Origin of the sequence: Vibrio sp. SCSIO 43009, assembly GCF_023716525.1 — a bacterium.
GTDB lineage: Bacteria > Pseudomonadota > Gammaproteobacteria > Enterobacterales > Vibrionaceae > Vibrio > Vibrio alginolyticus.
The window spans coordinates 1786982-1844652 of sequence record NZ_CP071842.1; the positions used below are offsets into that span (position 1 = coordinate 1786982).

Below are 57671 nucleotides of genomic sequence, written 5' to 3' on the forward strand. Positions count from 1 at the left end.
TACATTAACGGTAGACGTATCATTTGATGGCAAAGAGAAGTCACTAGGTAACGTGACCCCTAAATACAACGTCTCCAGTGTCTGAAATTGCGTCAAAGCTTCCATCATTGTTATCGTACCAAGTGACAGCCTCTCCGTTATAAGTAACAGCATCACCAAGCGTAGTTTTGACAGTATCTCCATCATTTATGTCAACACCCAGATACACAATCGGATCGAATGATGACGTAACTATCACATCCGTATTCGCTATGGCTGAAACCCCATCAGGAGCAATGTTTGTATCGACAGGTGTTTCGGTTAACTCGACATTGCCGCTATTGATTAGCGCTTGTCCATTGTCGTTATCTATCACATTAATGTCTAAAACGACCGACGTGTTATCTTGGTCTGAGTCCATTGCAGTAACAACGAGAGGTACGTTTGGATCAGTATTTTCTTGTTGGTCGAGAGCCTGAAAAAGCTCAAAGGAGTAGGTAATGTCGCTATTTGCATCAATAGGTAATGAAGCATTGAGGGTAGCCTGAAAGATGGGAATCTGAGTTTGCCCATCTTCGTCAAGAATATAACCATCAAGTGTTTTGCCATCCGCAGAGACTTGATAAAGCACAACTTGTTCACCACTCGTCAACAAGGGTTGTTCAGAGACGATGAACGACAAAGATTCGAGGTAATCACTGCCAACCTCAACTTGAAAATTCCCTGAGCTCAACACACTTCCATTTGCGAGATCAGATTCTTTTACTTCTACCCCATTCAAATTATTTAAAGTTGGGTCTGCGCCATCCTTTAGAACATAGTCAATTTCATTCTCTACAAGCGGTGTGGCATCTAAATCTACGCCACCAATGGTCAACGGGAAAGTGACCGTATCACTGCTATTGAATTGATCGATAGGGTGCTCAAGAGTAAGCGAAATTGAAGCTAATACATCGTTACCCGACTCAACGCCACTCAATGTTAACGTAAATACAGTGACACCATTCGCAAATGCTGTAATTTGCTTTCCACTGGAACTTAACGTGTAGCTAAGCTCATTATCAGAGACTGAGCTTGTAAGCCCTAATGCTTCTAACTTAGTAATGGATGCCCCACCAAAATACAAACTACTCGGATCAGGGTTGTCAGACGCGACAATATTGACAGTTCCTTCAAAGTTCAATATCGGGCCATCCAAAGGGACTTCTGTTACGTCTATAGTCGCATTGCCTACGTAACCTGCTTGTCCATCAGTAATGTCAATGGTCGCGTTAGCCAAGCCATAGTCTTGGGAGTCATCTGCCGCTAAATAGCTGAAAGAAACACTTTGCTCGACCGAATGATCTAGGTTTCGACCTGCATCAAACTGCCAAGAGCCATCAGAAAATACGGTTAATTCGCCTTTTTCTAAACTAAAACTTACGGATCCCCCCCTCTAGAATTGACTTCTGCTCCCCGCCAGCCTCTACAAATTTCACATAAAGTGTTCCATCAAGATCAATATCATTTTCAAGTACATTGCCCGTAATTGTTTGATCTTCTACGACTGAGTATGTGTCATCTCTAATCACCGGATCAGAGTCATAAATAGTAATCGTTAACGGTGCCACAACCGTCTCTTGTGTACCATCAGCATCACTTTGAGTGCTTTCAACCAATACGTTAGTCACCAGCTCATCTTGACCTACACCATGATCAATCGCTTCATAAAAAGTAATTTGAACCGTACCATCATCATTGACTTCTGCTGAGAAAACTAATCGGTCGTCAGTCGATGTTCCTTGTAAGCTCAACCCATCTTCTGCAACAACAACGTTAATAGATTGACCGACCGATGTAAGCGCGCTCAAACTTGGCTGCTCTGCATGCAGTGCTGGCACACCATTTTCTATGTTGATGGCTGCCGAGCTGCTTTGCTCACCAAAAAATCCAACGATGTTTTCAGAAAATACCGTTGAACCGGGTAGCACTATTGTCGGCATGGTATCGACCGCGTGGTTGCCGGCGGTATCCAACACTTCTGCTTCAATGGTCCACGTGTTGTTTAGATTGAGAGTGTTTACGTCAATTCCGGTTACTGTCCACGAACCTGAGGCATCAACGAGGCCAGTAAAATTCAGCGTGCTGTCTCCGTCACTTACCCGAATCGTCACTGCCAGACCTTGCTCTACACCACTGGTTGTCCCTCTCATTTCCGTGACTATACCCTCACGGAAATCATCAATGGCAAGGCCACCGCTAATATAAAAATCCGTATCGATATCAATGGTGGGAGCAGTGGCATCTATGGTCGTAGCCTCATCCATTGCTTTCGCTTGGTTGCCCGCTACATCATTCACGGAGGCAGATACGGTTAACGCCCCATCGGCTAACGTGGATAAGTTCGCCCCTTCGACTTGCCACATACCATCAACGACAACGGTATTGAACGAGAGCATCACCCCCAAGCTGTCTTGAACCGTGACAGAAACCGTCTGACCATTTTCAACATCACTGACTTGCCCTGACAAAGTGACAGATTGGCGCTCTTCAGTGTTTAAATAGCCGTCTCCGCCATCGTCAACGTCCACCGTCACACTTGCGAGCGTATCTTTGATGATGGTGTTTTCACTGATTGCAGGGTTGCCCGCTATATCTATACTCTTAGCAACAACTGTCAGCGTACCTTCAGACAATCCAGAAAGGTCAACGTCGTCCAGAGACCAACTTCCACCAGTCACCACCGTTTCTAAGTTTATGACCGCTCCTAACGAGTCGGTTACCGTAACTTGGATACGCTGGCCATCTTCAATGTTTTCAATCGTCCCTTCGAGGCGAGTAGTCGCGATTTCGTACTGATTTAAATACTCATCCCCTCCACCATCAAAATTGACGTTCACCGTTGCAAGCGTATCTTTAATGGTCGTATCGACGGCGTTCAGGTTATTGCCATAAATGTCAGAAACCACAGAAGTCACCGTAAGCGGCCCTTCAGCAAGAGAAGACAGATCAACGTCTGATAGGGTATAAGCCTCATTCTCTACGGTCGTTGTAACAGTAATGGAATTATTGAGGCTGTCGGTAATGGTGATAGTAACAAGCCACTCATCGCTTATCTTGAGTGCGTCACCTTGAATCGTGACACTAGGAACTTCAAACTGGTTTTCGTATCCATCGCCGCCATCAAGAATATCCACCGTTAAAGAGGCATCATCGTTCAAACCTTCAATTGCCTCTAAGGTAATATCCAATGTTACGGAGGTGGTGTCACCGTCTGAATCTGTTGCATTAACTAACAATGGTATATCCAGGATTTGATCTTTTGACAGATCGAAAGAGCGATATAATTCAAAGGAATACTCTATTTCACTACTCGACTCTACAGGTAATGTGGATAATAGTTTCGATTGAAAAATATTTACTTCCACCCCACCTTCTAAGATATAGCCAGTAATTGTCGTACCGTCATCAGACAGACGGTAAAGCAACTCACTTTCACTACTCACTAATGTGGGCTGGTTTAATTCGCTAAATCGAAGAGAGTCAACATAATCACTCCCGATATCGAGTTGAAGGCTCCCAGTCTTAAAGATTGCCCCACTTTCTAGATTAATCTCTTCCATTGCAACAACAGTCAAGTTGCTCAACGTAGGATCAACACCATCTTTCAACACGAAATCAATTTCATTCTCTACAAGCGGTGTGGAGTCTAGATCTGTCCCTCCAATGGTCAGCGGGAAAGTGACCGTATCACTACTATTGAATTGATCGATAGGATGATCAAGAGTAAGCGAGATTGAAGCTAGTATATCGTTACCCGACTCAATGCCACTCAATGTTAACGTAAATACAGTGACACCATTAGCAAATGCTGTGATTTGCTTTCCACTGGAACTTAACGTGTAGCTAAGCTCATTATCAGAGACTGAGCTTGTAAGCCCTAATGCCTCTAACTTAGTAATGGATGCCCCACCAAAATACAAACTAGTCGGATCAGGGTTATCAGAGCCAGCAATCACATTAACACTGCCTTCGGTGGTTAATAATGCCTCTCCCAGAGGTACTTCTGCTGCGTTTATAGTAGCGCTGCCTACATAACCCGCTTGGCCATCTATAATGTCGATAGTTGCGGTTGCTACACCGTAATCTTTTGAATCATCGGCTGCGAGATAATCAAAAACGAGACTTTGCTCAACCGTGTGATCTAAGTTGCGACTGGCATTCAACTGCCAAGAGCCATCTGAAAATACGGTTAATTCACCCTTCTCTAGACTAAAACTTACTGAGCCACCATCAGGGACAGACTGGATCTCTCCTCCGGCTCTGACATATCGAATGTACAAGTCACCATCAATATCAATGTCATTCTCCAGTACATTGCCAGAAATGACTTGGCCTTCGGTTACACTATATGACTCATTTTCGATCACTGGATCGGCATCAAGGATGGCGATTTCTAGGGGAGCCACAACAGCCTCTTGTGTGCCGTCAGCATCACTTTGAATGCTTTCAACCAATACGTTAGTCACCAGCTCATCTTGACCTACACCATGATCAATCGCTTCATAAAAAGTAATTTGAACCGTACCATCATCATTGACTTCTGCTGAGAAAACTAATCGGTCGTCAGTCGATGTTCCTTGTAAGCTCAACCCATCTTCTGCAACAACAACATTTATAGATTGACCGACCGATGTAAGCGCGCTCAAACTTGGTTGCTCTGCATGCAGTGCTGGCACACCATTTTCTATGTTGATGGCTGCCGAGCTGCTTTGCTCACCAAAAAATCCAACGATGTTTTCAGAAAATACCGTTGAACCGGGTAGCACTATTGTCGGCATGGTATCGACCACGTGGTTGCCGGCGGCATCCAACACTTCTGCTTCAATGGCCCACGTGTTGTTTAGATTGAGAGTGTTTACGTCAATTGCGGTTACTGTCCACGAACCTGACGCATCAACGAGGCCAGTAAAATTCAGCGTGCTGTCTCCGTCACTTACCCGAATCGTCACCGCCAAACCTTGCTCTACACCACTGGTTGTTCCTCTCATTTCCGTGACTATACCCTCACGGAAATCATCAATGGCAAGACCACCGCTAATATAAAAATCCGTATCGATATCAATGGTGGGAGCAGTGGCATCTATGGTCGTAGCCTCATCCATCGCTTTCGCTTGGTTGCCCGCCACATCATTCACGGAGGCAGATACGGTTAACGCCCCATCGGCTAACGTGGATAAGTTCGCCCCTTCGACTTGCCACATACCATCAACGACAACGGTATTGAACGAGAGCATCACCCCCAAGCTGTCTTGAACCGTGACAGAAACCGTCTGACCATTTTCAACATCACTGACTTGCCCTGACAAAGTGACAGATTGGCGCTCTTCAGTGTTTAAATAGCCGTCTCCGCCATCGTCAACGTCCACCGTCACACTTGCGAGCGTATCTTTGATGATGGTGTTTTCACTGGTTGTAGGGTTGCCCGCTATATCAATACTCTCAGCAACAACGGTCAGCGTACCTTCAGACAACCCAGAAAGGTCAACGTCGTCCAGAGACCAACTTCCACCAGTCACCACCGTTTCTAAGTTTATGACCGCTCCTAACGAGTCGGTTACCGTAACTTGGATACGCTGGCCATCTTCAATGTTTTCAATCGTCCCTTCGAGGCGAGTAGTCGCGATTTCGTACTGATTTAAATACTCATCCCCTCCACCATCAAAATTGACGTTCACCGTTGCAAGCGTATCTTTAATGGTCGTATCGACGGCGTTCAGGTTATTGCCATAAATGTCAGAAACCATAGAAGTCACCGTGAGCGGCCCTTCAGCAAGAGAAGACAGATCAACGCCTGATAGGGTATAAGCCTCGTTCTCTACGGTCGTTGTAACAGTAATGGAATTATTGAGACTGTCGGTAATGGTGATAGTAACAAGCCACTCATCGCTTATCTTGAGTGCGTCACCTTGAATCGTGACACTAGGAACTTCAAACTGGTTTTCGTATCCATCACCGCCATCAAGAATATCCACCGTTAATATAGCATCGGGATTCAACCGCTCAGGAGCCTGAGTCTCAGAAGTTGGGTTCTCTCTTTCTTGCACTGCTGGCCTAGTAACATAGCCATTAGAAACGAGTTGCTCAGGTAAAACGGCGCGAATATAGGCAACAAAACTTAACCCACCAGAAGACTCACTAAAATCTCGAACGCTCTGGTTAAAAGGGGATTCAATACCGTTTTGAGATGCAATTAAAAGTTCATTCGAACTCGATTCATCCTCACTTGTTGTATCTTCATTAAATGCGATATCGAGAATGTCAGTATTAAGAACAACCACCTCTACTTCTGGAACTAATTGTTCGTTAGGCAACATTTGGATCCAAGAACCGTCACTTAAAACCGCCCAAAGAACATTACCGACTTGAATGTAGAGTATTGGCTGCATAATTCGCCCCATATGAAACAACGAACTTTAAGTATGGTCGACGAATGTGACTGTTCAAATGAAACTAGAAAAAACATGGCCCTAAATGGCTCTAATGAGATATTGAACCAAAAACATACCTCATGTATGCGAGAAAGAGCCATTGGGGTAAACTACTTCTGGCGTAACCCATCCACTGGAAATTGATTGAAATTCCCCTTGCTACAATCGGGCTTATATCCAAATGGAGCAGGGAAAGGAATCGTATCGCAGCTTGTTGCAACGGAAGATTCAAACTTTACTCTCTTTCCTATCATGATAGGAAATAACCATGTGGCATTATTTCTTAAATCAAACTCCTCTTTAGGGTCATCAATCAAATTGTATATTTCAGGGATCTGTAATGGGCGCCCTTTCTCCGGCATGATATCTTGATCAATAAAGTGCATCTTGTAATTTTCCCACTTATAAGCGTAGGTTTCAGATCCATTGTTAACGATAAAACCATCTCGATTAGACTTTTCACTATCTCCCTTTAAAAAGGCCCACTGATCAATACTATCTATTGTTCTATCGCTTGGTAATTTGTATCCACCGACATGAGAAAGTGAGGCAAATAGATCCACAACATGGATAATTTCATCACTCACTCTACCCGGTTTGATGTGGTTAGGCCAAGAGGCAATAAATGGTGTTCGGAGAGACCCTTCAAGAGCCGTAAAGTACGCACCACGCCATGGCCCGCTAGAGCCTTGGTATGGCATATGCCACTCTGGACCGTTGTCAGAAAACCAAATCACTAGTGTATTGTCTTTAATTCCTGCTTTTTCTATTGCACCAATAACTTGCCCAGCTCGAAAATCTATCTCAGCTAACACATCTGAGTAATTTCCTTTGCCTGTTTTACCAATAAAATCAGGATGAGGTAGCGTCGGTAAATGTGGTTGAGTAAAAGTAATTACAGAGAAAAATGGCTTATTCTCTTTCACATTTCGATTTATAAAATCTGTGGCATGTTCAACTAGCTCACTGTCAATCGTTCTACGTGAGTCCAAATTATATTCTTTGACCCCTTTAGGATCCTGCCCTGCTCTAGCTGAAAGGATTTGAGGTTTAGGTAATATAGCTTTATAACCGGGTTGAGAGCTATATTCTGACTCATCCGTCGTATTTGCAATGCCATACCATTCATCAAAGCCTTGATCCGTTGGAAAGCGCCCTTTTTGGTCTCCCAAATGCCATTTCCCGTAAAGGCTCGTGTTATATCCTTGTTCCTTAAACTTCTCTGCAATGGTTATCTCCCAGTTCACCATACCGTAAGGCACTCCCCAAACAACCTTATCTGTCCCAGATCTAAGCGCTCGCCTCCCCGTCATGAATGAGGAGCGAGTTGGTGTGCATTGCGGTTCCACATTAAAATTAGTAAGGCGTACACCTTCTCTAGCAAGTTGATCTAAGTTTTTGGTTTCAACACCTCTGGTATTCCCATAGGAACTTAATTCCCCCCACCCAAGGTTATCAACCAACATTACTACGACATTTGGTGTCTCTTCCGCAACCACTTCTAACGGGATACATAGAAACAGGATAGTTGCTAGTTTATTTTTCATAGTGTCGCCTTTCATTGAAATTCAATCCTGTAAGTGCGTCTTATCACACTTAAAACACACTAAAGTCTAGTCCATGTTAGTTAACATTTTTGAAAAACAGGGATTACTTGGAAGCAACAAAAAACCTCTACTATATTCAACTGACTACATTGTCTCATTTGGTGTCATTTCACTCGACTTCGCCATGATGAACACAATTAGTAACGTTATATAACGATAATGGATTCATTTATCGCGGAGGATTTTCATGCGAAACTCGATTAAAAAGGTAATGGCATTGGTCGGTACATTAGCTGCGTCCACAGCCTTTGCTGCCGATAAGCCCAACATCCTTGTGTTCTGGGGTGACGATGTAGGTGTATACAACATTAGTGCGTATCACAATGGTATGATGGGAGGGAAGACTCCTAACATTGATAAAATCGCCAATGAAGGTGCCATTTTCACAGACGCTTACGCACAACAGAGTTGTACTGCCGGACGAGCCTCATTTATTCTGGGTCAACATCCGTTTCGTACCGGTCTATTGACTATTGGTATGCCCGGCGCAAAAGAGGGGATTCAATCGAAAGATCCTACTATCGCAGAGTTACTTAAAAATCACGGCTATGTGTCTGGTCAGTTTGGTAAAAACCACCTTGGTGATCAAGATGAGCACCTACCAACTAACCATGGGTTTGATGAGTTCTTTGGTAACCTATACCATTTAAACGCGGAAGAAGAGCCTGAGTCTGAGTTTTATCCAAAAGATCCAGAGTTTCGTAAAAAATTCGGACCTCGAGGCGTGTTGAAGGCGACTGCGGATGGCAAAATCGAGGACACAGGTCCCCTTACTCGTAAGCGTATGGAAAACGTAGACCGAGAGTTCATGGATGCTAGCTTGGCCTTTATGGAAAAAGCAGTAAAAGAAGACAAACCATTCTTTATTTGGCATAACTCAACCCGTATGCACGTCTGGACACATTTGAGTGAAGAATATCAAGGGAAGTCAGGTTACGGCTTATACGCCGATGGCATGATGGACCTAGATGATCAAGTAGGTGTCATGCTTGATAAACTTGAAGAGCTAGGCGTAGCAGATAACACCATTGTTGTTTTTAGTACCGATAATGGCGCTGAGAAATTTACCTGGCCAGATGGTGGTACTACACCGTTCAAGGGCGAAAAAGGTACGACTTGGGAAGGCGGATTCCGCGTTCCGATGATGGTACGCTGGCCTGGAAACATTAAACCAGGAACGGTTATCAACGATATCTTTTCACAAGAAGACTGGATGCCAACTCTACTCGCAGCTGTGGGCGAACCAGATGTGAAAGAAAAACTATTGAAGGGTCATAAAGCAGCGGGCAAAACCTTTAAAGCACATTTAGATGGCTACAACCAACTTGATCTGCTGACTGGTAAAGCTGATGAAGGCGCACGCAAAGAAATCTTTTACTTCGATGCTGGTGGTAATTTAAACGCCGTTCGTTATAAAGACTGGAAGATCCACTTCAGTATTATGGAGGGTGCCATTAATGAGGCATACCGCAAAACACCGAGTTGGCCTTTGATTGTAAACCTTCGTATGGACCCATTCGAGGTCGGTCCAGATGCAGCACTTTACGTCAGACATTTTTACGCTGATCAAATGTGGATGTTCGTTCCTGCTCAAGCTATCGTGCGTAAGTTCCTAGAGACATTTAAGGAGTTCCCTGCAACAAAAGGTAGCTCGTTAAGTATTGAAAAAGTGGTAGAAACAATGACACAGCAACCTAGAAACTAGACCCTAGGTATCGAAGCTACTGTGGAATTAACTAAGGCCTCAATTGTGAGGCCTTTTATTTCGTTGCAATTGTTTGGTTGCAGCAAGTTATGGTCAAACAAAGATTATCATTTAGTGCTCTCTTTAAACACTTGATTCCAATCTTGTTTCATATCGACAAATAGCCAACCTTGCTCTTCACCTACTTTAAACGATTTATCTAACTTACCAACATGAGAATCTTTATCATACGCCCATTCGCGCTTGTCATCCGTGTGATGGATAATCGCAGAAAATCTTGGACCTGAACCTGCTTTCGTCCACTCTAACATCTGTAAATCACCATCAGAATTACCAAACGCCATTACCGGACGTTTGCCAATGAAGTTTTGGATCGTCACAGGCTTTACTGCTTTGTCATTGACAAAGTCTATTTCCGGCATACGTTGGATGGTAGGTTTTCCATCAACACTTTGATATTCCGCCTTTAACGTCGTTCCCACGATGTTTTGCGTTGGAATGCCGTATACTTCCGGCGCCCAAACGCGCATAAATTCAATTCCGCCTCCAGAAACGATGTAGGTCTGATAGTCGTTAGCTCTTAAATAGTCGAGCAGTTCGAGCATAGGTTGATAGACCATTTCAGTGTATGGTCTACCCGTTGTTGGATGGACAGCCGTTTTCAACCATTCCTTAACTTCTTGATGAAACTGTTCAGTAGACATTCCAGAATGGGTTGCCATAACAAGCTTCATTACACCTTCTAGTCCTTGTTTACCAATCCCCTCCATGTCACCTTTTAATGCGGAAGCAAAGGGTTCGGTTGTCTTCCAATCAGGATGCTCAGAGGCCATTTCTTTTACTCTATCGATCGCAAAAAACAACTGTAGATAAACAGGCTTTTCTGCCCAAAGTGTTCCATCATTATCAAACGTCGCGATTCGTTGGCTTTCAGGAACATAGGAATCCGAACCTTGGGTCGTTGTTTTCGTAACAAACGCCATAATAGCTTGCTTAGCGTCAGTGTTGTTCCATGACGGAAGTGGATCTTGCATATCAGCAGCAACAGCGTAACTAGACAGAGCAAAACCTGTTGCTAAGACAATCGTCTTTAACTTTATAGCCATCTTAATTCCTTATATTGAGGTGCTAGGTGCGAATCCAATCAAAAGTATAGTTCAATTGAAACAGGCGCATATTGAACTGACATATCCAACGGCCACCAAAGAGTGACACCGTCACTAAATTGGTTCACTATTTTATTGAAATAGGAACATGGAATTTACCGATTAGAGTTTAAATTCATTGGCTTCAACTGATGTAGAGGCACTTTTACGTCCCTTTTTCTGATTGAGCTCTTCAATAACATAGTCGGGAGCGACCTTCGTTAGCTCTGTTAAACAGTCATCCGTTTTAGGGTTGCCGTATCTGACATAGATGTCACACACGGCATACAATTGTTCTGGAGCACCGGATATCAAATACGCTTGCTCAAAAGCGTTGACAGACTTCTTCAAGTCTAACTCTTCTTGCAGAACACCATTTAAATACCAAAAGTAACTGTTCGTCTTTGCCATCGTCGCAGCTTTGTCTATTTCAAACGCCGCTTCTTTCTTTTTGTCTAATCTAACCAAAGCGAGAGATTTAGAATAATGCAGCGAGGCATCTTCTGAATTTAGCTTGATACCCTCGTCAAGCACGTTGATAGCTTTTTGGTCTAGCTGTTGCGCTCGGAAGTTGTCTGCATAGCTTAACCAAACTTGAGGGTTGTTTGGCTCAAGCTTAGTTAACTCTGGGTATATCAGCGCCGCTTTATCCCAATCACGATGCCAACGGTAAACGTCTGCAAGTAATAACTTGGAAACATTATCGTTCTTACTGGACAAGTGTGCTGTCAGCTCTGAAACAGGCCCTTCAAGTGACTGCTGTTGCTCTGAACTCAAATTGGCGTAATCTCGAACGAGGTTAATCGCTGCTGTAATTCGCACCATGGCGGCGTCATCACTCAATAATGGTGAAATCAAACGCCAACGGTGCTCAATCATATATGGCTGTGCTCCCACAATCGCAGCTTCGCGAATACCTGCATCTTCATCCTGCAACCCACGCGCAACTGCAACCAACGCATTTTGGCTTGGATAGTTGGCTAACTCACGTAAAGCATCAATACGTTTTTCTGAAGACAACTTTTTATTTTGCGCATCATAAGACAGCTTTTCGACTCGTTGCGCCGGTGTCATTTGAGCTTCTTGTGGAGTGACAACCGTTGTCGGCGATACTTGATCTGGGTCTAGCAATGTTGTTTCTTGTGCCACTGCTGCTTGACTCGCAGCAATGCCGATCGAGATCACGAGTAATGATTTAGAGAGCAGCTTAATTTTTTGCATTCAATAACCTATATTCTTTCATTTCCGGGCCTGTAGCAGGCGTAGTGACTATCTTAAAACTTCGTTTCAAACACAGTCTGTGTTTGAGTAGCTTGCTGGCGTAGAATCTGGTCACTGTATTTACCGTGAACCACTGGGTTACCTGTCGCTCGTAAGATGTACGCCATCGACTGATCAACATGGGTAAAAAACTTCTTCCAACCCGCGCAGAGATAATTAAGACCAGGCTCACCTTGCCTAGTACGGATAAAACGGTTTTTCGGACATTCTCCAAAACATGCAAATTGATAATCACATTGAAGGCACTGTTGGGGCAGCGTACGACTTTTAGCAAACCCAAATTTCTGCTGCTTAGAGCTATAAGCGAGCGTATCGAGCTTTTCGTGATGAATGTTTCCAACCTTATATTCTGGGTACACGTAATGATCACACGCAAACACATCACCATTAGGCTCCATTGCTAAGCCCTTCCCGCAGATTTCACCTAACGTACACAGTGGGTTTTTTCTGCCCATCCAGGTTTCGATACTGGCTTCAAAGTACTGCACAAACACGTTGCCGATATCGTGTAAAACCCATTCATTGAAAATCGCGATCAGAAAATTTCCCCATGCTTCATCCGCAACGCAAAAAGGCTCAACAACGGCATCTTTATGACCTGGGATCAACCGTTTATCTCCTTGCTTTAGTTGCTCGTTTGGCTCCCAAGTTTGAGGGGCGGTTGTTCTGAATGCTTTCTGCTCAACTATTGGAATAAACTGCATTTGAGGGGAGCGTACTTCATCTCGCAAGAATCGGTACACTTCAAGTGGGTTACGGCTGGTCAAGTTGTTAACACAAGTGAGCGTAGCAAACTTTACTTCGTGCTTATGTAATAATTCAACCGCATTCATAACTTGCCGGAATGTGCCTCTACCAGCTCGGTTTGTTCGATAAGCGTTGTGCATCATTTCTGGGCCATCAATGCTTAAACCGACGAGAAAGTTGTTCGCCTTTAAAAACTCACACCATTCATCGTTAAGCAGTGTGCCATTAGTCTGGAGATCATTGGAGATCGTAATACCATCGGGACGGTATTTATTCTGTAGCTCAACAATTGTCTTGAAATAATCCAAACCTAGCATTGTCGGCTCACCACCCTGCCAAGAGAAAATAATTTCAGGTGTATTTTGTCCCGCTATATATTGACGGATATAGGTCTCTAGCGTTTCCTCATCCATGACTGGTGAGCAGCCTGGCTTGTACTCAAGTAAATCTTGTTTGCTTAGGTAATAACAATAGGTGCAATCGATATTGCACACTGCACCGATAGGTTTCGCCATGACATGTAATCGCTTGGATGCTTTTCCATTGAACTGCGGACCTTGAGTTATGTGCATTCATCACCTTCTTAGTTGCTAGCCTGTGCCCAACGGCGTTAAGACTAATCATTAAGTTAATCGCCTAGTGTGATGATAATGTTCAATTATTCGTGGCGCTTGTTATAGTGTGTATAACTGTTTTTCATAGACTTGCCTGATAAAATTCTTTGATCATAAATGTTGATGGAGCTCCCCTATGAAGCATTCCAAAAGTAATACTCTTTACCTTGGTGCCGCTATTTCGATTTCGCTAATTATGACTGGATGTGCAACAACACAACCTAGCCCTCTTGCTCAAAAAATCGATCAAGATATGGTTCTTATTGAAGGTGGACAATTTATGATGGGCTCGGATAATCCATCAGCAAATAAATCCGAGCACCCGGCTCGCACCGTTCGCGTGGATGATTTCTATTTGGCAAAATTTGAGGTAACCCAAGAGTTATTCGAATCGGTTACAGGCTCTTCTCTGAGTTATTTTAGAAACCCAAATACGCCCGTGAATAACATTAGCTGGCAACAAGCCAATTATTTTATAAAGAAATTGAATGAAAAAACGGGAGAGCACTATCGTTTACCCACCGAAGCAGAATGGGAGTTTGCAGCGAAAGGGGGGAATCTAAGTCAAGGATTCACTTACGCGGGGTCTGATGATATTAACGACGTTGCCTGGTATGCCAGTAACTCAAACAATAAGGCACACAAGGTAGGTCAGAAAAAACCGAATGAGCTTGGCTTATACGATATGACGGGTAATGTTGGTGAGTTTGTTATTGATGCGTTTGATGAAGGCTATTACAAATCAGCACCAAGTGATAATCCGGTAAACGCAAAAGATGAAAAAGAAAGCCTGGCACACAAGTCTGTACGAGGTGGTAGCTTTGCCTATGATGCTGACGAATCCGAAAACTATCGTCGCGATTTTGCTAGCCAGTCAGTCATCATGTCCGACATGGGGCTGAGATTAGCGAAAGACGCTGATTAAACTAAGCAAGAAAAAAGTGGAGCGATAAAAGCTCCACTTTTGGTAATTAGCTCCTATTGACCCCGACAATAGAGGCTTTAAGCTGATCAATAGCTTGTTTAGGCGCATAGTGACTAAGCTCTTGTATGCACCTGTCGAAAGCAAAAGCGACAGCACCTTTTTTATGATTTCTCGCTAGAACCTCGCATTGAGCAAACAAGTGTTGTGGATTGCCACCGACTTCAAATGCTGTATGCAACGCTTTACTGGCTTCTAGAACATCGCTTTTTTCTAGGGCTAGACCGTACACGTACCAATAATGAGCATTAGTTTCACCAATTTCTGCGGCGCGTCTAAGTAGCTTTTTCGCATCATCGGCTTTGCCTTGACGCAACAAAGAAAGACCTGCGCTGTATGGTAACGTGCTGGATTTAGGTTGAGCTTTCATCCCTTGTTGTAGCACCGTGAGCGCAGCTTCTTCTTTACCTAGGTGACGATACAAATCTGCTAGGTTAACGTAGCTATTTTCGAAATAGGGTTCGATGCTGATCGCTTGTTTATACAGCTCGGCCGCTTTGTCGATTTCACCTAAGCTGCGGTACACATTCGCCAAATTGGTTCTTCCGAAACCACGATCGGCATTAAACTCTTGAATTTCCATGTACTCTTCTAAAGGTGATTTAATGATATCTTTTTGTAAAGGGGTCATTTGTGCGTAGTTCGCTACCAGCACCGAGGCAGCTTCCGCTCTCACTGAAAGCACCGGGTCACCAAGCAATGGCTCTAGAATCCGCCACCGATCATGAAATTCATAACCAGACGAGCCTGAAATTGCCCCTAATCGAACCATTTCATTCTCATTCTTAACGGCCCTAGCCAAAGATACTGTTGTATTTTGGTCAGTGTTGCCCCCCATTCTCTCCAGGGCTGAGGCGCGAATAATGTCTTTTAAAGACGAATCCTGAGCAGAGTATGCCAACGCATTTGCTGCTCCTTGATGACCAATTGAATCCGCATAAAATGCGACAGCAAAATGTTGTTGATTACGATACTTCGAATTCGGGTACCATTCTGCTATCTGTTTATCGGCCCATTGATTGCTTTTATCTTCATGGCATGACATGCAAACATTGGGCGTTCCAATGTGTTTGCTCAAATCCGGTCGTGGAATATGCCAACTGTGGTCTCTACGAGGATCGACTTGCATGTAAGTCGTTTCTGGCATGTGACAAGTCGTACATTGCGATGCTTCAGATCCAGCCTTATGAAAGGTATGCTTTTCAGGTGTATATTCCGATGCAATATGGCATTGCGAACATACTGCCTCTTCTGGGATCGTTAACTCTGCCGTGTGTGAATCATGGCAATTAGTGCACGTGACCCCCTTCTCCGCCATTTCAGATTGAAGAAACGAACCATAAACATAATCTTCGTCGTAAATCTGTCCATCATGATAGTAGAGTTCAGGTGTTATAAGACTTAAGCGATATTTATCAAAAAAAGAACCTTTAACATGATCACCTGTTTCATTTAACTGGGTTCGGCGACTATGGCATTGAGCGCATGTTTGCACTTGATTGGTTGCTTCAATTGATTTCGGCTGTAACGTACTATGGCCTTCCTCAAACACCCAATCCGACACTGCTTTAGACAAATTTCGATCAAAGCCATAATGGCTGTCATGCTCAAAAGAAGTGCCAGCATTTTTGTATTTCTTGGCCAGTTCTATGTGCTGACTAGCGGGACCATGGCATGCTTCGCATCCCACATTAATCTCTGACCATGAGCTGTTGTAAGTGTTTTTGTCAGCGTCGTAATTCTTCTTTAGGTTCGTTGAATGGCAATCAGCACACATGAAGTTCCAATTTTGCCCGGTATTGGTCCAATAGAATTCATCCGTTGTTGTCGTTTCTGGATAAAGATGAAACCAACGCTGTCCCCCTTCAACTTTAGCTCTTGTGTCCCAAGCAAAAGGAATAAGCTGCACGCGGCCATCTTCAAACTCGACCATGTACTGCTGTAGTGGCTCCCAGCCAAATGTATAGCTGATCTTATAGTCATGCCATTGCCCGTCAGAGCCTTGAATGTTGACCCAATATTCGCCGCCTTTTTTAAAAAACCGATTAGGCATTCCTTTGTGCGTTACAACATGGTTATCAAAATCACCACGTACAGAGGTTGTACTTGCATGCTTCATGGCCATATCGTGATGTGACCCCTTCCAAGCCTCCACCTCGTTTTGGTGGCACTCTGCACAAGCTTGTGTGCCAGCATATTCTGGATTTAAGCCTGAAGGAATATTTGGTTTCTCTGTGAATAACTCTTGAGAAAAAGCCATAAAACTGACAACAACGTTGACCAGCAATAAAATGCGAAACCGGCCTGCCCACTGACTCATAGATATCCTTATATTTATAATGTACAACCTAAATCAATATAGACACTAAATCACTGGTTATACAAATAATTACAAGCAATACATAACGACTTTAGTATTGCTTTAGGACCGTAAAACAAGCGAGCATCCTATTGTTTTTCATTTCCATCCCCTCTTCTACTACGCAATAAAAATAAGGCTCTTCAGTGATCTAAATCTACTTTACGAATCTCTACAAACTAACAGGACAATCATATTTCTTCTTAATTAACAAATAGTTACCGCCCAACAATAACTTATGGTTATATCGAGTATAAGAGGATTTTTCTATATACATCATTAACTTATGCAGCAACTAAGCATAAGGCTCACTTGTGCTTATCTTTACTCTCAACAATCTGGAGTTTTTATGGCAAATCAATTGAGCAAAATCGCTGTAGGCGCAGGACTGTTAGCGGCGTCCAGTGCTGCTATGGCAGCCGACAAACCGAATATTCTGGCAATTTTTGGTGACGATATCGGCTACTGGAATATCAGCGCATACAACCAAGGTATGATGAGTTACAAAACGCCAAACATCGACCGTATCGCGAATGAAGGTGCGTTGTTCACAGATCACTACGGACAACAGTCTTGTACTGCTGGTCGCGCGGCCTTTATTACGGGTGAAGAGCCATTTCGTACGGGTTTGTTAACAATTGGTATGCCAGGCTCTGACCACGGCATACCTGATTGGGCGCCAACCATTGCAGATCTGTTAAAAGAACAAGGTTACATGACGGGTCAATTTGGTAAAAACCACTTAGGTGACCAAGATAAGCACTTACCGACAAAACACGGCTTTGACGAATTCTTCGGTAACTTATATCACCTAAACGCAGAAGAAGAGCCTGAAACTTATTACTACCCTAAAGACCCAGAGTTTCGTAAAAACTATGGCCCTCGTGGTGTCATTAAGTCTTATGCCGACGGTAAGATTGAAGACACTGGCCCGATGACACGAAAACGTATGGAGCACGCAGATGAAGAGTTCCTAGAGAGCTCTTTGGCATTTATGGAAAAAGCAGTTAAGGCGGATAAACCCTTCTTTATCTGGCATAACGCCACTCGTATGCACGTTTGGACTCGCTTGCAGGAAAAATACCAAGGTAAATCAGGCGTAAGCATTTATGCCGATGGTATGCTGGAACACGATGATCATGTAGGTGTTTTACTCGACAAGCTGGATGAGCTAGGTGTTGCAGACAACACTATCGTTATCTACTCAACGGACAACGGCGCAGAAACCATGACTTGGCCAGATGGTGGCGCAACACCATTCCATGGTGAAAAAGGTACAACTTGGGAAGGCGGTATGCGTGTTCCTCAACTGGTTCGTTGGCCAGGCGTAATTAAGCCAGGAACCAAGATCAATGAAATGATGGCACACCAAGACTGGTTGCCTACATTATTGGCAGCTGCTGGCGTACCTGATGTAAAAGAAAAACTGGCAGAAGGCTACAAAGCAAATGGCAAAGAATGGCGTGTGCATTTAGATGGTTACAACTTCATGCCATACTTTGAAGGTAAGGAAGAAAAAGGCCCTCGTGAGTCGCTGCTTTACTTTACGTCTAATGGTGAATTAAACGCTGTCCGCTGGAATGACTGGAAACTTCACTTTGCAACGCTTGAAGGGAACCTAAGTAACGCAGTTCGTTTTGCTCCGAACTGGCCTAAAATCATCCACCTACGCGCTGACCCATTCGAAAAAGGCCCAAGCGAATCACAAATGTACTTGCGTTGGATGGCTGACAACATGTGGCTATTTGTACCTGTACAAGACGTTGTGGGAGAGTTCTTTAAAACACTTCCAGAATACCCAATGCAACGTGGCACAGCGATGAACCCTGCTTCACTAAACTACGACTCTCTAAAAATGCAAGAGAAGCTGCAACAACTAGACAAAGTTAAACAAGAAATCAGCAAGTTTAAGTAAACTAAGTTAACGTTAGTTAATCAGTAACATTAATCCAGCAGACCATTCTGCTGGCTTATGTGTATCGCTACATAGGAACTTACTTAAATCGCCTGTTTAGCCTATACAAAGTGGGCATTGTGAGTACAAACTGAAAAACAAAAAAGGAGAGCTAACCTGCTCTCCTTTGTATTTTAACCGTGGATAAACTAAGCCACATTAACCGATTTAGCTAAACTGCTACTTTGGAAAAACTCATCATGCAATGCGCAAATCGCGTGCTGGTATTCCTTATCACCGACAACAAATTGAACATTTACATTTCTCAATGATGAGTGCAGTGCAACTGGCGTAACGCCATTATTCATCAATGCAAGCACACCTTTCGCCAACGTCTTGTTGGTATCAATTTGAGAACCGATGGCTGAGATAAGCGCGACCATACGACCTTTAATCGAGGCATTCGGATAACGTTTCTCGGCTTTATACAATACTTTGTTTAAGCTATCAGTACTGCCACCTAGATAGTAAGTAATAGAGTTAGCGTTCATCTCTTTACCAACCAAACTTACACGAGCATCGGAGATGATTTCCATCAATTCGTAACTAACGTTATCGGCTTTTCCTACCATTGCTTGGTCAAACAAATGCAGTGCAAATACTTTCTCTTTACCTGCGATGATCTCGACTTTGTCTTCTTCTGGGCGGTAGCTTGAAGAGATCAAAGTGCCTTCGTGTTCAGGTTCGAATGTATTTTTAATCTGTAGCTCAATACCACTTTCACGTAAACCCGCAGCGGCATTTGGGTGAATCGCTTCCATGCCAAGGTTGGCAAGTTGGTCTGCTACGTCATAGTTTGTACTACCAATTGGTAATACTTTTTCAGGGCCAACAACGCGTGGGTCCGCTGAGCTCAAGTGGTACTCTTTGTGAATTACTGCTAAATCCGCTTTTGTTATTGCTGCAATTCGGCTAAATGTCATCTCACTATAACCTCGGTCATAAGTGTGCATTAGGCCCTCTTTACAGTAAGCATAACCTGTCACGATTGGCAGTTCTTTTGATACATCGATATCAGCAAACGCGTCACTGATCGACTCATCAAGGCTTCTTGGCGCTTGATTATCCCAACCAGACAGGTCAACGAACTTAGCGTTAATACCCATATTTTTTAGTTTTAGTGCTGTGTTGTAAGCACTATGTGCCTCACCGATAGACGAGAGAAACTCTCGAATTTGAGGCAAGTACTGGCGCAACGAAAATTGACCGTACTGACAGGTTTCTAAAATATTCGCGATACAGTTTTTCGCTTCAGCAATGCGGGAGCGAATGAATTTATCCGCACGGATACGATTCATTGGGTCCGCAAAAATATTTTCATTGGTCAGCAACATACGGCTTTCAACGTACGCTAACGCTTCTTCCCATTTGTCGTCGCGTTTCGCGATAAGCTGATAAACGCCTGGTTTACTGGTTTTTTTACACTCGAGCAGCGCATCGGTCATACCACCGTATGCAGATACGACAAAAATACGATTGTATGGTGTTTTGGGACGAAGAATAATATTGTCGAGAACAGCATCAAATGCTGTCATTGATGTACCGCCGATTTTTTCTACGGTAAATGTCATGATAAGCCTTTTTGATTGGTAACTTTAAAAAGAAAAAAGAAGAGATAGTAAAGTGTGGGGTGGCAAAGCACCCCACCATCATCTTTTAGTCAACGAGAGGATAAACACCGTTTTCATCGTGCACTTCAGCGCCAGTAATCGGTGGGTTAAACACACACGCCATTACCATTTCTTTATTCTTATAAGCTCTCAAGTAGTGCTCATCGTGTTTATCAAGGATGTATAATGTACCTGGTTTGATTGGGTACGTTTCTCCACCTACAACTTCAATCTCACCTTCACCACTCATACAAAACACCGATTCAAGGTGGTTTTGATAGTGAATATGAGTTTCTGTATCTTCATAAATCGTTGTGATGTGGAAAGAGAAACCCATGTTGTCGTCTTTCAACAACATGCGGACACTTTCCCAGTTATCTGAAACAACACGTCGTTCGCTGTTGCGGCATTCATCTAGAGTTCTGACGATCATAATTAAAATCCTTATTAAGATGCTTGTTTGAAATGTTTCGCAGCGATAGTCTCTACTGCATTTTCAAAGATGCTTAGTCCTTGATCTAGCTCTGATTCGCTGATGGTTAGTGGACAGAAGAACTTCACAACTTCATCTTCTGGACCCGCTGTCTCTATCACCATTCCATTCTCGAAACAGTTTTTCGCAATTTCAGATGCCATGTCACCATTGATACATTCAATACCAACCATCATGCCGCGGCCTTTTTTCTGCACAAACATTTGAGGAAAGCGACGAACACAACGGTCAATAACTGCACTTACCTTGTCTGAACACTGCTTGATGTGTGTTTCAAAATCATCGTTTGCCCAGTAAATTTCTAGTGCTTTTGCAGCAGTAATAAAGGCGTGATTATTGCCACGGAACGTACCGTTATGCTCGCCTGGCTTCCACTGGTCAAGCTCAGGCTTAAGTAACACGACAGCCATCGGCAAACCGTAACCACCGATCGACTTCGATAGCGTCACGATATCCGGTTGGATACCAGACGGCTCGAAACTAAAGAAAGTACCGGTACGTCCGCAACCTGCTTGAATGTCATCGACAATCACAAGAATGTCATTGGCTTTACAGATTTTGCTCAAACGTTGTAACCACTCGTTTGAAGCAGCATTTAAACCACCTTCACCCTGCACAGTTTCAAGAAGTACAGCGGCTGGTTTATCCATACCTGCAGAGTTATCATTTAGCATGGTTTCGAACAGCGCAAGACCATCTACGCCAGCGTAACCTTCAAATGGAATACGAGTGACGTTACTTAGACTAGAACCGTTACCTTGTCTGTGATGCTGGTTACCCGTTGCAGCCAGTGCGCCAGCAGTACAACCATGGAAACCGTTAGTAAACGCAACGACGCTGTCGCGGCCTTTTACTTTTTTAGCCAGCTTCAATGCCGCCTCAACAGCGTTAGTGCCTGTTGGGCCCGTAAACTGAACCTTGTAATCCAAGTTTCTTGGTTTAAGGATGTAAGTATCCAACGCTTCCAGAAACGATGCTTTCGCTTCTGAGTGCATATCCAAACCGTGAGTAATACCGTCCATTTCAATGTACTCAAGCAACGCTTGTTTTAGTACTGGATTGTTATGGCCATAATTTAGAGATCCCGCTCCAGCAAGGAAGTCTAAGTATCGTTCACCTTGTTCTGTTTCTAGCCAGCAGCCTTTCGCTTTACGAAAAACGACCGGGAAATTGTTTGAATATGAGCGTACGTTGGATTCCTGCTTTTTGAAAATATCCATGATGAGACCGTTTTTAATTCCTATTGTTTGAGGATTATTTGAGAGGAATGCGATACAAATATTCTGTATCGTGTTTGCCTTTAAAGTGGGCTTCTTCATCCAAAAATGTGCTTACTTGGCCAGAATTGCCGTTCATCGCATCTAACTTTTTGAACAGTGCCCAAGAGGCTTTATTATCTTCCGTGATGGTAGTTTCTACCGATTTAACACCGCCTAATTCCTCTCGGGTGAGAAGTTCTTTCAACATGCGGAATGCTAAACCATGACCTCTAAAGCGAGGTGAGACTGCAACTTGCCAGACAAATAAAACGTCTTGCTCGTCTGGTTTCTGATAACCGGAAATGAAACCTGCGATTTCGCCTTTTTGCTCAACCAAAATACTGGTTTTGCTGAAATGCGTAGACTGTAGGAAATTGCAATAAGATGAGTTCATGTCCAATGGAGGACAGTCTGCAATCAAGCTGTAAATGTCGTCACCATCAGAGATTTTAGGCTCACGAAAAATCCATTTTTTACTTGAGTCTTCTCCAATCTCTGGATAAAGGACCCAAGGTGCTGATGTGATCATGTGAAAATACATATCCTTTGAGGTCTAATTAAATTTCCTTTTTATTATGGGCATCCCTCGCGACTAAAAATCAAATAATCCGCCTTTTTATCGATATTTTTGTGACACATATCACAAAAACAAGCCTATTAACCAAAAGTTAAAATAGTTCGAGGTCTAATTTATTAAATAGTCACCTAAATACGCAGTACAAAAAACAACCAGAATAAGACCATTTTCCATGCTGTTCATTTCTCAGAGAAAAATAGAAATCCCAAAAAAAGCGGCATGCTTTCGCATACCGCTTTTATCAATAATTTAATTGCTGATACTAGTTATTTTGATTTCTTAGAAACCGCCTTTGGACGAGGTTCATCCATCAAACCTTTTATCAAAGATACCGTTGCAACAAGCAAAACAATAGTAAATGGTAAACCAGTCGTCACCGCCATTGCTTGAGCAGCAGCTAGACCACCACCCAACATCAATGCAATCGCAACCAAACCTTCAAACGTACACCAGAACACGCGTTGTGGCGTTGGTGCATCGACCTTACCGCCCGCAGCAATAGTATCAATAACCAGTGATCCTGAGTCAGAAGAGGTAATGAAGAACACCACGACTAAGATAATGCCGACAAAAGATGTTATCTCAGCCAATGGCATAACATCTAACATGGCAAAAAGTTTTAAAGGTAGTTCTGCGTTAAACACCGCCTCGTAGCCATCATTAACGTATTGGCTAATTGCGTTACCGCCAAAAGCCGTCATCCATAACACACAAACTGAAGATGGGATAAGAATAACGCAAATAATAAACTCACGAACTGAACGACCGCGAGACACACGTGCGATGAACATACCCACAAATGGTGACCAAGAAATCCACCACGCCCAGTAAAACGCCGTCCAGCCTTGAGAGTAATTCACATCCTCTCGTCCAAATGGCATAGATAAGGCAGGGATATTAGCCACATAGGAAACGATGTTCTCGAAGAAACCAGTTAAAATCGCAATCGTCGGGCCAACAACAATAACAAATAGCAATAGCAGCGCTGCAAGACCCATGTTGATTTCAGATAAGATTTTCACGCCCTTATCGAGTCCAGCCACAACAGAGATTAAAGCGAGCGCAGTAATACCAATAATCAATATAACCTGCGTGGTATTGGTCATTGGGACATCAAACAGGAAGTTCAAACCCGTTGCGGCTTGAGACGCACCGTAGCCTAGCGATGTTGCTAAGCCAAAAACCGTCGCTACCACTGCAAGAATATCGATAATATGACCAGTCCAACCCCATACACGCTCACCAAACAAAGGGTAAAAAATTGAGCGCATGGTGAGTGGCAAACCTTTGTTAAATGAAAAGATAGCCAGTCCAAGAGCCAAGAGCGCGTATATTGACCACGGATGAAGTGCCCAGTGGTAAATCGTCGCAGCCATCCCTAATGCCGAAGCTGCAGTTGCATCGCCCTCTGCACCACCTAGCGGTGCCCAGTCAGTACGTACACCATTCTCAACGCTCACGCCACCAATCGCAGAACTAAAATGGGACATCGGTTCTGATACACCGAAGAATACGAGACCAATGCCCATACCTGCAGCAAATAGCATTGCCAACCATCCGGCATAGGAGTAATCCGGTGTTGCTTCAGTACCACCGATTCGCACACGGCCCAATGGTGTGAAGATCAATCCGACACAGACAATGACAAAAATATTACCTGAAGCGAGAAAAAACCAGTCTAAATTGTGTAACAAACCCGCTCGTAGGTCTGCAAAAAACGGCTCTACCTGTTCTCGGAATAATAGTGTTATCACAACAAACATGACGATTGCTAAGCCAGAAATTGCAAAAACACGGTTGTGAATATCAAGGCCAAATGGGCCTACCTTTAGCGCAACGTTATCCTGACCAATTTGATAGTCAGTATCTATTGCGTTTACTTTTCCATCGGGGCGTTGAATGCCACCGTTATTATCGGTGCTCACGGATAATCTCCTTAAAAATACGTGACCAAGTTTAAATTACTTTCGTCGGAGTTCGAGTAATGAAACGTCTTCATCACTACCAAGCACATGTTCATAAAACATTGTTCTTATAAGCGGTTACTCAATCCGCCATCATAATCTTAAAGCCCCCTATCTCTCATTGCATTTTATTGTTTTCACCATAAATAACGCCTATTGCCAAACCGAAGATATTGGCATGTTTCGATTAAAGTGATACTGCAGTTGTGCTTGAAACAGCTCCGCAGTTGCTAACGCATCCGTCAGGGCATGGTGAGGTTGATAAGCAGGGAGGCCATATCTTTCACGAGCGTGCCCTAATCGTACAGAACCGGGTTTCTTGCCTTTCAACTTATTGATAAAACCTCTGCATTCACGGCGTTGTATCGCATACTCAATATCTAACGTATCAACAACAGGAAACTGTATCCCCTCTCCGATGCTATTTAGCAAGGCGTTATTAAAGAACTGCCTTTCAATGTTCTTGTAGTGAACAAGTACCACTTTGCCTGACAACGCATCCAATATTTCACCCAAGATCTGAGACAGCTGCGGCGCGTTTTTAACCTCAGAGTCAGTGATACCGTGAATAATGACAGACTCGTGGTTTAACTCTCTGTTTGGGTTAACGACCCAATGAGCAGAACCATTACATTGAACACGATCAATAGTGAACGGCACAAGTCCGATCGTGAGAATGACATCCTCTTCCGAGTTCAATCCTGTTGTCTCAAAGTCTACCGAGACAAATGGCACTTGTTCAATTGGTGTTTCCCCATTAACCATCGGTGTCGAATAGTAGCGTTTGAGCCTCTCGTCTTTCGCTTCTTTAGCTAGTTGTTTGAACAACATTGACCACTCTGGCGTCTGGGATGTATCCAACAACGGCTGTTCTTTTTCTACTTTTTTTGAGAACCACATTATTTGCTACTTCTCTGGTATCGAAACTTAATGAAGTTCTGAGCGTTACTTAGAATTTGAAATGCTGCTTTTAAGTTTCGACGTTCAAATTCAGACATGTTCTCCGGCTCAATATTGTTGTCTGGCTCTTCTCCATTTTCTATATCAAGGGCTTGGTGACGAATTCGAACCATGTAGATTAGCTCCATCGCATCCCTTAAATCCAAACCTCGACCTTTCGGTAAAATGCCAGCATCATTAATGTCATCTAAACGGTCGAAAGAGTTTTGCGATCGCGAACCGATTGCCAGAGAATGCACCCGTATTAAATCGGCCAACGGAGCCGTCCCCCTTCGCTTCAAGTTAATCGAGTTGCGATGACGACCATCTTTCTCCATCACAAAGTCTTTGAAAAAGCCCAGTGGAGGCGTCCTACGTATTGCGTTATACGCCATACAAGCAAGAAAGCGGTTATTTCTTTTCGCTCGTCTCACAATAAAGCTGCTTAATTGCTCCGCCCATTTCACTCGCCCATGCACACCGAGGAGATCAAAAAAGATATTACTATTTAACAATCTCTCAGGGGTTGGATTGTCTATCCAGTTTCCAAAGCATTCTTCCCATTCTGCACGAGTTTTTCGCCATTCTGGGTTGGTAGCCATAATGTCTCCAGTACAATAAGCATAGCCGCATGCCGCTAAACCATCACAAACAAATTTAGCAAACTTTTCAAAGTACTCTCCGTGAATCTCAACGTCATAACTGTTATCGAGAATAAGGGCGTTATCTTGATCCGTTACAATTAGCTGCTCATCCCTCGCCATTGAACCCATTGCGACTAAACAATAAGGAATGGGCGCTGGGCCGAACTCTTGCTCAGCTAATTCAGCGAGGCGTTGTTTGAAACTACTGCCTATAACCGACATGGCTCGACCAATCATGTGCGCGTTGGCATCTTCATTGACCATTCTTACGAAACAGTCTTTTACTTGTTCAGAAACCTGCTTGAGATCCTCGACACTGGTTTGCTGAAAAATAGAGCTCACTAGCAATAGGCTGTTCTGAGATTCGTAACGAACGATGTCCGTCATGCCAATAATTCCTATCGGCTTTTTATCTTTTAAAATTGGTAAATGATGCACGTTGTAACGCAACATGGTTAACATGGCCTCAAACACATAGGCGTTATAATCCAATGAAACCACGTCATAACTCATGACCTCACTCACTGGAATATTGGTATCAATACCTTGAGCTAGTACGCGAATGCAAAGATCGCGATCAGTCAATATTCCAAGCAGCTGTTCATCATCTTCTTCTGTGAGCTCCTCTGTCGGGCGAATAATGAGCAGAGAGGTGACATTTTCCTCTGCCATTAGTATCGCAGCTTCCTGAATTGAAGCCGTTGCCTCCAGAGTTACTGGATCTCTTGCTAAGATTTTACGTGCCTTAGCGGTGGTAAAGTCATTGCTTTCGGAGCGGCTAGATATTGCGCTTCGCAAACGCGCGCTATCTTCCAGTTCCATGTAGTCCGCAAAGTTTTCAAACTCATCACAAAGTTCATTGAAGATGTTTTCCGGAATGCAGTAAACGAGAGTGTCTTCTATCGCTTTGGCTGGCATACGTACGCGGTTGTTCATCAACAACCCCATCTGACCAAACAGTCCACCAGCATCAATCCTGTTGTAAAGTTCACCTTTACGTCGATAAATCTCTACCGCCCCACTTCTCACCATATACAAGTCGCGGATCGTATCTCCGAAGTTAAGGATTTTTGTTCCTTGCCGAAAGTATGCAACCTCGGCATTGAGAGCAATTTTTCTAAGATGCTCTTCAGGTAGGTCATCAAAAGGTGGGTACTGGCTAATGAAATTGAGCACTTCTAACTGTTCGGCTTCCATTTTTTATTCCATACGTTGCCTAAACTACAGCGATAAATATCACCCTGAGTGAAATCAAGCAATAAATAAATCTAAGGATAACAGTACCTAACCGATTTCACAGGACCAAGCCTTAACCAAAAATTAGAGCTCTAACCTTTTTATATGTAGAGCTCTAAGCTATCACGGCTTATATCTATGCAAGTGAGTTGAGTTGAAATGTACAAAAAAATTCAAAATAAATTCAACCCTACGTCAGGGCAACGTTATGGCGGATAAAAACACATCTCAAGCAATTGTTTTAAATATAAAAAACAAGAGTTGAACAGACCTTGCTCAACTAATTCTCTATGCACAGCATAACTAGTTAACCAACCCCCTTTCATTGAAAGTTGAACTAAAATTAATTAGAGTACAAATCGTTAAACAGTTATAAACACACGAAAAAGGACAGATAACATGGATCCCATACTGGAAGTTAAGGGACTGTATAAAGTGTTTGGAGAAGACCCAGAGAGAGCCTTCTCGCTTATCGACAAAGGCGTCGATAAAGACGGTATTTTTGAACAGACAGGTTTAACAGTCGGCGTAAACGATGTATCTCTCACCATAAATGAAGGGGAAATTTTCGTAATCATGGGCCTTTCTGGCTCCGGGAAATCCACCCTTGTTCGACTTCTTAACCGGCTCATTGAGCCGACTAAAGGCAGTGTTTATCTCAAAGGAAGAGATATCGCCCACATCTCCGAAAATGAACTTCGAGAAGTTCGTCGTAATAATATCTCAATGGTGTTTCAAAGTTTCGCACTCATGCCACACATGACGGTGATTGAAAATGCCGCCTTTGGTTTAGAACTTGCCGGCATCGATGTTAATGAGCGTCAGAAAAGTGCCCTTTCCGCCCTAGAAAGAGTGGGTTTAGACCCTTATGCAGAATCTTTCCCTGACGAATTATCCGGTGGTATGAAACAGCGCGTTGGTTTAGCGAGAGCGTTAGCCTGTGATCCTGACATCCTATTAATGGACGAGGCGTTTTCCGCTTTAGACCCATTGATCCGTTCTGAGATGCAAGATGAGCTTATTCGTCTACAGAACGATGACAAACGCACAATTGTCTTCATTTCTCATGATTTGGATGAAGCAATGCGCATTGGCGACCGCATCGCCATCATGCAAAACGGTGAGGTTGTTCAGGTTGGTACACCTGATGAAATATTACACAGTCCAGCAAATGATTATGTCGAAGCGTTTTTCCGCGGCGTAAACATCGCAAGTGTCTTGACAGCAAAAGATATCGCGCGCAAGAAGCCAGCGGCTGTTTTTAAGAAATCGGAAAATGACGGTCCAGGCTCTGCGATGCAGATTCTGATGGATCACGACCGTGATTACGGCATTGTCGTCGATAAATCTAGCCGATATTCCGGCATCGTATCTCTTGATTCACTACGTTTGGCTCATAAAGAAAACCGTTCGTTAGCCAGTGCTCAATTACCGGATGAAGTTACTCTTCAGCCTGATCAGTCAATTAATGACATTTTGGGTCTGGTTGCTGGTGTTCCTTATGCCGTGCCTGTCGTAGATGCGCAAGGAACTTACTTTGGTGTCGTGACTAAATCACGTCTTCTACAAACACTAGATAAGGATTAACACGATGTCTTCAGAGCAAACTAACAATGATCCCTGGTCAAATACTGCTCCTGCGCAAGATGATCCTTGGTCGCAAGGTACAGAGGCCGCACCAAGTAATGATTGGCTCAACTCAGAAACTGTAGAGCAAGCGCCATTCGATATTATGAACCCATTCCAAGATGCGGTTTTACCCCTCGATAGCTGGGTAGAATCCGGTTTGAACTGGCTGGTGGAACATGGTCGACCTGTTTTCCAAGCAATACGAGTTCCAATCGACTTTATTCTAACGTCGTTTGAAACTGCTTTGGTGTCTACACCTGCGCCTATAATGGTACTCATTTTATTTTTGCTAGCGTGGCAGTTTTCCAATGTAAAACTTGGTTTTTCTACTCTTGTATCCCTTGTTTTCATCGGCCTAATTGGTGCGTGGTCACAAGCGATGACAACGCTAGCACTGGTGTTAACCGCCGTTTTCTTCTGTTTGCTTATAGGGCTACCAATGGGGATATGGTTGGCAAGGAGCCAAACCGCTGCCAAATTTGTTAGGCCAATATTAGATGCAATGCAAACGACTCCCGCATTCGTTTACCTTGTGCCAATTGTTATGTTGTTTGGTATTGGTAACGTTCCTGGCGTAGTAGTAACGATCATTTTCGCCCTGCCTCCCGTTGTGCGCCTGACTATTTTGGGTATTCAGCAAGTACCTGAAGAGCTTATCGAAGCTGGCCACTCTTTCGGGGCAAACAAAAAACAGATGCTTTATCGCATCCAGTTACCGTTGGCGTTACCAACTATCATGGCAGGTGTAAACCAAACCTTAATGCTGTCACTTTCTATGGTAGTGATTGCTTCAATGATTGCTGTTGGCGGCTTAGGCCAAATGGTACTTCGTGGTATTGGCCGACTTGATATGGGTCTTGCTGCCGTTGGTGGCTTAGGCATCGTTATTCTTGCGATTTTGTTAGACCGTATCACCCAGGTGTTAGGGGTTAATGCGGGCAACACTAAACTTCGCTGGTATCACACAGGTCCTGTTTCATACCTATTAAAACTGAAAACAAAGACGAACCAAGACGATCTAAAACTTAGGAGAAACATCAATGAATAATTCATGGAAGAAAGCGCTCTCTGTTGGAGCTCTAAGTACTATCGCATTTTCAACTTATGGTGTGGCAAGTGAACTACCAGGTGAAGGTGTCACTGTTCAGCCTGTTCAATCAACCGTTGCAGAAGAAACATTTCAAACGTTGATCGTAAACCGCGCACTTGAAGAGCTTGGTTACGATGTTAAACCGACCAAAGAAGTGGACTACAACGTAGGCTACACCTCTATTGCTAAAGGTGATGCTACTTTCTTAGCGGTTGGTTGGTTCCCTCTTCACGCCGATAAGTACACGATGTCTGGCGGTGATGATAAGTTCTTCCGTAAAGGCCAATACGTAAGTGGTGCTGCGCAAGGTTATTTGATCGATAAGAAAACCGCGGAAAAATATAACATCACTAACATTGGTCAGTTAAAAGATCCAAAATTGGCGAAGCTATTCGATGCAAACGGCGATGGCAAAGCGGACTTAACTGGTTGTAACCCAGGTTGGGGTTGTGAAATGGTTGTTGAGCATCAGTTGGATGCTTTCAAACTTCGTGACACAGTAACACACAACCAAGGTAACTACGCGGCGATTATCGCTGATACGATCTCACGTTACAAAAAAGGCGATCCGATTCTTTACTACACTTGGACACCGTACTGGGTAAGTGGCGTTTTAGTTCCGGGGAAAGATGTTGTGTGGTTAGAAGTGCCATTCTCTTCACTTCCTGGTGAGCGTAAGGACATTGATACAACACTAGAGAACGGTAAGAACTACGGCTTCGAGATGAACTCTATGCGCATCGTTGCTAATAAAGAGTTTACAGAAAACAACCCTGCTGCTGCAAAGCTGTTTGAAATCATCAAACTAAATATCAATGATGTTAGTGCTCAGAATATGATGATGAGCCAAGGTAAGAACAGCTCAGCGGACATCGAGTCTCATGTAAATGGTTGGATCAAAGCGAACCAGAAAAAGTTCGACGCATGGGTCGAAGAAGCGAAGAAAGCCGCAATGTAATCATGCCGTTATCAACCTCTAGAGCCAGTTGGTGTTATCAACTGGCTCTTTTTTACACAAACGCCCCTCCCCCTTACATAGACATACCAACACTTACACTACTCGACCATAAACCCACATTATAATTCACGTTTATTTCACGCTTGCTTTGCTAAAAACAACACAACATAACAATTAAACTATTCGAATAAATATGAAAAACTTATCAAAGAGCTCTGTGTGGGGGCCTTTGCAGCCAATTGCTGCCTTTTCTTTGTTTTCGCTTCTATTTCTGTCTATCTCAAGAGTTTTGCTAGCTTTTTGGCAGATTGACCGTATTGACTCTCTAAACGACTTAATTTACATCCTAGGTCAAGGTTTGCGCGTAGATATTGCAACGCTTTGCTGGTTATTTATTCTTCCAGCACTGTTATCAACCTTCATGCCATTAACCGGTAAGATGGGAGAGTGTTGGAAGCGAATATTACGCATATGGATGGTTTTAGGGCTTTGGGTGCTTGTATACATGGAGCTAGCAACAGCGCCATTCATTCAGGAATACGACCTACGTCCAAACCGCCTGTTTGTGGAATACTTAATCTACCCAAAAGAAGTCTTGAGTATGCTCTGGACTGGCTACAAATTAGAACTGTTTATTGGTGCGTTAGGTACAGTTTTAACCATCACTTTAGGTTGGAAGTGGAGTAAGAAACTGACCGATAAGGCGCAGCAGGTCAACTGGAAATGGCGACCACTATTGGCACTGTTCGTTGTTCTTTTTGGGGTTGCAGGTGCTCGCTCATCTTTAGGTCACCGCCCGCTAAATCCTGCTATGGTCGCCTTTTCTAACGATCCACTGCTTAACGACTTAGCACTGAACTCATCTTACTCATTGTTGTTTGCGGTTAATAGCATGAAGTCAGAAAAGAGTGCTGAGCAGTTCTACGGAAAAATGGACACTCAAAAGATGTTGGAATTAGTTCGCACTTCATCAACAAAGTCCGACTTCACCCCTTCATTACTCCCAACCATGAACAGTAACCCCGCGACTTACCAAGGTAAACATAAAAACTTAGTGATTTTGCTACAAGAAAGCTTAGGCGCCCAATTTGTCGGTGCTTTGGGTGGTTTGCCTCTAACACCAAACCTTGATGAACTCATGAAGGAAGGTTGGCAGTTCACACAAATGTACGCCACTGGTACTCGTTCTGTTCGTGGAATTGAAGCCGTAACCACGGGCTTTCCTCCATCTCCGTCTCGCGCGGTAGTGAAGCTGAGTAAAAGCCAAACGGGTTTCTTTACCATCGCGGACTTACTAAAAGCTCAAGGCTATCACACGCAATTTATTTACGGCGGTGAAGCCAACTTTGACAACATGAAAACTTTCTTCTTCGGTAACGGTTTTGATCAAATAGTAGAAGAAGACGATTATAACAACCCAAGCTTTGTTGGCTCTTGGGGTGTTAGTGATGAAGATCTATATAACAAAGCAAACGAAGAGTTTGAACGCCTTTCAAAAAGCGACAAACCTTTTTTTAGCTTAGTTTTTACGTCAAGTAATCATAGCCCTTATGAGTATCCGAAAGGCAAAATTGAGCCATACGATTCAGAATATATGACGCGTAACAACGCCGTAAAATATTCCGATTACGCTTTGGGCACTTTCTTTGAAAAGGCGAAAAAGTCACCTTATTGGGATGATACCATTTTCATTGTAATTGCAGATCATGATGCGCGTGTTTCTGGCGCTAACCTTGTTCCGGTTAAGCACTTTCACATTCCAGCATTGATCCTTGGTAAAGGCATTCAACCACGTAAAGATGACCGCATAGCAAACAACATAGACATGCCGCCTACACTGTTATCTCTGATTGGGGTAGATGCTAAAACACCGATGATTGGTCGTGATTTAACGAAGCCACTGGCTCGCGAAGATGAACGCGCAATGATGCAATACGACAAAAACTTTGGTTATTTAACGCGCGACAATCTCGTTGTGCTTTCCCCTGGTGAAAAGATATCGACCCTGGCGTACGACTTTAAAGACCAAACCATGAAGCCGCTAGAGGTGGACGAGTCTATTATCGAGCGTGCAAAAGCAAACGCATTATTTGCATCTAAAGCGTATCAAAACAACTGGTATTCTTCCAAACACACTCATTAATACCAATGATTCCGCTGATAAAAAGGAGCTAAACGGCTCCTTTTTCTTATTCTGTCACTTACCTTCGAGAATGTTCTACTGACAACTCCTGTCGTTCCTTTCCGTTAGATTGCCCCTACTACTTCTAATTGATTAAGGAACAAAACCATGCTGACTATCAATTCATTCGTTCTCTACGTTGAGGACATCCACATAAGCCAAGTTTTTTATTCGAAACTGTTCGAACGCAAAGTCACGCAGTTGTCTCCAACCTTTGCCGCTATTCCACTGACCGAAGGCTTAACGTTGACACTCAAGCAAAGAGATAATCTTTCACCCTACAGCGGAATTAGAGGTGGTGGTACCGAGTTGTCTTTATCGGTGCCCAATAGTCATATGCTAGAGCGCATTTACAAGCGCTGGAAAGACCTAGGTGTTGAGTTTGTTCAACCACCAGCGACATCAGTGTATGGGTTAAATTTTATGGCTATCGATCCAGATAAGCATCGCATTCGCGTTTTCATAAATGAATAAAAATGCGTTAAAAATGCTTTTTACCCATTCCCAATGTGACTTCAATAAATTAGACTCAAGGAAACATCAAAAGCGGCGTAGTAATAAGAAGGAATGCCCATGAGCTCAAGTATGATCCTTAGCGAATCCCTAATCGAGAGCGGAAGAGATATCCCCCTCAAAGAACTGCTTTATGCAAAGCGCGTGCTGGATAACTACATGGCAGTAGCCAAAGAAAGTAGCCCGCTTGAGCTATTAACTGAGATGAAATCGGCAGCAAAGCAAGTAGAATACTTTACAACGACGAGTAACCCGTGTGAGGCTCGTAATGTCATCAGTCAGATGATTGATAAAATCGACACCGCGGAATCTTTTGCTTCGTTCAAAGCATTAGCAGGTAAGCCATCTCAAGCACTCAATGAACTAATTGAAGATCGAGCTCAGCTGATTAAACACGAACGAGAGCTCCTGCTCGCCTCAGGCTATGACGCCTCACGAATCTAATATACGCGACAGGCTAAAAGTCATAGCTAACAACGAAAAAGGAGCTCTTAAAGAGCTCCTTTTGCTTTTCAAAAATCGGATACAAAGGACTTAAAGGCCGATATCTTCCGTTATTGCTTTGATTTGTTTGAGGTCCATTTTATAGACTTCAATCATTTGATCGACCTGACTTAGTCGTGAATTAGCTTCATCATGTTTATCACACGCGTCCGACTTCACGTCCCAAGATTTGCCTTCTAAAAATACGTCACACTCTTTCTTGAGTTTCTCAATCTTAGGTAATAATTTTGACCGTTCTTTCTCGAGAGACTCTAATTCTTGCGAAATTTTTAGCTCTTTCTGGAATACTTCGCGGGACCGCTCAAACATAGTCGCTTGCATATCCGCTTGACGACTCAACTTCTCATTTTCTGACTTCGTCGTGTTGATCTTATCTGCCTGCTGCTTCAATTGAGACTCTAGTGACAAGTTGACCTTCTCGACCTCAGTCAATTGCTTTTGCAACTTCTTAAGTGCTTTCTGATGAGCTTCATCTTTCGCGGCGAGTAACTCACTAACTTGGTTTTGTATTTCTTGGTCAAGCGCCTCTTCACGCACTTTTACTTGAGATGCCAACTGGGTTTTATCTTGCGTTAGTGCGTGATACTTTTCTTCTAATACGTGGTAAGTCGATTCCCACTTGTTCGCAGTGACAACCGATCCAACAAGGCCACCAAATGCCAAGCCTAACACCGCAGCGATTGCGATATAGATATGCGTACGTTTGTCACGCTCTTCAATGACAACTACGTCGTCTTGCTCTTCCATTTTGTTCTGAGAACTCACCGTATACTACTCCAAGGACTCTTTTACTTTGCTAGCGGATCAATTCCGCAAACATAATTGATGCTGTATAAATCAGAAATGCGCCAATTAATGTTATAACGGTCGCTTTTTGGACTTTTTCATTGGTTCGATAACGAAACAGCACAAATGCTACTGCAATCAACACCGCAATGGCTAATAATCTGGTCATACCGCCTCCTTGTCCACTCATGAAAAACTGCCTAGGTCCGTAGACTGTTTCACAAAGGTTCATTGTAACCCATTTATACGTACCATAAGGTCAACTTAGCGTAGATTTTAAAATAAGTGCTCCGATTTTAATCAATTTTGTGTCCTTAATTGAATAACTTATGTCGTAACAATCGAAACACATTTATCGTTCTGAAGTGTTTTTGGGTTCCATTCCCTAACCCAATAAATTTCATTTATGCCGTGACTCGCACAAAAAGATTGGCAAACATACCTTCATGAAAATTGATGAGGTTATTTCATTAAAAATAAATTGACATAGGGTGTTGAAATGGACCAAAAACATGATAGAGTTCACACGTTAATGGTGACCAGCATCATTAACTAACCTTTACTCATTTAATTGAGTAATTGTTCCGATGAAGACTGCAGGAGAGTGGTTATTAATCAAATTTTAACATTTGATTAGCATAACTCGCCGAAGAATTAACTATTTCAGGTGCTACCTAGGTAGCGGGGACTGTAGTTGGAGGAACCTCTGGAGAGAACCGTTAAATCGGTCGCCGAAGGAGCAAGTCTTGCACTCACGCAAGGTGAAACTCTCAGGCAAAAGGACAGAGGAGTGGAAAGTTACAACCTAACTATTTTGGCTTGGCCTTCCCGCCTACAACCAATAGCTTAGTTCTTTTAGAGATCGTTGATCTCGTCCTTTCCCTCTTCTCCTTATTAGTTGTTTTATTAAGGGGAAATCATTGAACAACCTACAATCTTTACTACAAACCATCGATAATTTTGTCTGGGGTCCACCGCTGCTTATTTTGCTAGTAGGTACAGGTGTTTACTTCACTTTTAGCCTTGGCTTGATCCAGTTTAAACACCTCCCAACAGCGCTAGCGATGGTATTCAGTAAAGATAAGTCATCTAATACTCAAGGTGACGTTTCTAGCTTTGCAGCTCTTTGTACTGCGCTCTCAGCAACAATTGGTACTGGTAACATTGTTGGTGTTGCCACAGCAATCAAACTCGGTGGACCAGGCGCTCTATTCTGGATGTGGCTCGCTGCCCTTTTCGGAATGGCGACTAAATACGCCGAATGTTTGTTGGCGGTTAAGTACCGAAGAGTCGATGATAAAGGCCAAATGATTGGTGGCCCAATGTATTACTTGCAATACGGTGTTGGCTCAAAAGCTCTCGCGATCATGTTTGCAGTGTTTGCTTTGGGTGTTGCTTGTTTTGGTATCGGTACGTTTCCACAAGTAAACGCGATTCTGGATGCAAGTGAGATATCTCTTGGTGTTAACCGTGAGCTATCTGCCTTTGTACTAACTCTTTTGGTTGCTTTCGTAACTTTGGGTGGCATCAAATCCATTGCTAACGTTGCAGGAAAAGTGGTTCCTACCATGGCTGTATTTTATGTGTTGGCGTGTTTAAGCGTGATCATCATGAATGCAGACCAATTGTTCAATGCCGTTGAATTAGTGCTGGTTTCAGCCTTTACATCAACAGCAGCGACGGGTGGTTTTTTAGGTGCAAGCATCATGCTGGCAATCCAATCAGGTATCGCTCGCGGTGTGTTCTCAAATGAATCAGGTTTGGGTAGCGCGCCTATGGCAGCAGCAGCAGCGAAGACAGACTCTTGTGTTAAACAAGGCCTAATTTCAATGACGGGTACCTTTTTCGATACCATCATTATTTGCACCATGACAGGCCTTGCTCTAATCCTGACCGGTGCATGGCAAAGTGACCTAGCAGGTGCCGCGATGACGACTCATGCTTTTGCGGTGGGTTTAAATGCAGATACATTTGGCCCTATGCTCGTCTCAATCGGTTTGATGTTCTTCGCTTTTACCACCATTCTTGGTTGGAACTACTACGGTGAGCGTTGCGTTGTGTTCTTGTTCGGAACTAAAGCTGTGCTTCCATACAAACTGATTTTCGTTGGCTTGGTGGCATCTGGTGCATTCCTTCACCTCGATATGATTTGGCTACTGGCTGATATCGTAAACGGTCTGATGGCAATTCCTAACCTGATTGGTTTGATCGCACTGCGTCACGTCGTACTGGCAGAAACCAAACTGTTCTTTAGCTCAACATCGCAATCAGGTGAAGTTGAAGCAGTGAAAGCTTAGTGAAACGACAGCTGTTCGGTCACAAACTACCAGTAACGGAGAGCAAAGCACATTAGAAATGGTAAAAACATAAAGCCCGCTATTATTTAGCGGGCTTTATTTATCTTCGGTTAAATGGTTAATCTCTCAACCATTGATGCTCAACGTTTTCTCCACGTTCTTCAAAAAACTTCGCATTTTTTTGCTTGAATTGATCCGCTTTCAACTCTGATAGCGGCCAGTCTAAAAATGCTTCTGTTACAAACGAGTCGCCGACACCAACCTCAATCGATTCCAGATGTTTCCCGATGTAGCGATAAAAGTAGCCTTGCCCAAACGCATCGCACACCATAGGTACATGCCTGACACGTTGATGATTGACAGAGACCGAAGCCCAAGTCGTCGTTTTAGGTTCACAGGTTTGCTCTTTTACAACGTCGACCTCAAATTTATTGTCCATAGTTGTCGAAACAAAAACGACAATAGCGTCATGCAAATACACACGCCTGAGCAATAACTGTTTAGTGTCTTGAGTTCGCGTTTGTTGTATTCCATTAGCAAAAGGCTCGAAGTAGCCCCAGTGCCAAGACCAGATCATGCCGCGTTGCGCAAACTGTACTTGTGGCCACGTATGCCAAGCAACAGCGGCACCTATCCCCACAATAAATACAGCGAGTAGTATCAACAATCGATAAATATTACGCATTAAACGGGTTTTTCAATTAATAACTTCACACCAAGTGCGACTAATACTGCGCCCGTCGCGCCTTCCATCCACTTCATAAAGCTTGCATTCTTTAGTAGATTTTTAGCCGAGTTAAGCGCGCCAGCTAAACCACACTGCCAAACCATCGCAATAGCAAAGTGTACAGATGCCATCATCATTGATTGAAGCAAGGGTGAACCTTCTGGATTCACAAACTGTGGCAAGAAAGCCAAATAGAAGACCGCCGTTTTCGGGTTCAAGACGTTAGAAAGAAAGCCCTCTCTAAAAGAGCGCTTACCATTAAACACTTCGTGAATCTGCTCGGTCACGGTCAATCCATCTTTCGACGACATTAGCGCTTTTAAACTGCTCAAACCAAGCCAGATAAGATAAGCTGCGCCAATCATTTTTACGATTTGGAACAACTCTGCTGATTGCGCAAGAATCGCCGAGATACCAACCGCAGAAAAAAAAGCATGTACGAATAAGCCAAAGCAAATCCCTAGACTGGTTGTACATCCATCTTTTAGGCCCGATCGGCTAGTGTTACGGATAACAAGTGCAGTATCTAAACCTGGCGTTAACGTTAAAATCGTAATGGCAATAATAAATGCCTCGAAATTCAAAATATCCATATTATCGTGATAATTAATTGTCAATCCTTCATCAATACCGCCAATCCACAAGATTCGCAAGCTTCTTTTTTAAGAGAGCTATACAACTGGGTGAGTTTATTGACAATGGGTTGGAGTTAATTGTTAATTATTAGTAAATTAACGCATGTTGCTTAGTGCAACACCATATGAAGGACCCGTTATCGGGTGTTTAGGGAAAGAACAAAAGAATAAGAGTAGTCACATGAACGCATTTACAAAACTCGTTGAACATTCCAAAAAAGTGGCAAATTTTGAGCATCTATCTGCCATCATAGATTGGGATCAAGCAGCGGTCATGCCACCTGGTGGCGCTGAAGCACGCTCGAATGCCACGGCAGAGCTCGATGTACATATCCATTCTTTAATGACTCAACCGCACTTGGGAGAGCTTTTCGCTCAGGCAGAAGAAGAGACGCTGTCTACAAAAGAAAAATCTATCCTAAGAGAAATGAAGCGTGGGTGGCAGCAAGCTAACTTACTACCAGAATCATTAGTTCAAGCTCAATCTCTTGCTGGCTCCAAATGTGAACATGCATGGCGTACACAACGTGGAGAAAATGACTGGGCTGGTTTTGAAAAGAACTGGGCTGAAGTCGTAAAGCTATCGCAGGAAGAAGCGCAAATTAGAGCCGAAGCAAATGGCACGACTCCTTATGATGCCATGCTCGATGTTTATGAACCTGGCACAACATCTGCGTCGTTAGACATTCTTTTTGCTGACGTGAAAACCTGGCTTCCTACTTTGATCGATGAAGCGCTTGAAAAACAACAATCAGACAACATCTTATTGCCAACTGCGCACTACCCTGCGGAAAAGCAAAAAGCGCTCGGTTTGGAAGTCATGAAGCTACTTCAATTCGATTTTGAACACGGTCGACTTGATGAGAGTACCCACCCATTTTGTGGCGGTGTACCGACAGATGTGCGTATTACGACACGTTATAATGAAAACGAGTTTGTCCAATCATTGATGGGGATTGTCCACGAAACTGGCCATGCTCGATACGAGCAAGGGCTACCAAAAGATTTATCAGGAACACCCGCGGGAGAAGCTCGCTCTATGGGTATTCATGAATCACAATCACTCTTCTTTGAAATGCAAATAGGACGAAGCAGCGCGTTTATCGATCACCTCGCTCGACTGGCTTCTAACCATTTTTCTGGTAGTGAATTCGAAAAAGCCAATTTAGCCAAAATTTACACTCGCGTAGAAAAAGGCTTTATTCGCGTAGATGCTGACGAACTAACATATCCCGCTCACGTTATTCTTCGATATGAAATTGAGCGAGATCTCATGAACGGCGTCATCAAACATACAGATGTACCAGAACTCTGGAACGAAAAGATGAAAGCGTACTTGGGGCTATCAACCGAAGGAAACTTCAAAAATGGCTGTATGCAAGATATCCATTGGACAGACGGAAGTTTTGGCTATTTCCCGTCCTACACGCTCGGTGCGATGTACGCTGCACAATTTATGGCAGCAATGAAACAAACCATCGATGTAGATGCGGTTATTCGTTCTGGCGACTTAGCTCCGATATTCAATTGGCTCTCGGAAAACATCTGGAGTAAAGGTAGCTTATTCACCACTGATGAGTTGGTAAAACAAGCCACGGGTGAAACACTGAATGCTAAACACTTTCAAGCTCACCTAAAAGATCGCTACTTATAAAGCGAAAAGAATAGAAAGTAAAAGCCCAAGGTTCGTACGTTCCTTGGGCTTTTTTTAGGCTCTCTATGTGCTATGCCAAGCTAGGGATGAGCCTAGGCTTGTACAAACAGTCCTCACCCTCTGGTCTAGTTTTAAACCGACGATGAAGCCACATATACTGGCTCGGACTTGCCATGATTGATGTTTCAACTATTTGATTCACGAATGCGGCGGCGCGTTGATGATCCTCTTTCGGGAAACCTTCGACGGGCGCACTAATGGTTAGGGTATAGTGTCCGTCTTTTCCTCTTACCATCGTAAAAGGCACAATGGCGCAATCTGTAGAATCAACCAACAAACTTGTGCCTGTCGTAGTACAAGCATTTTTAACGGCAAATAACGGTGCAAATGTCGAGCGTCGGTTACCATAATCGTGGTCCGGTGCATACCAAACCCGCTCACCCGTTTTAAGTGCTTCAAGCATGGCTTTGACGTTTTTACGATCAATCAGTGTACGATTAGAGCGAGAGCGTCCCTTATACTGAAAATAATCAAAGCACGGATTATTGTTTGGGCGATAAACACCGGTTCCAGACTTTTTAATGCCAAAAGCTCGAGCACCTAACTCTAGATTCATTGAGTGTACGGCCAACATTAATGCACCTTTGCCTGACTTCTCTAAAGCCTCTAGATGCTCCATGCCTTTTATCGTGACGTGTTTGTTTACCCGTTTATCTGACCAAAACCATGCCATTGCGGTCTCAAAAAGTGCGATGCCAGTATTGTCGATGTTGTCTTTTAGAATTGCTTCGCGTTGGCATTTTTCCATATGAGGGAAGCAAAGCTCAAGATTGCGTCTGATCGTAACTTGACGTTTTCTCATGAATCGCATAGCTAAACGACCAATGTTGCGTCCCAAAGCTAGTTGAACTTTAAAAGGAAGGAGGCTAAGTAAGTACATCACGCTAATGATAATTAACGTTCCCCAGTAACGAGGCAAAAGAAATTCGGCCTTGAATGCAGGCTTTTTGTATTTGTTCATGTAAGTATTGTCAGATGTGCCCATCTATAAGTGATAAAAACAATGATAATGGACTGCACTTTTATCATTGATAACGCTAATAACATAAATTAAAGCGCGCGGATTCTATGGTTCTTCGACACACTACACAATAAGAACTTTGCAGAAATATGTAGGGAATGAAAAAGCAGTAAAGATGAGTCGCCACGTTAACATCTATCGGAGTGATTTATCTACTGCCCTTTCCTAAAGTTTGAAGAAACATAACTTTGTATTTTCAATGCGCTAAATAATGCCTGTTTTTCAATCACATAATGCGACCGTGATGAATGCAACAATAAGACATCATATCAATACTCGCCATTAGCGATTGAATTTGCACTAAAAAGCCGCAGCAATTTCTCGCTGCGGCTTCTTATTCACTTAACAAGTAGAGTGGCGTTATTCGTACCCTACTGTTTTGGATAATAAATTTACGATCAACACACCAGCGATGATAAACCCAATACCAACTAGGGCTGGTAAGTCTAGACGCTGTCCGTAAACAAAGTAACCAACCGTCGCAACCAAAACGATCCCAGCACCACTCCATATGGCATAAACAACCCCAACAGGCATTGTTTGCACTGTGACGGAAAGCAAGAAGAAAGCGATGCCGTAACCAATCAAAACGACTGTGCTCGGCATTACTTTCGTAAATTGCTCTGTTTTGGGAATATAAGAAGTGGCAATCACTTCACATACAATCGCTATCGACAGCGCCAACATTGGTGGCATAGAGACAAGCATTTTGAACATAAGGCATTAACGCTCAACAGAAATGTAACCGACAACATGTCCGGATAATTAGGCCGCGCATTATACCCAACTCATCTCACGATGGAATACCACTAACGATGTTTACACACCATCACTTTCGCTTACTTTTTGATGACCAGGTAAAAGGCTGACGTTTTGGTGCTGACGAGAAATTTCAAAGTAGATATGCATATCAATCGGCTCAGGTGTATTGAGTAGCATCTTACCTACTTCACGTTGGAAATGACCATAATTACCTAGCTCATCCGTTAGTTCTAGGAGCTCGTAAGAGGCTTCATCGGCAAACATTCCATACGCATACTGATAATGACTGACATCCTTGCTCTTATCATAACCCAGCTTTTGAAGAACTTGATCAATCTCTTCCGGCGTATAAATGTCTTTATCACCAAACGAATGCAGTAGCACGCAAGGAACTTCTTGAGCGATGCTCTGAATCTTTGTCTTTCTCTTGAAAATACCGAACATAATGTCCTCCACTGACGATGTTTCCAAATATGCACATTAATGCAAAATGGTGAGCTGATTGTTTTTAGTATGGCTCATTAATTTGAGACTTCCTTACTACGAAGTCACCTTCACATATTAACGTGATCGCATAATTACCAGCAAATAGTACACACTGCGTTTCAAACCTATCTCATCAGAAACTCTGCTTTAGTCACAATTGTGTGACAACCCCGAGTACGGTTTACCATAATGTAAAGAGTAGATTGAAAAGTCGGATTTCGTATCGACATCTAAACTTAATTAAGTTAGCTTTAGAAGTATAGACGTCTAGATTGACTATACTTAGGGAGAGAAAGTCGTGCCAATTAGAATTCCAGATCAATTACCAGCTACCGATGTATTAAGGACAGAAAACATCTTCGTGATGAGTGAAACGCGTGCAGCGAGTCAGGAAATACGTCCTTTAAGAGTGCTGATCCTTAATCTGATGCCAAAAAAAATAGAGACTGAAACTCAGTTTCTGCGTCTACTCTCAAACAGCCCACTACAGGTTAACGTCGAATTACTGCGCATTGATAACCGCCCGAGTAAAAATACGCCAACTGAACATTTAGACACGTTTTATCGCCAATTTGAAATGGTGCGAGATAAAAACTTCGATGGCATGATCATTACTGGGGCTCCATTAGGTTTGGTGCAATTTGAAGATGTCATTTATTGGGATCATCTCAAAACCATCATGGAGTGGGCAAAAGATCATGTGACATCCACTCTTTATGTTTGCTGGGCTGCGCAAGCAGGGTTAAAGCTACTCTACGATCTACCTAAAAAAACGCGTAAAGAAAAACTTTCAGGCGTGTATCATCATCAAATCCATCATCAGTTTCACCCTATCTTACGCGGATTTGATGACACGTTTTTGGCTCCTCACTCGCGTTACGCAGATTTTTCGCCTCACTTTCTAGAAGAGCATACTGACTTAGACATTTTAGCGACATCGGATGTCGCAGGTGTGTACTTGGCCACCACAAAAGACAAACGAAATGTCTTTGTCACAGGACACCCTGAGTATGATTCTCACACTTTACATAATGAATATATCCGAGATTTAAGCGAAGGTATGGAGCCCGCTATTCCTGTCAACTATTACCCAAACAACAACCCAGATAACCCACCAATTGCAAGCTGGAGAAGCCATGGACACCTCCTCTTTTTAAACTGGCTGAACTACTGTGTTTATCAGCAAACACCGTACGACCTCGAGCACTTCAGTGAAGATGCTTTCACTAAAGACGATTAGCTTCAAAATAAGCAAACAAAGCACTCATCATTACCGAAATGTAATATGTGAACCAAGCCGCCATATGGCGGCTTTTTCATAACAGTTTGCAAACCTGATCGCATAGTGTTTTTTCCTCAATAGGTTTTTGCTAAGTAATTCATATCATGCAGAAAGATTCAGGGATGTAGGGATAAAGAATGAAAACAGCAAAGCTCGGTGCACTAATATTATTGTCTCAGTTTGCACTCGTGGGTTGCGTGACGGTGAAAGAAGATGGAAGCCCTGTCGTTAAAGCCGATCCTGTGGCAATGGCAGAATCACGTATCGCACTTGGCTTAGGTTATTTAGACGGCGGTAACATGATTCGCGCGCATGATAACTTACAACAAGCCTTAAACCACGCACCTCAATACTATCGCGCGCAATTATCTATGGCTCACTACTACGAAACGGTTGGTGAAGATATTAAAGCCGAACAGATGTATAAACGCTCTCTACGCCAACACACTAAAAACGGAAATGTGCTCAATAACTACGGTACTTTTCTTTGCAAGCGAGGTGACTTCGAAAAAGCCGATCAGATGTTTAATCGAGCCATTGAGCAGCCTTATTACTACCTTATTCCAGCGAGCTATGAGAATGCAGCTTTTTGTGCGCTAAAATCACAAGATAAAGACAAAGCGAGATACTACTTTACTAGAGCTATCGATCATGACCCCCATAGACCAAAATCGATTTTGCAACTCGCTAAAATAGAAATTGATAGCGGTGATTATACTGAAGCTAGAATTCGATTAATGAGATTCAATCAAATGTATGGCGTGAAGAAGCCCTCTTTGCAACTCATGATTCAACTTGAACGTGCAGCAGGCAATGAAGCTCTCCAGAAAAAGTATCAAAAACAATTGGAGAATTTTTCTTAGTACAAAATAGCGATACAGATGGCGCATTAGCTCACAGCCAATACTGCGCTTGACCAAGAATCCGGTGAATTCAGACTCACGGTGATACATTCATCCTGTACATAAACGTCAAATTCGGTACTATTTGAACGGAATAAGTGACCAAGTCACATTATAAAAAGTGCGCACACAACGAAATTTGTACATCATACTGTTTTTAAGATTGATTTCGGCACATTGATAAATACTAAATATTACTGACATGCACCAGAAGGAAGTTGAAGCCGGATGAAACCTGCCTGCACTCTGTTATTACTCACTTTGCTGAGTTCACCTTTTGTCGTCAGTGCACAAGAAAATATTGAGAAAACATTCACATTTGGCATTGTGTCCAATAAAGCCCAAAGCAAAATCAAAAAAGCGACGCCCCTTACTCAGTATGTAACTGAAAATATGGCTGAATATGGTTACGCAAAAGGGGCGGTAAAGGTATTTAAAAATTATCGTCAGCTCGCGGTTGCGCTTGAAAATGGCACCGTTCAAATTGCAACGGCGACCCCCTTTAATGCGATGACCTTAGAAAAGGAGTCTAATAGCCAAGTTCTTGCTATACGATGGAAAAAAGGCCTGCAAAAATATCATACGGTGTTCTTTACTAATAAAGAGAGTGGCATTGAGTCACTTTCTGACCTGCGCGGAAAAACGCTTGTTTTCGAAAAGCGTACGTCTACCAGCAGCTATTACCTACCTGCGATTACATTGCTGAATCACGGAGAAAAACTGCAATACCTTCCCTCTCCTGATGACAAACCGGCCAAAGACAGTATTGGTTATTTATTCCTTGATGAGCAACTCGCTCAGTCAAATGAAATCAACCTATCTGTATGGGTATATAAACAGAGAGTTGCAGCAGGAGCATTCAGTAACTTCAACTGGAACAATCCCAAAGATTTGCCAGAGAACATGAAAGACAAACTAGCGATTTTTTCTCGTTCTGTTGAAATACCCAGGGATTTGATTCTCGCTTCTCCAAGCATGAGCCTAGAGCAACAGCGTAAAATCACGTCCATACTGCTTGATATGGATACAACTCACGAAGGCTCTCTCGCACTTAAAAAGTTTCAGAACACCAAAAAATTCAGCGCGCTTACTCCAGAAATGCGAGCCTCCTTAAGTACAGTGCGCAAGTCAGTTCACTTGTTACCGAAGGTGGATTGATGTTTCAAAAGCTCTCACTCGAAACCAAATACATTTGCTCGACAATGTTCGTTGTCTTGTTTGTTGTGGTGATAAATCTTGCGTTATACATGCACGGTTACGATGCCTATTCAAATAGCTTAACTCAACAAATCACGAACAACTCTCAAGAAAAAACAGAATCTTACGTTAAGCAAAAAGGGTTGGTTTATGCAGAGCTATTATCAAAACAGCTTTTTGATCCACTCTATACAGACAATATCAGTCAAGCGTATGAGCAAATTAAGGCAACATTGAGCCAGCCAGATGTCTCGAAAATACATGTTGTTGACAATGAAGGGCTAATCTTTCACGACGGCACTACTCAGCTAAGGATGTTTGCCCAACCTCATTACCGCTCTCCTTTTATTTTGAAAGCAATAGAAGAATCTAGAACTCTCGTTTCCTTTTCCAAGCATCAGTTGGAGATCGCAGCGCCGATTCAGCAATCAAACATTACTCTTGGGGCGGTGTATCTTGAGCTTAACTTGATACATCTACTGGAAGAGAAAGAACAGAATATTGAACAAGTCCAAGCGATTACCTCAAACGATAAACAGAAGATGTTTAACTTGCTGCTAACGATCAGTGGGATATCCGTTCTATTCGGTAGCATCATCGCTTATGCTTTGGGGCGGTCGTTAACTAAGCCACTCAAGCAACTAAAAGATCAATTTTCAGAGTCAAATACCCAAGCGCTGCCAGTCACCGACATACAAAGCAAAGATGAAGTGGGAGAACTTATTTCGGCGTACAACAAAATGTCAAACAAAGTGAACCGATACACCAGCCGAGTTGAGTTCATGGCGTACCACGATATTCTGACTTCCCTGCCAAACCGAGAAAAGTTACTCATTGATATTCAAACGCAAATAACTGACCACAAATCCCCCTCACTCGCGGTTGTGTTTATTGACTTGGATGACTTTAAGCACATTAACGATAACTACGGACATAACATTGGGGATAAATTGCTAGGCCATCTTGCCTCAGAGCTTCAAAGCCGTTTGCCGAGTTATTTTAAGCCGCTTTACCGCCTTTCTACCATCGTAAGTCGAGTAGGTGCGGACGAATTTGTACTGGCCTTTCCGTGCTCGGACAATCATGAAGCTAGAGAAAAAGCGCACGCTATTCATCGCCAACTACTCTCTCCCTTTAGTTTGGAAGAGAACGATATTCAAATTACGGCAAGCCTCGGAATTGCTGTGTATCCAGAATTTGGTTCAAACGCTGAGTCTCTTTTACAGCTTTCCTCTCTTGCGGCGCAGGAATCTAAAAGACGCGGTAAAGACATTATGACGATATACGATTCCACGTTTGATGAAACGATTAAACAACGTTTATACATAGAACGAGAACTGCGTCGTTCAGTACGTGACTTGTCTCAATTCGAGCTGTGGTATCAACCACAATTTGATCTAAAAACCTATCGCCTAATTGGGGTCGAAGCATTGGTTAGGTGGAATCATCCCGAGAAAGGCTATATCAGTCCAGAATCGTTTATCCCGATCGCAGAGCAAAGTGATTTAATATTGGAGCTTGGAGAACATATCATTGAGACGGCAATTGCTCAGCGGGCAATGTGGGCAGAACATTTCGGTACGGATTTTCACATCGCATTAAACTTGTCCCCAAGACAAATCTATCGCCAAGATTTAAGTCAATTATTTTCTAAGTATTTACGACGACATGATGTCGCCCCTCAAACCATTCATGTTGAAGTGACAGAGTCACTTTTTATTGATGATACAGAGAAAGCTCAATATGTGCTTAAAAAACTACAAAGTATCGGAGTGGAAGTTTGGCTAGATGACTTTGGTACGGGGTATTCAGCCCTTGCCTACCTACAACATATGGCTTTTGACGGGCTCAAGATTGATCGTTCATTTATCGCTCAAATCCGAAAAAGCGATCAAGACGATTCATTAGTTCGCGCGATTGTATCCATGGCTCACAACCTAAGAATGAAAGTAGTAGCCGAAGGCGTAGAAACTCAAACTCAACTCACACGAATGGAGTCTCTCCACTGTGACGTCGTACAAGGTTTTTTCTTAGGTAGACCTGTACCTGCCGAGGAATTGATTGCATTTGAATACCAACGAGGGAGTGGCGCTCAAAGCGTCAATCACTTTGCTTAGAACGCCGTTTTGTTAACTATTGCCGCTTAGCGCGTTAGTACTCGTAATGCAATATCGGTCACACTTCCCCCACCTCATTAATATGAATTTTCTCTTAAAATCTAACATCTGAGATAAATAAACTACACTTTTCATATCAACTTCTTGGATATGGAAATGCGCGTGGTAGGAATCTTTTCTTGGAACAACCTGTCGGTAAAACAAAAGCTATTTGGGTTGGTTTTGCTGCCAATTTTATTGTTGCTTGTCCTCGCGGGTAAACATGTACAAAGCCTTTCTATCCAGGCTCAGGAACTACAAAAAGCACAGTTATTCTCTGTCTACATAGACCGCGTATCTTCGCTTTATCACCTACCGAATAACCCTGATGTAATAGATAAGCAACTAAAAACTCAGCAGATATCTCAATTGTTACGCGACACTGCAGCACCAGTATTCGGTGAAAACGCTGAGATACTAAACCAGTTGACAAGCTTTGAGGAAGCAACCCTCTCGATGCTCTCTTCGCAAAATCAAGAAGAAAAGTTAGATGCGGCAGAGTGGCGCGCTGATACGTTCAAAGAAATCCTCATGAGCTTAGACAAAGTCTATTTTAGAAATGTGAGTTATGAAACAAACACTCACCTTTCTTCTTTGATGCAACTTGAATGGTTGATGTTTTGGTCCACTGAAGAGCATAGATTAAGCGAATATTTGATTCGATCTTCAGAGGAAAATAACGAGTATGACCTCACAACACAGGCTTCTATCCAATCTTTAATCCAGAACCAACAACTATTTCTAGAGCGTTTTGTGACGCTAAATGCCAATCAACAACAAGTAGATCTGCTCATTGAGACGTTTACGGGTGAAGTCTTTATCAAAAGCCAAGAGTTTCGTGCTTATTTATTGCAACCAGCTCAACTCAAATCATTAACCCCGGATGAGATTGATGCGGGGTTATCTGCACTCAACAAACGCTTATCGTTATTACAAAGTGTTGACGACAAAATGGAACAGCAGCTGAGTGATGATATATCAAAGACAATCAACACGACGACACAGCACCGCTTTACCTTTATCGCAATGATGAGCCTTTTAACGCTGTTGGTCGTAAGTTTAACGCTAAGATTGGTGCGAAAAGTTACTGGAAACTTGAATCTAGTCCTCAAATTTCTCAGTAACGAAAGCAATGAACAAAGTAACACTGAAAATTCACCTCTTGCTCAACTAATAAAGGGTAAAGACGAGCTGAGTAAGTTTGCTCGAGAGGTAAAAAAGCTTAGTGATGAGCGGATGTTGTCCAGACTAAAGCTCACACAAGCTAAAGAAGATGCAGAACAAGCAAAAGATGATGCAATTAAGGCGAGTAAAGCCAAAAGTAGCTTTTTGGCCAACATGTCCCACGAGATCCGCACGCCGCTAAATGGCGTTATTGGCATCTCTGAAGTGTTATCCGATACTTCCCTGACTGCCACACAACGCGATTACGTCGATACGATTGAAACCTCCTCCCAACTGCTTTTGAGTTTAATTAATGACGTTCTAGACTTCTCAAAAATTGAATCTGGGATGTTGCTCATTAGCCCACATTCAACTTGTGTTCGAGAGTCTATCTATGACATTGCTTCTATCATTTCACCGAAAGCAAAGGAAAAAGGCATCGATGTGCAAGTCAACATTAGCCGTAACACGCCTTACCACGTAATGTTGGATGACCATCGTATACGCCAAGTTGTCATGAACTTCATGTCTAACGCGGTAAAATTTACCGAACAAGGCAGTGTAGAGCTATCGGTCATCACCCGCGAAATAAAAAATGGTGAAGCGGTCATCGAGTTTTCCGTTAAAGATTCTGGGATTGGTATTGATGCCCAGCAGCAAAAGAAAATATTTGCTCCATTTGCCCAAGAGGATAACTCTACTACCCGACAATTTGGGGGAACTGGACTTGGGCTTGCCATTAGCACGCAATTAGTTGAGCTAATGGGTGGAGAAATTCAACTTGAATCCGAGAAAGGTAAAGGCAGTCGCTTCTTCTTTGAACTAACTGCTCCTGTTGTGACGCAAGAGTTTAACGCTTATCACGCTCTGAATCACAACGACATATGGATTGTATGCAGCAGTACTCAACTAGAACAAAAACTGCGTAACGAGTTAAGTTTTTTCAACATCAATATAACGCAGTCAGTAGATACCTTAAGTGCGTTGCCAACGTGGATTGATAACGAGCGCGTTATCGTTATTCATGTAGAAGGATCACCAAATGCAGCGGCGATGCATATCGATGAGATAGAAAGCCTTTGTAAACGAAACATTCGTGTCTGCCTCATCAAGCACCTTCATAGCCCACAATTCGACTTTAGAAGCAGTATCAGCGCCTTGGTCACTCAGCCACTACTAGGGCAGCGCTTAATTAAAGCACTTGAAAGTTGTGCGGCAAATTTCTCGCACGCACAACAAGAGAGCATTTCAGCGCAACATGTTAAATCTTTGCCGAAAATTTTGGTCGTTGATGACAATACGGTCAATCAAAAAATCGCGGGGCTACACGTCACAAAAGCTGGCTTCGACTTTGATGTCGCTGTAAACGGACAAGAAGCGGTTGAGAAATTTCAACAGAATCAATACAGCCTAATTTTAATGGACTGCATGATGCCCGTAATGGATGGATTTGAAGCCACCCAAATAATTCGTCAAATAGAAGTAAAAGAAAAACGCGCTTTCAGAATTCCGATTATTGCTCTAACGGCAAGTGTGGTCGATGACGATATACAAAAATGCTTTGACGTTGGAATGGATGACTATGTGCCCAAACCGTTTAAAGCAGGGTTGCTTAAAGAGAAGTTAGATAAGGCAATAGGGTTACGCGTTTCCAACACGACGCCTGCTGAACCACACCAAGAGAACACCACCCCCGATAAAACTCATGAACTACCTGCAAGTTCTGAGCAACCAGAAGCAACGGTAACGCCTATTCGCTCCGAACGCATCTTGCTTGTCGAAGATAATAGAGTGAACCAGAAAGTGGCTTCTCTATTGCTATCTAAAGCAGGCTATCAATTCGAAGTCGCAGAAAACGGTCAAATTGCAGTCGAAATGTTCCAAAAAGATGGAAAGTTTGATGTTATTTTGATGGATTGCATGATGCCCATAATGGATGGGTTTGAAGCTTCTAGGCAAATTAGAGCTTATGAAGCGAGTAAAGGATTAGCTAAGACGCCCATTATCGCATTAACAGCAAGCGTCGTTGATGATGATATTCAACGCTGCTTTGATTCAGGAATGGATGCCTACGTACCAAAGCCTGTGCGCAAAGAAAAACTGTTGTATCAAATTGAACAAGCAATGTAGGTGGATTCTATGAGTAGAAATCATTCTCGCGTTGCTTTTCCTTTGCGTTACATAAAACGCTATCTGTTTATTCTGATTGCCCTTCTTTCATTAAATTGCCAAGCTCTCGCTGCAGAGAGCTACGCCGTTTTCTCATTTAATGACGAATTCTCTCCGCTCACTGTCAATAAAGCGCGAAAGTTGTACAGAGGGAAGACGCAACTTTTACAAGGCCAGCGAATTGAACTCTCTGACTGGCCTGCGACATCAACAGAAAGAGCTGAGTTCTATCGTTATCTTCTCAACAAAAATTTAGCGCAAATGAACGCGCATTGGGCAAGCTTGTCTTTTTCAGGTAAAGCTAGACCGCCAAAAGTGATTGCACGCTCCAGCATTGATGACCTCATAGCATGGATGCAAGAGAAGCCGAATAGAATTGGTTATGCCCCAACATCGAGCGTCCCTAGTAATGCTCATGTTTTATGTGTGGTTAGCTCGGAGAATTGATATGAAAAAATATTTAACCATGTTATCGCTGAGTATCGCGACCTTTCCGAGCTCAGCCACGATTGAACTAACAGAACAACTTTCTTTAAGTGGTTTTGGCTCTACTTCGTGGGCAAAATCCGATAACCCAACTACGGTACTAGTTAACCGCTTTATTGGCGATGAATCTTGTTTCGATTGCGATACCACTTTCGGCATGCAGCTCGATTATTTTCACAAGGCATTTCGGGCATCCGCACAAGTCGTAAAGCGCCCGCAAGACCATTGGAGCTCGCCTCAGCTCGAGTGGGCGTATTTGGCTTATACCTATAAAAACATAGAAATAAGAGGAGGACGCTTAAGACTGCCACTGTTTTTGATGTCTGAGTACAACTATGTCGGTCACGCTTTTACCCAAGCCCGCCCACCGAATGAGGTATATGACAGCATTCTAGGTATCACGGCTTATAACGGCCTATCTGCACGCTGGATTCATGACCTTAATGAGCAAGTCGTACTTACCGCCATGCCGTTTGTCGGGTTTAAAGACAATAGTGACGTAACCATCAATGAACGTACTGAATTGGAAATTGAGTCAAACAACACTGCAGGGATGAACTTAACGCTAAGCGGAGAGAGCTATCGTTGGAATTTTTCCTACCTCCACGGCGATTATGATCAAACAACGACGCTCTCTAACATTGAGCAGTCCACTCCCGGTGGCGGAACCACAATCATTGACCGTCTAGTTGAAACAGAAAAAAACAACACGATCGATCTGTTTTCTCTAGGGTTAAGATACGAGCTCGATAACATTGTGATTATGGCAGAAGGACAGACCAGCAATCTTTCCTCATCTTGGTACGCGACAACAAGTTATAATGTAAAAAAGTTGACTCCTTATATTGTTTACGGTCAGCAGTTTAATAGTCGGGATAAAAAAAGTGGAGACAGTTTCTTACTCGGATTGAGATACGACCTAGATTACAACGTTTCCCTAAACGCAGAATGGCAAAGGTTCAACGCCTACAATAATAGCTCTGGCGCGTTTTCATCAGCCCCAAAGGATTACAGTGCGAGCCTTTATACGCTAATGCTCAACTTCGTTTTTTAATGTTTCTTACAGTACCAATTTCCACAACGCTAGGGGCTGTTGCATTAAGAAGGCTTTTTGCAACACGTAACTAAACGCTAAACGACTGAAAGGGGTAAAATCGAACAGTTCAGATAGATAAGTGGCAATCCAAACATAGACAAAGGTTACTCTATTTCGGTTTGTTTTGATTGTCTTTTAACCGCTTTTCTTTGCGTCGCAGTGCCCGGAAAAACTTTGACTCTTCGTGGTACCAACCAAGGACACTAATTGGAAAGCCCACGAGCATCATAATAAAAACATCCGCAGGGAGTTGTTCCCAAATGTCGCTTAAAGAATGCAGCTCTCCAAAAATGAACAAACCGATGACTTTACCAAGCAGTAATGCACAACAAATCATAAAGAAGGACTTTAATATATAGTGCCATTTGCCTTTTTTACGCTCTTCTCTCCAATAGGCATATTTATATTGTCGGTCGTACATTCATCCCCCTAAAGTAAACTTGCCGTAAGTTTAAGTATCTCGATAGCGTAAAGTGCGTTGGCACCTCTTTAATCATAGTGCGTATCTAAAGTGAATGCTTGTCGTGGCAATAAGAAGGAGAGGTATTCTGTAGTAAGAGCTACATAATCTCTGAACGTTATATGTCTTGTGTCATTCGGATGATGCCTGATTTTGCTTATCGCTAGTGTTTTCTGAACACCCAAATCGGGCCGATGAGTAGAAACTGTAAATCCTCAAAAAACGACGGTTTTTTACCTTCAATCTTGTGACCGATAAATTGCAATATCCACAATACACCAAACAAGAGCATAGAAATATGCAGAACGGGCAACATCAATACCTCTAGAGACCAAATAAGGCCAATGCACGCTAATGTGTAGCCGATCATCATCATGAATACGCTCAGAGACAAACGAAAATAGAAAACCCAAGTGGGGATCACCGCTACCCAAACCCAATTAAGTTCGAAGCCTAATAATGAAATCTGGGGAATCGACCAAATAAGTCCAACCACAGAAAGGTAAATACCTGGAACTGCGATTGTGTGAATCTTTTGGTTGATAGGGTTTTGGTGACTCTCCCCGTATTCTTTTAGCCATTCAGATAATGCTCGCATATCATTCCCCTTTTCCACCTTCTTATTCTTATATAGCCCGAGGATGAAAAAGGTGCGAATTTTTCCGTAAAGGCTACGAGCAACGAGCGACAAAACAACAGAGGCCAGTGCGTTGCCGATTACTCACCAAGCAACGCTCGTTGTGCTTTCGGCAGCTTGGCAACGACAAGAGCATAAGAGCGTTCACACAAATCTTGAATCAACCCATCCTCGACATCACCGTTAAAATAAACCGTTATCCAATGACGCTTATTTAAGTGATAACCCGGGATAATGTCCGTAAACTGCGACGTTAAGACTTCTCCATCTTCTGGTTTTACTTTTACGCTGACATACTCCCGACCTTTTCTCTCTGCAATGATGGCAAACATCTTGCCTTTGATTTTGTAAACAAGCGCTTCAGGCCCAAATGGGAAATCGCTTTCTGCACACATGAAGGTACTTAAGTATTGTTCTAGTTCTTTGCTTTTCATATCCCCTGCCTCCTTCTGCGTTCTCATTCAAATTGTGGCAATAGCAATTTTAACGCCTGGTTAACCTGCTCTTTTTCATTGCCTTCTAAACCATGCAATAACGATTGCTGAACGTCTACATGCTCCAAAATTAGCTTGTCAATTAAGGTTAAGCCTTGCTCTGTTAGTTCAACGGTGACGCTACGTCGGTCTTCTTTGCTATGGGTTCTGGTAATAAACCCTTTCTTCTCTAGTTTATCTAAGCGATTAGTCATCGCACCCGAAGTGAGCATCATCGACTCTATTAACGCTGAGGGAGTAAGACAATATGGTGAACCAGCTCGACGCAGTGTCGCTAACACATCAAATTCACCCATTTTCAGATCGTACTTCTTATGTAGCTCGGCGACCCTAGATTCCATGTGTTTTGCAATTCGCATTAGTCGACCCATTATTGCCATCGGTTCAGTGTCGAGGTCTGGCTTCTCCCTCGCCCACTGCTCTACCACTCTATCAATTGCATCCATTATTTCTCTCCAAACATCATATATTTTTTATTTTAACATAAAGATACTTTACAAAAAGCCACCTTGCCGATATCGTTACATTTAATTATCTCTACATAAAGATATTTAACATGAACATTTTACTTGCGATGATTCCTGCCTTTTTTTGGGGGACGACTTACGCTGTTACTCAGTTTACTCTACCGGACTGGCCTCCCGTTTTACTTGGTGCTCTAAGGGCACTGCCTGCGGGTCTTTTGTTGCTGGCAATAAAGCCCTCGTTTCCAAAAAGAAGTGAGTGGAAAGTGCTGCTTGTTTTAGGAACCATCAACATCGCTTGCTTCTTTGGTCTCATTTTTGTCATGGCGTTGACGCTTCCTTCTGCCATCTCTGGTGTTGGTATGGTTTCGGTCCCCGTTTTTGCGATGCTGTTTGGTTGGGCGGTCTACAAACGTCAGCCTAGTGGCATTCAAGCGATAAGCGGCGCAACTTTGATTACTTTAGCTTGGTTCTTATTTGATCCTAGCTCTATTTCTCTCGAACCCGTGGGCTTACTTGCGATGATCTCCGCCATTATGTGCATCGTGATAGGAAGTAGCGTAACAAAGTCACTAGGTACAAAAATGCACTGGTGGACAGTGCTAACATGGCAGCTCATTTTGGGTGGCGTGATTATGTCTATCGCAACAAGTGTGCTGGCGATAAACAATCCAGAGCCATATGTTACGGTCGTTCAGGACGTATCCATGACGAATATTCTAGGGTTACTGTGGGTAATTATTCTGAACACTGCATTAGGGTATGGCATGTATGTATGGTTATTACAGCGGATGTCGGTCGTAGATTTTACCTTTGGTGGTATTGCAAACCCTGTCGCAGGCATTGTTTCGGGCCTACTGCTATTGGGGGAAACGTTCACTCCTCTGCAATACAGCTTAATGCTAGGAATGATCGTAATGTCATTACTACCTCAGCTCATTACGTCAATCAAAACGAAAAGAGCCGCACTCTCCTCCTAAGTAACGTTAATTCCTAACACTCTAGAAGTAATGAGAGTGTTAGGAATCCTCAAGTGTAACCCCATCAGCAGAAATCAGCGCTAACCTAGGCAACTGACACCTTTAAAACGGTACGTTTTGACATTATGGCTGTTAAGCGCTTGCAAGGTTAGTCAGGGGCTCTGGTTTAGCGTAAACATAACCTTGAATAAGGTAAATCGCATGCTGAGCCAGATATTCGACTTGAGCCTGGCTCTCTACACCTTCTGCAATCATCTCACATTCCGCTTTGTTCGCTGCAGACACAATTGAGTCCAGCACTTTCAATTTTTGGTCGTCAGATCCTATTGGATCAATAAACATCTTATCCACTTTTAAACATCGGATGCCCAAATCTTGTAGGTAAGAAAAGCCACCATATCCGGTACCAAAATCGTCAATTTTGAACTTGTAGCCTTTATTCGTTAAATACAAAATCTCTTTTTTCGCGGCCTCAGTGTCTTTTACTGGTATTCTCTCGGTCAATTCAAAATGAATTCTATTAGAGATTGGCCAATTTAACTCCGACAGCAACTTCGTTAATACACCTGACTCTAAATGGGAGGAAACAATATTGATGCTGACCCACGTATGCTCGGGTAAGTCACTTAAGTCTTGTATGATTTTACGAATAAGCTGATTGGTCATCGGGATAATCAGGCCACTTTCTTCTGCAGCACCAATAAACATATTTGGTGGCACCATTCCATCACGTCGCGACCATCGAATCAGAGCTTCATATCCTACTGTCTTACCATCGCGACTATCGACAATCGCCTGGTAGTAAGGAATAAATTCTGCATTACTAATCCCATTTTCAATTAGACCTGTAATGGATTTTCTCAAGCTTTTACCAGATATGTATGCAAAGGCAGTCACAAGACCAGCAAGCACACTTACAAGACCGCCCCACAAAAGTACTCTTTCCTGAGCATAATTTTTAAGTTTTTCACCGCTGAATATCTTGATGAGCATGTTGGCTTGAGACTCTCCTGAAAAGAAAAACTCTTTTGAGAGTGCGTTTTCTTCTCCTGCAATATTCGCTTTGCCACGGCTTATCGTTAAATCACCAAATATTGGTTCATCATACTTAAACTCTACAAATAGGCAGTCTTTGCAAGGCGTTTTTATTACCTCGTTAACCCAACTGTTATCAAGCACCCAGAAGACTTCAACGTGTTCATTATCATAAATGACCATCCACTCTATTTGGTCATTCTGTTGCGGCAAAATAAGTGATGCGAAAAAGTTCTCATCCATCTGAAATCGTTCACTACTAGATGGGCGAGACACTTCA

At 43.0% G+C, this 57671-nt stretch carries 46 protein-coding genes and 1 riboswitch (2 of these 47 running past the window's edge); of the genes, 19 read left to right on the plus strand and 27 right to left on the minus strand.

Annotated features, from left to right (window positions below; translation table 11 throughout):
* The 4 genes from J4N43_RS08420 to J4N43_RS08435 form a co-directional block, all read right to left on the minus strand.
* Window positions 1–96: the 5' portion of a T1SS-143 repeat domain-containing protein gene (locus tag J4N43_RS08420; protein ID WP_252094102.1), read on the minus strand. 636 nt of this gene lie to the left of the window's left edge; the window shows 96 of its 732 coding nt (coding positions 1–96); its start codon is at window positions 94–96; the stop codon falls past the left edge of the window.
* Window positions 44–1258, minus strand: coding sequence for a hypothetical protein (locus J4N43_RS08425; protein WP_252094103.1), 1215 nt, complete (start codon window positions 1256–1258; stop codon window positions 44–46). The genes J4N43_RS08420 and J4N43_RS08425 overlap by 53 nt, the downstream gene beginning before the upstream one ends.
* Window positions 1259–1391: 133 nt before the next feature.
* The gene (locus tag J4N43_RS08430) at window positions 1392–6407 is read right to left on the minus strand and encodes an Ig-like domain-containing protein (RefSeq protein WP_252094104.1); all 5016 of its coding nucleotides are present in this window, start codon (window positions 6405–6407) and stop codon (window positions 1392–1394) included.
* Window positions 6408–6559: 152 nt separating this feature from the next.
* Window positions 6560–7996, minus strand: a complete 1437-nt coding sequence (locus J4N43_RS08435) for an arylsulfatase (RefSeq protein WP_242013643.1) — start codon at window positions 7994–7996, stop codon at window positions 6560–6562.
* A gap of 247 nt (window positions 7997–8243) precedes the next feature.
* Between J4N43_RS08435 and J4N43_RS08440 the strand changes: the two genes are divergently transcribed.
* Window positions 8244–9761, plus strand: coding sequence for an arylsulfatase (locus tag J4N43_RS08440; protein WP_005377761.1), 1518 nt, complete (start codon window positions 8244–8246; stop codon window positions 9759–9761).
* Window positions 9762–9868: 107 nt separating this feature from the next.
* On the opposite strand, the gene J4N43_RS08445 is transcribed toward J4N43_RS08440, so the two are convergent.
* The 3 genes from J4N43_RS08445 to J4N43_RS08455 form a co-directional block, all read right to left on the minus strand.
* Window positions 9869–10867: an HAD family hydrolase gene (locus tag J4N43_RS08445; protein ID WP_005385672.1), complete on the minus strand. Its 999-nt coding sequence runs from the start codon at window positions 10865–10867 to the stop codon at window positions 9869–9871.
* 162 nt (window positions 10868–11029) lie between these two features.
* Window positions 11030–12127 carry a tetratricopeptide repeat protein gene (locus tag J4N43_RS08450; protein ID WP_053350380.1) on the minus strand — a complete coding sequence of 366 codons (1098 nt, stop codon included), beginning with the start codon at window positions 12125–12127 and terminating at the stop codon, window positions 11030–11032.
* 53 nt (window positions 12128–12180) lie between these two features.
* Window positions 12181–13506 (minus strand): anaerobic sulfatase maturase, encoded by a 1326-nt coding sequence (locus tag J4N43_RS08455; RefSeq protein ID WP_053350381.1) that lies wholly within the window; start codon window positions 13504–13506, stop codon window positions 12181–12183.
* Window positions 13507–13744: 238 nt separating this feature from the next.
* Here J4N43_RS08455 and J4N43_RS08460 point away from each other — a divergent pair, with 238 nt between their 5' ends.
* Complete coding sequence (locus J4N43_RS08460; RefSeq protein ID WP_373921034.1) at window positions 13745–14473, plus strand: formylglycine-generating enzyme family protein; 729 nt, start codon at window positions 13745–13747, stop codon at window positions 14471–14473.
* Between the two features lie 46 nt (window positions 14474–14519).
* Here J4N43_RS08460 and J4N43_RS08465 read toward each other — a convergent pair whose 3' ends face one another.
* Window positions 14520–16850, minus strand: coding sequence for a tetratricopeptide repeat protein (locus J4N43_RS08465; RefSeq protein ID WP_053350383.1), 2331 nt, complete (start codon window positions 16848–16850; stop codon window positions 14520–14522).
* 388 nt (window positions 16851–17238) lie between these two features.
* Between J4N43_RS08465 and J4N43_RS08470 the strand changes: the two genes are divergently transcribed.
* A complete protein-coding gene (locus J4N43_RS08470) occupies window positions 17239–18804 on the plus strand; it encodes an arylsulfatase (RefSeq protein ID WP_102970295.1) in 1566 nt (521 codons plus the stop codon).
* Between the two features lie 188 nt (window positions 18805–18992).
* Here J4N43_RS08470 and J4N43_RS08475 read toward each other — a convergent pair whose 3' ends face one another.
* From J4N43_RS08475 to J4N43_RS08505, 7 genes are all read right to left on the minus strand, one after another.
* Window positions 18993–20414, minus strand: coding sequence for an aspartate kinase (locus J4N43_RS08475; RefSeq protein ID WP_005377768.1), 1422 nt, complete (start codon window positions 20412–20414; stop codon window positions 18993–18995).
* 85 nt (window positions 20415–20499) lie between these two features.
* Entirely contained in the window at window positions 20500–20886 is a 387-nt protein-coding gene (locus J4N43_RS08480) for an ectoine synthase (RefSeq protein WP_005377769.1), read from the minus strand.
* 14 nt (window positions 20887–20900) lie between these two features.
* The gene (ectB, locus tag J4N43_RS08485) at window positions 20901–22166 is read right to left on the minus strand and encodes a diaminobutyrate--2-oxoglutarate transaminase (protein WP_025766718.1); all 1266 of its coding nucleotides are present in this window, start codon (window positions 22164–22166) and stop codon (window positions 20901–20903) included.
* Window positions 22167–22200: 34 nt separating this feature from the next.
* A complete protein-coding gene (ectA, locus tag J4N43_RS08490; protein WP_005393379.1) occupies window positions 22201–22734 on the minus strand; it encodes a diaminobutyrate acetyltransferase in 534 nt (177 codons plus the stop codon).
* A gap of 314 nt (window positions 22735–23048) precedes the next feature.
* Complete coding sequence (locus J4N43_RS08495; RefSeq protein ID WP_005377772.1) at window positions 23049–24707, minus strand: BCCT family transporter; 1659 nt, start codon at window positions 24705–24707, stop codon at window positions 23049–23051.
* Window positions 24708–24899: 192 nt separating this feature from the next.
* The gene (locus J4N43_RS08500) at window positions 24900–25646 is read right to left on the minus strand and encodes a 3'-5' exonuclease (RefSeq protein ID WP_017820938.1); all 747 of its coding nucleotides are present in this window, start codon (window positions 25644–25646) and stop codon (window positions 24900–24902) included.
* Window positions 25646–27526, minus strand: coding sequence for a DUF294 nucleotidyltransferase-like domain-containing protein (locus J4N43_RS08505; protein ID WP_053350384.1), 1881 nt, complete (start codon window positions 27524–27526; stop codon window positions 25646–25648). The genes J4N43_RS08500 and J4N43_RS08505 overlap by 1 nt, the downstream gene beginning before the upstream one ends.
* A gap of 438 nt (window positions 27527–27964) precedes the next feature.
* On the opposite strand from J4N43_RS08505, the gene proV reads away from it, so the two are divergent.
* The 6 genes from proV to J4N43_RS08535 all read left to right on the plus strand — a co-directional run bounded on the left by proV (window position 27965) and on the right by J4N43_RS08535 (window position 34381).
* On the plus strand, window positions 27965–29152 hold the full coding sequence (proV, locus tag J4N43_RS08510) for a glycine betaine/L-proline ABC transporter ATP-binding protein ProV (RefSeq protein WP_053350385.1): 1188 nt from the start codon (window positions 27965–27967) through the stop codon (window positions 29150–29152).
* Between the two features lie 4 nt (window positions 29153–29156).
* Window positions 29157–30242, plus strand: coding sequence for a glycine betaine/L-proline ABC transporter permease ProW (proW, locus tag J4N43_RS08515; protein WP_005377778.1), 1086 nt, complete (start codon window positions 29157–29159; stop codon window positions 30240–30242).
* Window positions 30235–31242: a glycine betaine/L-proline ABC transporter substrate-binding protein ProX gene (proX, locus tag J4N43_RS08520; RefSeq protein WP_005385703.1), complete on the plus strand. Its 1008-nt coding sequence runs from the start codon at window positions 30235–30237 to the stop codon at window positions 31240–31242. The genes proW and proX overlap by 8 nt, the downstream gene beginning before the upstream one ends.
* A 193-nt stretch (window positions 31243–31435) precedes the next feature.
* Entirely contained in the window at window positions 31436–33385 is a 1950-nt protein-coding gene (locus J4N43_RS08525; protein ID WP_053350386.1) for an LTA synthase family protein, read from the plus strand.
* Between the two features lie 147 nt (window positions 33386–33532).
* Entirely contained in the window at window positions 33533–33898 is a 366-nt protein-coding gene (locus J4N43_RS08530) for a VOC family protein (protein ID WP_005377781.1), read from the plus strand.
* A 99-nt stretch (window positions 33899–33997) separates the two neighbouring features.
* A complete protein-coding gene (locus tag J4N43_RS08535; protein WP_005377782.1) occupies window positions 33998–34381 on the plus strand; it encodes a hypothetical protein in 384 nt (127 codons plus the stop codon).
* A 90-nt stretch (window positions 34382–34471) separates the two neighbouring features.
* Here the strand turns inward: J4N43_RS08535 and J4N43_RS08540 are convergent, their stop codons facing one another.
* Both J4N43_RS08540 and J4N43_RS08545 read right to left on the minus strand, forming a co-directional pair.
* The gene (locus J4N43_RS08540) at window positions 34472–35206 is read right to left on the minus strand and encodes a chromosome partitioning protein ParA (RefSeq protein ID WP_053350387.1); all 735 of its coding nucleotides are present in this window, start codon (window positions 35204–35206) and stop codon (window positions 34472–34474) included.
* Between the two features lie 31 nt (window positions 35207–35237).
* Window positions 35238–35396, minus strand: coding sequence for a hypothetical protein (locus tag J4N43_RS08545; protein WP_005377784.1), 159 nt, complete (start codon window positions 35394–35396; stop codon window positions 35238–35240).
* A 527-nt stretch (window positions 35397–35923) separates the two neighbouring features.
* Window positions 35924–36023, plus strand: a riboswitch (glycine riboswitch).
* Window positions 36024–36147: 124 nt separating this feature from the next.
* Here J4N43_RS08545 and J4N43_RS08550 point away from each other — a divergent pair.
* Complete coding sequence (locus J4N43_RS08550; RefSeq protein WP_005377785.1) at window positions 36148–37524, plus strand: alanine/glycine:cation symporter family protein; 1377 nt, start codon at window positions 36148–36150, stop codon at window positions 37522–37524.
* 118 nt (window positions 37525–37642) lie between these two features.
* On the opposite strand, the gene J4N43_RS08555 is transcribed toward J4N43_RS08550, so the two are convergent.
* Window positions 37643–38209 carry a hypothetical protein gene (locus tag J4N43_RS08555; protein ID WP_005385713.1) on the minus strand — a complete coding sequence of 189 codons (567 nt, stop codon included), beginning with the start codon at window positions 38207–38209 and terminating at the stop codon, window positions 37643–37645.
* Window positions 38209–38844: a LysE family translocator gene (locus J4N43_RS08560; protein WP_017820932.1), complete on the minus strand. Its 636-nt coding sequence runs from the start codon at window positions 38842–38844 to the stop codon at window positions 38209–38211. The genes J4N43_RS08555 and J4N43_RS08560 overlap by 1 nt, the downstream gene beginning before the upstream one ends.
* A gap of 223 nt (window positions 38845–39067) precedes the next feature.
* On the opposite strand from J4N43_RS08560, the gene J4N43_RS08565 reads away from it, so the two are divergent.
* On the plus strand, window positions 39068–40540 hold the full coding sequence (locus tag J4N43_RS08565) for a carboxypeptidase M32 (RefSeq protein ID WP_158159642.1): 1473 nt from the start codon (window positions 39068–39070) through the stop codon (window positions 40538–40540).
* Between the two features lie 70 nt (window positions 40541–40610).
* On the opposite strand, the gene J4N43_RS08570 is transcribed toward J4N43_RS08565, so the two are convergent.
* The 3 genes from J4N43_RS08570 to J4N43_RS08580 all read right to left on the minus strand — a co-directional run bounded on the left by J4N43_RS08570 (window position 40611) and on the right by J4N43_RS08580 (window position 42827).
* Window positions 40611–41561, minus strand: a complete 951-nt coding sequence (locus J4N43_RS08570) for an LpxL/LpxP family Kdo(2)-lipid IV(A) lauroyl/palmitoleoyl acyltransferase (RefSeq protein ID WP_137281935.1) — start codon at window positions 41559–41561, stop codon at window positions 40611–40613.
* A gap of 420 nt (window positions 41562–41981) precedes the next feature.
* A complete protein-coding gene (locus J4N43_RS08575; RefSeq protein WP_169644527.1) occupies window positions 41982–42317 on the minus strand; it encodes a DMT family transporter in 336 nt (111 codons plus the stop codon).
* A 123-nt stretch (window positions 42318–42440) separates the two neighbouring features.
* Window positions 42441–42827 carry a DUF6559 family protein gene (locus J4N43_RS08580; protein ID WP_158159641.1) on the minus strand — a complete coding sequence of 129 codons (387 nt, stop codon included), beginning with the start codon at window positions 42825–42827 and terminating at the stop codon, window positions 42441–42443.
* 340 nt (window positions 42828–43167) lie between these two features.
* Here J4N43_RS08580 and metA point away from each other — a divergent pair, with 340 nt between their 5' ends.
* The 7 genes from metA to J4N43_RS08615 all read left to right on the plus strand — a co-directional run bounded on the left by metA (window position 43168) and on the right by J4N43_RS08615 (window position 53279).
* The gene (gene metA / locus J4N43_RS08585) at window positions 43168–44109 is read left to right on the plus strand and encodes a homoserine O-acetyltransferase MetA (RefSeq protein WP_158159640.1); all 942 of its coding nucleotides are present in this window, start codon (window positions 43168–43170) and stop codon (window positions 44107–44109) included.
* Between the two features lie 179 nt (window positions 44110–44288).
* Window positions 44289–45014: a type IV pilus biogenesis/stability protein PilW gene (gene pilW, locus J4N43_RS08590; protein ID WP_151514736.1), complete on the plus strand. Its 726-nt coding sequence runs from the start codon at window positions 44289–44291 to the stop codon at window positions 45012–45014.
* 267 nt (window positions 45015–45281) lie between these two features.
* The gene (locus J4N43_RS08595) at window positions 45282–46211 is read left to right on the plus strand and encodes a phosphate/phosphite/phosphonate ABC transporter substrate-binding protein (protein WP_005385723.1); all 930 of its coding nucleotides are present in this window, start codon (window positions 45282–45284) and stop codon (window positions 46209–46211) included.
* Window positions 46211–48367 (plus strand): GGDEF domain-containing phosphodiesterase, encoded by a 2157-nt coding sequence (locus J4N43_RS08600; RefSeq protein WP_053306907.1) that lies wholly within the window; start codon window positions 46211–46213, stop codon window positions 48365–48367. The genes J4N43_RS08595 and J4N43_RS08600 overlap by 1 nt, the downstream gene beginning before the upstream one ends.
* Window positions 48368–48523: 156 nt before the next feature.
* Window positions 48524–51700 carry a response regulator gene (locus J4N43_RS08605; RefSeq protein WP_149191831.1) on the plus strand — a complete coding sequence of 1059 codons (3177 nt, stop codon included), beginning with the start codon at window positions 48524–48526 and terminating at the stop codon, window positions 51698–51700.
* Window positions 51701–51709: 9 nt separating this feature from the next.
* Window positions 51710–52186: a hypothetical protein gene (locus tag J4N43_RS08610; protein ID WP_017633987.1), complete on the plus strand. Its 477-nt coding sequence runs from the start codon at window positions 51710–51712 to the stop codon at window positions 52184–52186.
* Between the two features lies 1 nt (window position 52187).
* The gene (locus J4N43_RS08615; protein WP_252094105.1) at window positions 52188–53279 is read left to right on the plus strand and encodes a sulfate ABC transporter permease; all 1092 of its coding nucleotides are present in this window, start codon (window positions 52188–52190) and stop codon (window positions 53277–53279) included.
* A 151-nt stretch (window positions 53280–53430) separates the two neighbouring features.
* Here the strand turns inward: J4N43_RS08615 and J4N43_RS08620 are convergent, their stop codons facing one another.
* The 4 genes from J4N43_RS08620 to J4N43_RS08635 form a co-directional block, all read right to left on the minus strand.
* Window positions 53431–53742, minus strand: coding sequence for a hypothetical protein (locus J4N43_RS08620; RefSeq protein ID WP_054577887.1), 312 nt, complete (start codon window positions 53740–53742; stop codon window positions 53431–53433).
* Between the two features lie 202 nt (window positions 53743–53944).
* Window positions 53945–54379: an Mpo1 family 2-hydroxy fatty acid dioxygenase gene (locus J4N43_RS08625; protein ID WP_005377800.1), complete on the minus strand. Its 435-nt coding sequence runs from the start codon at window positions 54377–54379 to the stop codon at window positions 53945–53947.
* A gap of 119 nt (window positions 54380–54498) precedes the next feature.
* Window positions 54499–54852 (minus strand): MmcQ/YjbR family DNA-binding protein, encoded by a 354-nt coding sequence (locus tag J4N43_RS08630; protein ID WP_054577888.1) that lies wholly within the window; start codon window positions 54850–54852, stop codon window positions 54499–54501.
* Between the two features lie 23 nt (window positions 54853–54875).
* Window positions 54876–55358 carry a MarR family winged helix-turn-helix transcriptional regulator gene (locus J4N43_RS08635; protein ID WP_017633984.1) on the minus strand — a complete coding sequence of 161 codons (483 nt, stop codon included), beginning with the start codon at window positions 55356–55358 and terminating at the stop codon, window positions 54876–54878.
* Between the two features lie 110 nt (window positions 55359–55468).
* Between J4N43_RS08635 and J4N43_RS08640 the strand changes: the two genes are divergently transcribed.
* A complete protein-coding gene (locus J4N43_RS08640; RefSeq protein WP_005385740.1) occupies window positions 55469–56356 on the plus strand; it encodes a DMT family transporter in 888 nt (295 codons plus the stop codon).
* Between the two features lie 132 nt (window positions 56357–56488).
* On the opposite strand, the gene J4N43_RS08645 is transcribed toward J4N43_RS08640, so the two are convergent.
* Window positions 56489–57671, minus strand: partial view of an EAL domain-containing protein gene (locus J4N43_RS08645; RefSeq protein WP_054574100.1) — the 3' portion only. It continues 314 nt past the right edge of the window; the window shows 1183 of its 1497 coding nt (coding positions 315–1497); its start codon lies beyond the right edge, outside the window; it ends in the stop codon at window positions 56489–56491.

Bases quoted from the DNA above. Each gene is read 5' to 3' on its own strand.
- J4N43_RS08595 (WP_005385723.1), top strand. From the start codon at position 45,282: ATGAAACCTGCCTGCACTCTGTTATTACTCACTTTGCTGAGTTCACCT.
- J4N43_RS08625 (WP_005377800.1), bottom strand. From the start codon at position 54,379: ATGCGAGCATTATCTGAATGGCTAAAAGAATACGGGGAGAGTCACCAA.
- J4N43_RS08505 (WP_053350384.1), bottom strand. From the start codon at position 27,526: ATGGAAGCCGAACAGTTAGAAGTGCTCAATTTCATTAGCCAGTACCCA.
- J4N43_RS08480 (WP_005377769.1), bottom strand. From the start codon at position 20,886: ATGATCGTCAGAACTCTAGATGAATGCCGCAACAGCGAACGACGTGTT.
- J4N43_RS08500 (WP_017820938.1), bottom strand. From the start codon at position 25,646: ATGTGGTTCTCAAAAAAAGTAGAAAAAGAACAGCCGTTGTTGGATACA.
- J4N43_RS08445 (WP_005385672.1), bottom strand. From the start codon at position 10,867: ATGGCTATAAAGTTAAAGACGATTGTCTTAGCAACAGGTTTTGCTCTG.
- J4N43_RS08455 (WP_053350381.1), bottom strand. From the start codon at position 13,506: ATGCACATAACTCAAGGTCCGCAGTTCAATGGAAAAGCATCCAAGCGA.
- J4N43_RS08465 (WP_053350383.1), bottom strand. From the start codon at position 16,850: ATGAGTCAGTGGGCAGGCCGGTTTCGCATTTTATTGCTGGTCAACGTT.
- J4N43_RS08580 (WP_158159641.1), bottom strand. From the start codon at position 42,827: ATGTTCGGTATTTTCAAGAGAAAGACAAAGATTCAGAGCATCGCTCAA.
- J4N43_RS08545 (WP_005377784.1), bottom strand. From the start codon at position 35,396: ATGACCAGATTATTAGCCATTGCGGTGTTGATTGCAGTAGCATTTGTG.
- J4N43_RS08605 (WP_149191831.1), top strand. From the start codon at position 48,524: ATGCGCGTGGTAGGAATCTTTTCTTGGAACAACCTGTCGGTAAAACAA.
- J4N43_RS08440 (WP_005377761.1), top strand. From the start codon at position 8,244: ATGCGAAACTCGATTAAAAAGGTAATGGCATTGGTCGGTACATTAGCT.
- ectB (WP_025766718.1), bottom strand. From the start codon at position 22,166: ATGGATATTTTCAAAAAGCAGGAATCCAACGTACGCTCATATTCAAAC.
- proX (WP_005385703.1), top strand. From the start codon at position 30,235: ATGAATAATTCATGGAAGAAAGCGCTCTCTGTTGGAGCTCTAAGTACT.
- pilW (WP_151514736.1), top strand. From the start codon at position 44,289: ATGAAAACAGCAAAGCTCGGTGCACTAATATTATTGTCTCAGTTTGCA.
- J4N43_RS08600 (WP_053306907.1), top strand. From the start codon at position 46,211: ATGTTTCAAAAGCTCTCACTCGAAACCAAATACATTTGCTCGACAATG.
- J4N43_RS08430 (WP_252094104.1), bottom strand. From the start codon at position 6,407: ATGCAGCCAATACTCTACATTCAAGTCGGTAATGTTCTTTGGGCGGTT.
- J4N43_RS08435 (WP_242013643.1), bottom strand. From the start codon at position 7,996: ATGAAAAATAAACTAGCAACTATCCTGTTTCTATGTATCCCGTTAGAA.
- proV (WP_053350385.1), top strand. From the start codon at position 27,965: ATGGATCCCATACTGGAAGTTAAGGGACTGTATAAAGTGTTTGGAGAA.
- J4N43_RS08565 (WP_158159642.1), top strand. From the start codon at position 39,068: ATGAACGCATTTACAAAACTCGTTGAACATTCCAAAAAAGTGGCAAAT.
- J4N43_RS08560 (WP_017820932.1), bottom strand. From the start codon at position 38,844: ATGGATATTTTGAATTTCGAGGCATTTATTATTGCCATTACGATTTTA.
- proW (WP_005377778.1), top strand. From the start codon at position 29,157: ATGTCTTCAGAGCAAACTAACAATGATCCCTGGTCAAATACTGCTCCT.
- J4N43_RS08460 (WP_373921034.1), top strand. From the start codon at position 13,745: ATGACTGGATGTGCAACAACACAACCTAGCCCTCTTGCTCAAAAAATC.
- J4N43_RS08535 (WP_005377782.1), top strand. From the start codon at position 33,998: ATGAGCTCAAGTATGATCCTTAGCGAATCCCTAATCGAGAGCGGAAGA.
- J4N43_RS08635 (WP_017633984.1), bottom strand. From the start codon at position 55,358: ATGGATGCAATTGATAGAGTGGTAGAGCAGTGGGCGAGGGAGAAGCCA.
- J4N43_RS08630 (WP_054577888.1), bottom strand. From the start codon at position 54,852: ATGAAAAGCAAAGAACTAGAACAATACTTAAGTACCTTCATGTGTGCA.
- J4N43_RS08570 (WP_137281935.1), bottom strand. From the start codon at position 41,561: ATGAACAAATACAAAAAGCCTGCATTCAAGGCCGAATTTCTTTTGCCT.
- J4N43_RS08640 (WP_005385740.1), top strand. From the start codon at position 55,469: ATGAACATTTTACTTGCGATGATTCCTGCCTTTTTTTGGGGGACGACT.
- J4N43_RS08530 (WP_005377781.1), top strand. From the start codon at position 33,533: ATGCTGACTATCAATTCATTCGTTCTCTACGTTGAGGACATCCACATA.
- J4N43_RS08555 (WP_005385713.1), bottom strand. From the start codon at position 38,209: ATGCGTAATATTTATCGATTGTTGATACTACTCGCTGTATTTATTGTG.
- J4N43_RS08620 (WP_054577887.1), bottom strand. From the start codon at position 53,742: ATGTACGACCGACAATATAAATATGCCTATTGGAGAGAAGAGCGTAAA.
- ectA (WP_005393379.1), bottom strand. From the start codon at position 22,734: ATGATCACATCAGCACCTTGGGTCCTTTATCCAGAGATTGGAGAAGAC.
- J4N43_RS08475 (WP_005377768.1), bottom strand. From the start codon at position 20,414: ATGACATTTACCGTAGAAAAAATCGGCGGTACATCAATGACAGCATTT.
- J4N43_RS08610 (WP_017633987.1), top strand. From the start codon at position 51,710: ATGAGTAGAAATCATTCTCGCGTTGCTTTTCCTTTGCGTTACATAAAA.
- J4N43_RS08615 (WP_252094105.1), top strand. From the start codon at position 52,188: ATGAAAAAATATTTAACCATGTTATCGCTGAGTATCGCGACCTTTCCG.
- J4N43_RS08525 (WP_053350386.1), top strand. From the start codon at position 31,436: ATGAAAAACTTATCAAAGAGCTCTGTGTGGGGGCCTTTGCAGCCAATT.
- J4N43_RS08450 (WP_053350380.1), bottom strand. From the start codon at position 12,127: ATGCAAAAAATTAAGCTGCTCTCTAAATCATTACTCGTGATCTCGATC.
- J4N43_RS08575 (WP_169644527.1), bottom strand. From the start codon at position 42,317: ATGCCACCAATGTTGGCGCTGTCGATAGCGATTGTATGTGAAGTGATT.
- J4N43_RS08470 (WP_102970295.1), top strand. From the start codon at position 17,239: ATGGCAAATCAATTGAGCAAAATCGCTGTAGGCGCAGGACTGTTAGCG.